This is a genomic window from Corynebacterium sp. ACRPZ (assembly GCF_022346205.1).
Classification (GTDB): Bacteria; Actinomycetota; Actinomycetes; order Mycobacteriales; family Mycobacteriaceae; genus Corynebacterium; species Corynebacterium lehmanniae.
Genome location: NZ_JAKRMR010000005.1, coordinates 57,672 through 115,108, shown reverse-complemented (window position 1 = coordinate 115,108; position 57,437 = coordinate 57,672). Strand labels below are relative to the sequence as shown.

At 66.7% G+C, this 57,437-nt stretch carries 49 protein-coding genes, 1 tRNA gene and 1 riboswitch (2 of these 51 cut by a window edge); of the genes, 24 read left to right on the top strand and 26 right to left on the bottom strand.

All coding sequences use genetic code 11. The annotated features are described in order from the left end of the window. The 3 genes from MHX64_RS05135 to MHX64_RS05125 all read right to left on the bottom strand — a co-directional run. Positions 1-517, bottom strand: the 5' portion of a protein-coding gene (locus MHX64_RS05135; protein WP_239356096.1) for an ABC transporter substrate-binding protein. 431 nt of this gene lie to the left of the window's left edge; 517 of the gene's 948 nt are visible here — the first part of the coding sequence; the start codon lies at positions 515-517; the stop codon falls past the left edge of the window. A 112-nt stretch (positions 518-629) separates the two neighbouring features. Beyond that, a complete protein-coding gene (locus tag MHX64_RS05130) occupies positions 630-968 on the bottom strand; it encodes a hypothetical protein (protein WP_239356095.1) in 339 nt (112 codons plus the stop codon). Between the two features lie 30 nt (positions 969-998). Next, entirely contained in the window at positions 999-2,534 is a 1,536-nt protein-coding gene (locus MHX64_RS05125; protein ID WP_239356094.1) for a SulP family inorganic anion transporter, read from the bottom strand. 202 nt (positions 2,535-2,736) lie between these two features. Between MHX64_RS05125 and MHX64_RS05120 the strand changes: the two genes are divergently transcribed. The 11 genes from MHX64_RS05120 (at position 2,737) to MHX64_RS05070 (ending at position 20,914) form a co-directional block, all read left to right on the top strand. Next, positions 2,737-4,686 carry a glycosyltransferase gene (locus MHX64_RS05120; protein WP_370642071.1) on the top strand — a complete coding sequence of 650 codons (1,950 nt, stop codon included), beginning with the start codon at positions 2,737-2,739 and terminating at the stop codon, positions 4,684-4,686. Further along, on the top strand, positions 4,676-5,176 hold the full coding sequence (locus MHX64_RS05115; RefSeq protein WP_239356093.1) for a phosphatase PAP2 family protein: 501 nt from the start codon (positions 4,676-4,678) through the stop codon (positions 5,174-5,176). The genes MHX64_RS05120 and MHX64_RS05115 overlap by 11 nt, the downstream gene beginning before the upstream one ends. Beyond that, entirely contained in the window at positions 5,176-6,171 is a 996-nt protein-coding gene (locus MHX64_RS05110; protein WP_181889224.1) for a decaprenyl-phosphate phosphoribosyltransferase, read from the top strand. Before MHX64_RS05115 ends, MHX64_RS05110 begins: the two co-directional genes overlap by 1 nt. Positions 6,172-6,196: 25 nt before the next feature. Then, positions 6,197-8,008 carry a hypothetical protein gene (locus MHX64_RS05105; RefSeq protein ID WP_239356092.1) on the top strand — a complete coding sequence of 604 codons (1,812 nt, stop codon included), beginning with the start codon at positions 6,197-6,199 and terminating at the stop codon, positions 8,006-8,008. Between the two features lie 66 nt (positions 8,009-8,074). Further along, positions 8,075-9,088, top strand: coding sequence for an alpha/beta hydrolase family protein (locus tag MHX64_RS05100; RefSeq protein ID WP_239356091.1), 1,014 nt, complete (start codon positions 8,075-8,077; stop codon positions 9,086-9,088). A gap of 276 nt (positions 9,089-9,364) precedes the next feature. Further along, positions 9,365-11,311, top strand: coding sequence for an alpha/beta hydrolase-fold protein (locus MHX64_RS05095; protein ID WP_239356090.1), 1,947 nt, complete (start codon positions 9,365-9,367; stop codon positions 11,309-11,311). Beyond that, the gene (locus MHX64_RS05090) at positions 11,311-11,802 is read left to right on the top strand and encodes a DUF732 domain-containing protein (protein WP_239356089.1); all 492 of its coding nucleotides are present in this window, start codon (positions 11,311-11,313) and stop codon (positions 11,800-11,802) included. The genes MHX64_RS05095 and MHX64_RS05090 overlap by 1 nt, the downstream gene beginning before the upstream one ends. Positions 11,803-11,826: 24 nt before the next feature. Further along, entirely contained in the window at positions 11,827-12,783 is a 957-nt protein-coding gene (locus MHX64_RS05085; RefSeq protein WP_239356088.1) for a cutinase family protein, read from the top strand. A 36-nt stretch (positions 12,784-12,819) separates the two neighbouring features. Then, positions 12,820-14,637 (top strand): FadD32-like long-chain-fatty-acid--AMP ligase, encoded by a 1,818-nt coding sequence (locus tag MHX64_RS05080; protein WP_239356087.1) that lies wholly within the window; start codon positions 12,820-12,822, stop codon positions 14,635-14,637. A gap of 35 nt (positions 14,638-14,672) precedes the next feature. Continuing rightward, positions 14,673-19,376 (top strand): polyketide synthase Pks13, encoded by a 4,704-nt coding sequence (gene pks13, locus MHX64_RS05075; protein ID WP_239356086.1) that lies wholly within the window; start codon positions 14,673-14,675, stop codon positions 19,374-19,376. Further along, positions 19,373-20,914: an acyl-CoA carboxylase subunit beta gene (locus tag MHX64_RS05070; RefSeq protein ID WP_239356085.1), complete on the top strand. Its 1,542-nt coding sequence runs from the start codon at positions 19,373-19,375 to the stop codon at positions 20,912-20,914. Before pks13 ends, MHX64_RS05070 begins: the two co-directional genes overlap by 4 nt. A gap of 121 nt (positions 20,915-21,035) precedes the next feature. Here MHX64_RS05070 and MHX64_RS05065 read toward each other — a convergent pair whose 3' ends face one another. From MHX64_RS05065 to trmB, 7 genes are all read right to left on the bottom strand, one after another. Then, positions 21,036-21,386 (bottom strand): DUF3054 domain-containing protein, encoded by a 351-nt coding sequence (locus tag MHX64_RS05065; RefSeq protein ID WP_239356084.1) that lies wholly within the window; start codon positions 21,384-21,386, stop codon positions 21,036-21,038. Between the two features lie 10 nt (positions 21,387-21,396). Beyond that, on the bottom strand, positions 21,397-22,683 hold the full coding sequence (locus MHX64_RS05060) for a cyclopropane-fatty-acyl-phospholipid synthase family protein (protein WP_239356157.1): 1,287 nt from the start codon (positions 22,681-22,683) through the stop codon (positions 21,397-21,399). 16 nt (positions 22,684-22,699) lie between these two features. Next, positions 22,700-24,151, bottom strand: coding sequence for an FAD-binding oxidoreductase (locus MHX64_RS05055; protein WP_239356083.1), 1,452 nt, complete (start codon positions 24,149-24,151; stop codon positions 22,700-22,702). A gap of 70 nt (positions 24,152-24,221) precedes the next feature. Next, a complete protein-coding gene (locus MHX64_RS05050) occupies positions 24,222-25,217 on the bottom strand; it encodes a YbhN family protein (RefSeq protein ID WP_239356082.1) in 996 nt (331 codons plus the stop codon). Beyond that, positions 25,207-27,513 (bottom strand): MMPL family transporter, encoded by a 2,307-nt coding sequence (locus tag MHX64_RS05045; RefSeq protein WP_239356081.1) that lies wholly within the window; start codon positions 27,511-27,513, stop codon positions 25,207-25,209. The genes MHX64_RS05050 and MHX64_RS05045 overlap by 11 nt, the downstream gene beginning before the upstream one ends. Positions 27,514-27,523: 10 nt before the next feature. Continuing rightward, positions 27,524-28,198 carry an NYN domain-containing protein gene (locus MHX64_RS05040; protein ID WP_239306160.1) on the bottom strand — a complete coding sequence of 225 codons (675 nt, stop codon included), beginning with the start codon at positions 28,196-28,198 and terminating at the stop codon, positions 27,524-27,526. Positions 28,199-28,200: 2 nt separating this feature from the next. Further along, the gene (gene trmB, locus MHX64_RS05035; RefSeq protein WP_239356079.1) at positions 28,201-28,971 is read right to left on the bottom strand and encodes a tRNA (guanosine(46)-N7)-methyltransferase TrmB; all 771 of its coding nucleotides are present in this window, start codon (positions 28,969-28,971) and stop codon (positions 28,201-28,203) included. Between the two features lie 271 nt (positions 28,972-29,242). Here trmB and MHX64_RS05030 point away from each other — a divergent pair, with 271 nt between their 5' ends. Further along, positions 29,243-31,069, top strand: a complete 1,827-nt coding sequence (locus tag MHX64_RS05030; RefSeq protein ID WP_181889209.1) for a phosphoenolpyruvate carboxykinase (GTP) — start codon at positions 29,243-29,245, stop codon at positions 31,067-31,069. A 182-nt stretch (positions 31,070-31,251) separates the two neighbouring features. On the opposite strand, the gene MHX64_RS05025 is transcribed toward MHX64_RS05030, so the two are convergent. Then, positions 31,252-31,995: a class I SAM-dependent methyltransferase gene (locus MHX64_RS05025; protein WP_239356078.1), complete on the bottom strand. Its 744-nt coding sequence runs from the start codon at positions 31,993-31,995 to the stop codon at positions 31,252-31,254. 35 nt (positions 31,996-32,030) lie between these two features. On the opposite strand from MHX64_RS05025, the gene MHX64_RS05020 reads away from it, so the two are divergent. The 3 genes from MHX64_RS05020 to MHX64_RS05010 are packed head-to-tail and all read left to right on the top strand — an operon-like array spanning position 32,031 to position 33,761. Beyond that, complete coding sequence (locus tag MHX64_RS05020; protein WP_181889207.1) at positions 32,031-32,321, top strand: type II toxin-antitoxin system Phd/YefM family antitoxin; 291 nt, start codon at positions 32,031-32,033, stop codon at positions 32,319-32,321. A gap of 1 nt (position 32,322) precedes the next feature. Then, on the top strand, positions 32,323-32,706 hold the full coding sequence (locus MHX64_RS05015; protein ID WP_239356077.1) for a type II toxin-antitoxin system VapC family toxin: 384 nt from the start codon (positions 32,323-32,325) through the stop codon (positions 32,704-32,706). Beyond that, positions 32,703-33,761 carry a glycosyltransferase family 4 protein gene (locus MHX64_RS05010; protein WP_239356076.1) on the top strand — a complete coding sequence of 353 codons (1,059 nt, stop codon included), beginning with the start codon at positions 32,703-32,705 and terminating at the stop codon, positions 33,759-33,761. Before MHX64_RS05015 ends, MHX64_RS05010 begins: the two co-directional genes overlap by 4 nt. On the opposite strand, the gene MHX64_RS05005 is transcribed toward MHX64_RS05010, so the two are convergent. The 4 genes from MHX64_RS05005 to MHX64_RS04990 all read right to left on the bottom strand — a co-directional run bounded on the left by MHX64_RS05005 (position 33,753) and on the right by MHX64_RS04990 (position 37,001). Next, the gene (locus MHX64_RS05005) at positions 33,753-34,205 is read right to left on the bottom strand and encodes a DIP1984 family protein (protein ID WP_239356075.1); all 453 of its coding nucleotides are present in this window, start codon (positions 34,203-34,205) and stop codon (positions 33,753-33,755) included. The genes MHX64_RS05010 and MHX64_RS05005 overlap by 9 nt on opposite strands. 336 nt (positions 34,206-34,541) lie before the next feature. Beyond that, positions 34,542-34,778: a three-helix bundle dimerization domain-containing protein gene (locus MHX64_RS05000; RefSeq protein ID WP_239356074.1), complete on the bottom strand. Its 237-nt coding sequence runs from the start codon at positions 34,776-34,778 to the stop codon at positions 34,542-34,544. A gap of 182 nt (positions 34,779-34,960) precedes the next feature. Beyond that, on the bottom strand, positions 34,961-36,364 hold the full coding sequence (locus tag MHX64_RS04995; RefSeq protein ID WP_239356073.1) for a hypothetical protein: 1,404 nt from the start codon (positions 36,362-36,364) through the stop codon (positions 34,961-34,963). Continuing rightward, entirely contained in the window at positions 36,348-37,001 is a 654-nt protein-coding gene (locus tag MHX64_RS04990; protein WP_239356072.1) for a DUF3068 domain-containing protein, read from the bottom strand. Before MHX64_RS04990 ends, MHX64_RS04995 begins: the two co-directional genes overlap by 17 nt. 37 nt (positions 37,002-37,038) lie before the next feature. On the opposite strand from MHX64_RS04990, the gene MHX64_RS04985 reads away from it, so the two are divergent. Next, complete coding sequence (locus MHX64_RS04985; protein WP_370642070.1) at positions 37,039-38,091, top strand: acyltransferase family protein; 1,053 nt, start codon at positions 37,039-37,041, stop codon at positions 38,089-38,091. Here MHX64_RS04985 and MHX64_RS04980 read toward each other — a convergent pair. Beyond that, the gene (locus tag MHX64_RS04980) at positions 37,998-40,895 is read right to left on the bottom strand and encodes an alpha-(1->3)-arabinofuranosyltransferase family protein (protein WP_239356155.1); all 2,898 of its coding nucleotides are present in this window, start codon (positions 40,893-40,895) and stop codon (positions 37,998-38,000) included. The two genes, MHX64_RS04985 and MHX64_RS04980, sit on opposite strands and share 94 nt — an antisense overlap. Before the next feature lie 15 nt (positions 40,896-40,910). Continuing rightward, positions 40,911-41,120: a DUF2613 family protein gene (locus tag MHX64_RS04975; protein ID WP_239356071.1), complete on the bottom strand. Its 210-nt coding sequence runs from the start codon at positions 41,118-41,120 to the stop codon at positions 40,911-40,913. Between the two features lie 80 nt (positions 41,121-41,200). Between MHX64_RS04975 and MHX64_RS04970 the strand changes: the two genes are divergently transcribed. Both MHX64_RS04970 and MHX64_RS04965 read left to right on the top strand, forming a co-directional pair. Then, a complete protein-coding gene (locus MHX64_RS04970; protein ID WP_239356069.1) occupies positions 41,201-42,412 on the top strand; it encodes a glycoside hydrolase family 3 N-terminal domain-containing protein in 1,212 nt (403 codons plus the stop codon). 118 nt (positions 42,413-42,530) lie between these two features. Further along, positions 42,531-44,186 (top strand): VanW family protein, encoded by a 1,656-nt coding sequence (locus MHX64_RS04965; protein ID WP_239356154.1) that lies wholly within the window; start codon positions 42,531-42,533, stop codon positions 44,184-44,186. 64 nt (positions 44,187-44,250) lie between these two features. On the opposite strand, the gene MHX64_RS04960 is transcribed toward MHX64_RS04965, so the two are convergent. Beyond that, positions 44,251-45,774 carry an HNH endonuclease signature motif containing protein gene (locus tag MHX64_RS04960; protein ID WP_239356067.1) on the bottom strand — a complete coding sequence of 508 codons (1,524 nt, stop codon included), beginning with the start codon at positions 45,772-45,774 and terminating at the stop codon, positions 44,251-44,253. Positions 45,775-45,925: 151 nt separating this feature from the next. Next, a complete protein-coding gene (locus tag MHX64_RS04955) occupies positions 45,926-46,747 on the bottom strand; it encodes a triacylglycerol lipase (protein WP_239356066.1) in 822 nt (273 codons plus the stop codon). A gap of 78 nt (positions 46,748-46,825) precedes the next feature. After that, a riboswitch (SAM riboswitch) is annotated at positions 46,826-46,960 on the top strand. Between the two features lie 16 nt (positions 46,961-46,976). Between MHX64_RS04955 and MHX64_RS04950 the strand changes: the two genes are divergently transcribed. Then, on the top strand, positions 46,977-47,573 hold the full coding sequence (locus MHX64_RS04950) for a hypothetical protein (RefSeq protein ID WP_239356065.1): 597 nt from the start codon (positions 46,977-46,979) through the stop codon (positions 47,571-47,573). Beyond that, positions 47,573-48,178, top strand: a complete 606-nt coding sequence (locus MHX64_RS04945; RefSeq protein ID WP_239356064.1) for a hypothetical protein — start codon at positions 47,573-47,575, stop codon at positions 48,176-48,178. The genes MHX64_RS04950 and MHX64_RS04945 overlap by 1 nt, the downstream gene beginning before the upstream one ends. Positions 48,179-48,202: 24 nt before the next feature. Here MHX64_RS04945 and MHX64_RS04940 read toward each other — a convergent pair. Next, a tRNA-Gly gene (locus tag MHX64_RS04940) sits at positions 48,203-48,273 on the bottom strand. 61 nt (positions 48,274-48,334) lie between these two features. Between MHX64_RS04940 and dcd the strand changes: the two genes are divergently transcribed. From dcd to MHX64_RS04920, 4 genes are all read left to right on the top strand, one after another. After that, positions 48,335-48,898: a dCTP deaminase gene (gene dcd, locus MHX64_RS04935; RefSeq protein WP_239356063.1), complete on the top strand. Its 564-nt coding sequence runs from the start codon at positions 48,335-48,337 to the stop codon at positions 48,896-48,898. 51 nt (positions 48,899-48,949) lie between these two features. Beyond that, complete coding sequence (locus MHX64_RS04930) at positions 48,950-50,278, top strand: UDP-glucose/GDP-mannose dehydrogenase family protein (RefSeq protein WP_239356062.1); 1,329 nt, start codon at positions 48,950-48,952, stop codon at positions 50,276-50,278. An 80-nt stretch (positions 50,279-50,358) separates the two neighbouring features. Beyond that, positions 50,359-51,897, top strand: coding sequence for an FMN-binding glutamate synthase family protein (locus MHX64_RS04925; RefSeq protein WP_239306177.1), 1,539 nt, complete (start codon positions 50,359-50,361; stop codon positions 51,895-51,897). A 292-nt stretch (positions 51,898-52,189) separates the two neighbouring features. Further along, a complete protein-coding gene (locus MHX64_RS04920) occupies positions 52,190-53,713 on the top strand; it encodes an ABC-F family ATP-binding cassette domain-containing protein (protein WP_239356061.1) in 1,524 nt (507 codons plus the stop codon). Positions 53,714-53,722: 9 nt separating this feature from the next. Here MHX64_RS04920 and MHX64_RS04915 read toward each other — a convergent pair whose 3' ends face one another. The 6 genes in view from MHX64_RS04915 to MHX64_RS04890 are tightly spaced (at most 55 nt apart) and all read right to left on the bottom strand, a layout consistent with a single transcriptional unit that may run on beyond the window. Beyond that, complete coding sequence (locus tag MHX64_RS04915) at positions 53,723-54,964, bottom strand: pyridoxal phosphate-dependent aminotransferase (RefSeq protein ID WP_239356060.1); 1,242 nt, start codon at positions 54,962-54,964, stop codon at positions 53,723-53,725. A gap of 21 nt (positions 54,965-54,985) precedes the next feature. Then, positions 54,986-55,600 (bottom strand): DUF1707 domain-containing protein, encoded by a 615-nt coding sequence (locus tag MHX64_RS04910; RefSeq protein ID WP_202032101.1) that lies wholly within the window; start codon positions 55,598-55,600, stop codon positions 54,986-54,988. Positions 55,601-55,655: 55 nt separating this feature from the next. Then, a complete protein-coding gene (locus tag MHX64_RS04905) occupies positions 55,656-55,862 on the bottom strand; it encodes a hypothetical protein (protein WP_239356059.1) in 207 nt (68 codons plus the stop codon). Between the two features lie 14 nt (positions 55,863-55,876). Further along, on the bottom strand, positions 55,877-56,815 hold the full coding sequence (locus MHX64_RS04900) for a substrate-binding domain-containing protein (RefSeq protein ID WP_239356057.1): 939 nt from the start codon (positions 56,813-56,815) through the stop codon (positions 55,877-55,879). Further along, the gene (locus MHX64_RS04895; protein ID WP_239356056.1) at positions 56,808-57,179 is read right to left on the bottom strand and encodes a hypothetical protein; all 372 of its coding nucleotides are present in this window, start codon (positions 57,177-57,179) and stop codon (positions 56,808-56,810) included. The genes MHX64_RS04900 and MHX64_RS04895 overlap by 8 nt, the downstream gene beginning before the upstream one ends. Positions 57,180-57,190: 11 nt before the next feature. Continuing rightward, on the bottom strand, positions 57,191-57,437 hold the 3' portion of the coding sequence (locus MHX64_RS04890) for a Na/Pi symporter (protein ID WP_239356055.1). 1,037 nt of this gene lie beyond the right edge of the window; only the last 247 of its 1,284 coding nucleotides appear in the window; its start codon lies off the right edge, out of view; its stop codon occupies positions 57,191-57,193.

Sequence of the window (57,437 nt, the reverse complement as noted above, 5' to 3'; positions counted from 1 at the left end):
TGTCGCCCTCAGCTTCCTGCCCCAACGCCGCCGCGATCTCCTTAATCTGCTCGTCCCACGGCACCTGCCAGTCTTCATGTTGGTCGGAATGGAAGGTCGCCGGCGCAATCTGCTGCAGCAGGGCCTGCTTGTCGCTGTCGAAACCGCTGTTGACTGCGATGATCTTGGTCGGATCGAGCGCTGCGACCTGCTCAGCGGTGTCGGTGCTGAACTCGGTGGTGGTGTTGCGGATCGGGTTTGGCTCGCCGGTGAGCTTGTCTTTCGCCCACGGTCCGAGGCCGGACGGATCGCCCGAGCCCTCTGCCTCCCAGGTGGCGTAGCCGACCGGTTGCTCCCCTAATGCGAGGACGGTGTCCACGTCGCCAAGCCCCAGCGTGACAATGCGGTCGTTCGACCCAGCCGCGTCGGTGTGCTGATCGGGGTCTGCGGACTCGCTGGAACAGCCGGTGAGCAGCAGCGCAGCCGCAGCGAAGGTAGCAGTCAGCCGCTGAAGCGACAGTGGGGAAGTACGTTTCAAGGTTCGCCCTTTCGGTTGAGAACGAAAGCACCCTGGGTTAGGTGTGCCTAAGCTAACGTGACTAGCTTAAGTTACGCCGCCGCCACCGGGCAACACCTAGGTGGCCCGGGCTTTAGCGGTGCTGACCGTCGCCGAACTCGCGGCGGAAGTTGCCGTCCCAGTCGTAGTCCGCGGCAGGCTCCTGGGTGCCGAAGTTTCCCTGCTCGAGGGCGTCCGGCTGCTGGTCGCCGCTGCCCTGGATCCCCATCACCAGAAACACCGCACCGGTCACCGCGCCCGCGATGCCGATGAACACGGCGGTCGAGCCGGACAGGAACGCGAACGACAACACAGCCACCACGATGCAGGCTGCGCCGATGGCGTAGTTGCGCGCCGGCGAGCCGGAGCCGGAGCGCTGCCGATCTGCGGGGTCGTGGGGGAGGCCGTCGTCGTTGTATCCCTTGAACTGCATGACCCGCAGCCTACGGGAGAATTGCCGCTATTAGCCGTCGAGTTTTCCGGATAGGTGCTCCAGGCGGTCCTTGCTCGGCCCGTCGAGGCCGACGATGGTGACGGTCTTGCCTCGTTCCTCGAACTTGCGGGTGACAGAGTCCAACGTGGCCACGGTGGAGGCGTCCCAGACTTCGGCCGCGCTCAAGTCGAGGACGATGTTGTCTGCCGGGTCGGTGTAGTCGAAGGCGTAGACCAGGTCGTTGCTGGAGGCCCAGAACAACTGGCCGTGGATGCGGTAGGTGCGGGTGTCCACTTGCCCGTCGTTGGTGGTGTCCTCGGCGGAAACCTGCTCGACGGAGGCGAGGTGTGCGACGCGGCGGGCGAAGGTGATCATCGCGGTGATGACGCCGAGCACCACGCCGACGGCGAGGTTGCTGGTGGCAAGTGTTGCTACGACGGTCACCAGCATCACCACGGTCTCCGACAGCGGCATGAATTTCAGGGTGCGGGGGTGCACCGAGTGCCAGTCGATGGTGCCCACGGACACCATGATCATGATGGCTACGAGTGCCGCCATCGGGATCTGGCCCACCACGTCGCCGAGCAGCAGGATGAAGGCGAGGAGGAATACGCCGGCCAGCAGCGTCGATAGGCGGGTGCGCGCCCCGGATTCTTTGACGTTGATCATGGTCTGCCCGATCATGGCGCAGCCGCCCATGCCGCCGAACAGGCCGGAGGCGATGTTCGCCACGCCTTGGCCCCAGGATTCGCGGGTTTTGTCGGAGTGGGTGTCGGTGATGTCATCGACAAGTTTGGCGGTCATCAACGACTCCAACAGGCCGACAATGGCCATGCCGAGCGCGTATGGCGCAATAATCTGCAGCGTCTCCAGCGTCAGCGGCACGTCCGGGACGAACAGGCGCGGCAGGGAATCCGGCAGCTGCCCCATATCTGACACGGTGGGTACGCGGAATCCGGCAAACCCCACGACAGCGCTGATAACGATGATGGTGATCAACGGGGCGGGGATGGCGCCCGTAAGCTTCGGCCACCCGATCATGATCGCGATGCCAGCTGCGACGAGGACGTAGACGACCTTTGGTACGTCGATAAGATGCTCCAGCTGCGCGGTGAAGATCAAAATACCCAGCGCGTTGACGAAGCCGGTCATCACCGACCGGGGGATGAAACGTTGCAGCTTGGCCGCCCCGAGCGCCGCGAGCACGATCTGCAGCACGCCCGCCAGCAAGACGGTTGCGATGAAGTAGTCCACCCCGTACTCGCGGGCCACTGGGGCGATGACCAGGGCGACCGCACCCGTGGCGGCCGAGATCATCGCGGGGCGTCCGCCGGTAAAGGCGATGGTGATGGCCATGATCACCGAGGCGAACAGCCCGAGCGCCGGATCAACGCCGGCGAGGATGGAAAACGCGATGGCCTCGGGGATGAGCGCCAGCCCGACGGTGAGGCCCGCCAGCACCTCCTTGCGCAGGCGAGTAGGCGACGAAAATGCGTAGCGGAAGGACTCCACAACGCCCGTCGGAGCGGGCGGTTCGTGAGATATCTCGGTGTGAGCGAAAGCCATAGAATTTACCGTTCTACATGCGCGGGAAACTGCGCCCTCCGGCAGGTGAGGACGTGGAAACGTAGCTACCGTATCGATCCTGCGCAGCAAGCGCCAATGCGGCTAGCGACGCAGACCCGCACCATCCCGCGAGCCACATCAAGGAATCACCTTTGGAGCGATTACGCTTGGCTCCAACTGCCCACAACAGAAAGTGAGAGCTGTGGAGACGAGCAAGACCCTCGCCGTGGACACGCTGCAGCGCGTCCTCATGCCGAAGAAGGGCGAGCCGCACGACGTGCGCATGTTGTACCTGATCGAGCAGGAGCACAACAAGCAGCGTCTGCGCTGGTCCGACCGCACGAGCTTCGAGGTCCCCGCGGGCAACGAGGTCAGCTTCGAGACGTACTTCAACGCCTTCCCGGCGAGCTATTGGCGCCGCTGGTCGCAGCTGGACACGGTGGTCCTGGCCATGGAGGTCGAGGGCCGCGCGACCATCTCGGTCTACCGGTCCAAGCACGACGGCACGCGCGTGAGCGTGACCAACGTCGAGGCCACCGGGCGCACCGAAATTCCGCTGCGTTTGAGCAACTTCGAGGACGGTGGCTGGCTGTGGTTCGACATCACCGCCGAGGACGACACGCGCATCGCGGACGCCGCGTGGTGCTCCCCGCAGGAGCCCAAAGAGCAGGTGCTTGACGACGGCACCGTGGTCCCGCCCCAGCCCAAACAGGTGGCCGTGGGTATCCCCACGTTCAACCGTCCCCGCGACGCCGTCAACGCGTTGCACGCGCTGGCGGAGGACCCGTACGTGGAAGCCTGCATCAGCAACGTGCTCATGCCGGACCAGGGCAACCAGCACCCGGCGGACGAGCCGGATTTCGCCGAGGCCGAGAAGAACCTCAACGGCAAGCTGGAGATTTTCCAGCAGGGCAACCTGGGCGGCTCCGGCGGCTACTCCCGCATCATGTACGAGGCACTGAACCGCACCGACGCGCCGTTCATCCTGTACATGGACGACGACATCGCCATCGAGCCGGACTCCATCGTCCGCGCCGTGCAGGCCGCGCGCTACGCGGCGAAACCGATCCTGGTGGGCGGGCAGATGCTCAACCTGCAGGACCGCAGCCAGCTGCGCACCACGGGTGAGACGGTGGATCCGGAGATCTTCATGTTCTCCGCCGCCAAGCACGCCGTCTACGACCACGACTTTGCCAAGTACCCGCTGGGGTACGTGGGCACGGACGAAGAGGACCTGGATCCGAAAAAGACCACCTCGCGCCCGCTGCACCGCCGCATCGACGTGGACTACAACGGCTGGTGGATGAACCTCTTCCCGCGCGTTGTGGCGGAGAAGATGGGCCTGCCGCTGCCGCTGTTTATCAAGTGGGACGACAACGAGTACGCGCTGCGCGCCAAGGAAGCGGGCTTCCCGACGGTCACCTGGCCCGGCGTGGCCATCTGGCACATGGCGTGGGCGGACAAGGACGACGCGATTGACTGGCAGGCGTATTTCCACATGCGCAACCGCCTCATCGTGGCCAGCATCTACGGCCCGGACAACCCGGAGGCGATGCTGAAGAACATGCAGAAATCCACCGCGAAGCACTACTTCTGCATGGAGTACTCCACCATCGCCATCCAGAACGAAGCGATGCGCGACTTCCTCGCCGGCCCGGACCAGCTCTTCGACATCCTCGAATCCTCGCTGCCGCGGATTCAGGGCATCCGCAAGGAGTACTCGGACGCGCAGGTGCTGCCGTCCGCGACCGACCTGCCCGCGCCCACCGGCGCGCCGGGCGTGCCCACCAACAAGATCGGCGGGCGCCTGGCCAAGGTGAAGAAGATCCCGTGGGCCGTCAAGGCGCTGATGCACCTGCGCAAGGACGAAGACCGCGCGCACTGGGACGCGCCGCAGCTCAACCTCACCGCGGAGGAGGCGCGCTGGTACACCCTCGCCCGCGTGGACTCGGCGACCGTGTCCACCGCCGGCGGCACCGGCGTGGCGTTCCGCAAGCGCGACAAGAAGCTTGCCGACGACCTCGTGGCAGAGCAGAAGGAACTCCGCGAGCAGATCAAGGAGCGTTGGCCGGAGTTGAAGAAGCATTACCGCGACGCGCGCGGCGAGCTGACCAGCCACGCGAACTGGGGGAAGATCTTCGATGCGCAATAAAGAGGTAGACCTGCTCGTCGCCATCCAGGACGCGCTGTACACCCCAGAAACCGCGAAGGCTGCCCGGGGCTTGAGCTACTTCGGCGAGCACGACCTCGGTTGGCTGGCGGTGGCGGGGGTTGGCGGAGCCGTCGATAAGCAAAATCGCTCCAAATGGCTCGCGCTCGGCGCTGGCACCTTCGCCGCGCACGCCGCGACTGTGGTGCTCAAGCGCATCGTGCGACGTCCGCGGCCGAACGACCCGCGCGTGAAAATCGGCGTGAAAACGCCCTCGCAGTTGTCGTTCCCCTCCTCGCATGCTGCGAACACCGGCGCTGCCGCCGCGCACCTGGCGGACATCACTGGAAGGAAGTGGCCGTGGCTGCTCGTGCCGGTGATGATGCTGTCGCGTAACGTGCTCGGCGTGCATTACCCAACCGACACCCTCGCCGGTGCCGCCCTTGGCGCGGCGACGGCGAAGGTGGCAATCGAGGCTGAGAAGAGGATCTAGTGGCAAACACCCGTGAACCCGTGGACGAGCCCCTGATCAAGTCGGAACCGCACACCTCCGGCGTTGACCAGGTGATGAAGAAGACGCCGCCGAAGAACCTCCCGGACGCGATGATCAAGGGCCTGCGGCCCAAGCAGTGGGTGAAAAACGTCCTCGTGCTGGCCGCACCCCTCGCCGCCGGCACGGACGCCTTCAACTCCCGCACCGCCGTGGACATCCTCCTGGCGTTCGTGGTGTTCTGCTTCGGCGCGTCCTCGATCTACCTGATCAACGACGCCCGCGACGTTGAATCCGACCGCCGCCACCCCACCAAGCGCTTCCGCCCGATCGCCTCGGGCATGCTGCCGATCAACCTGGCGTACGGCATGGCGGCGGTGCTCATCGCGCTAGCACTCGGACTGTCGCTTCTGGCTACCGACGGCACGTCTTTGGCCTGGGTCATCGGCATCTACATCGCGCTGCAGCTGGGCTACTGCTTCGGCTGGAAGCACATCCCGGTGATCGACATCGCCCTGGTGTCCTCCGGCTTCATGCTGCGCACCATGGCCGGCGGCGTGGCCGCGGGCATCGACCTGTCCCAGTGGTTCCTGCTGGTGGCGGCGTTCGGTTCCCTGTTCATGGCGTCCGGCAAGCGCTACGCCGAGCTGCTGCTGGTGAAAGAAACCGGCGCGGAAATCCGCCGCTCGCTGCAGGGCTACACCGAGACCTACCTGCGGTTCGTGTGGACGCTGTCCGCCACCGCCGTGGTCATGTCGTACGCGCTGTGGGGCTTCCAGCTGTCCAACTCCGTCGAGGGCACCGCCGCCATCTGGTACCAGGTGTCCATGGTGCCGTTCGTCATCGCGATCCTGCGCTACGCCTCCGTGGTCGACGGCGGCCAGGGCGGCGCGCCCGACGAGATCGCCCTGGAGGACCGCGTGCTGCAGCTGCTCGCCGCGGCGTGGCTGTTCTGCATCGCGATGGCCGTCTACGTTGTGCCGAACTTAGGCTGGTAGGCATTGACCCACTAACATCGTCGCAATGACAAAGAACGCCCGCCTCTCCGCGCTCGCCGCAGCCGTAGTCGCGGGCATCTTCGCGTTCTGGGGCGGGTGGACCCGCCGCTGGATGTCCGACGACGGCCTGATCGTCCTGCGCACCGTGCGCAACCTGCTCGCCGGCAACGGGCCCGTGTTCAACGCCGGCGAGCGCGTCGAAGCCAACACCTCCACGCTGTGGCAGTACCTGATTACCGCGTTTGGCTGGCTCACCGGTGCGCGACTTGAGGACGTGGCCATGTGGCTCGCGCTGATCTGCACCGTGACGGCGGCCGCGCTGGCCACCTTCGCCGCGGGCCGGTTCTGGGGCAAGGTGGGCCCCGTTGTGCCCCTGGGCATCGTGATCTACCTGGCGCTGCCGCCGGCGCGCGACTTCGCCACCTCCGGGCTGGAGTGGGGCCTGTCGCTGCTGTGGATCGCCGGGTGGTGGGCCGCGCTGGTCGCCTGGGCCGCCCCGCTGCGCCGCCGCGCGCCCGAGGTCGGCTACTTCCTCGCCTTCTGGTGCGGCATGTCCTGGCTCGTGCGCCCCGAGCTCGCGCTCTACGGCGGCGTGACCGGCATCCTGCTCATCGCGTGCAACCCCCGCAAGACCCCAGGCATCCTCGCCGCGGCGCTGCCCGTGCCAGCCGCTTACCAAATCTTCCGCATGGGCTACTACGGCCTACTTACACCGCACACCGCCGTGGCCAAGTCCGCCTCCGGCGCCGAGTGGGCGCGCGGGTTCGAGTACTTCGCAGACTTCGTGGGCTACTACTGGCTCTGGCTGCCCGTGCTCGCCGCCGCAGCGTTGGTGGGGTGGATGATGCGGGGGACCGGAGGACGTCGATTAGCAATTGTTTTGCTTGTCACCGGCTGCGCGCTCGCACACATCCTCTACGTGCTGCGCGTCGGCGGCGACTTCATGCACGGGCGCATGTGGCTGTTGCCGCTGTTCGCGCTGCTGCTGCCCGCGATGGCCGTGCCGATTACGCGCGTCAGCATTGCTTTGGCGACCGCCGTGGCCGTGTGGGCGGGCGTGACCATCGTGCGCGCCCACCCCATCGACTGGGAGGCGTACCAGACCGGCGAAAAGGAACTCGGCATCGTGGACGAGCGCGAGTTCTGGACGCTCGCCGTCGGCCGCGAGCTGACCGATCCGCCGCGCTACGCCGAAGACTTCCTCGGCTCCAAGCTCATGCAGAACTGGGAAGACGCGCTGGACAAAGGCATCGCCGCAGACGCCGCGCAGCTCAACCTCGCCTACGTCTCCGCCGACCCAGAGATGTACAGCTGGTACTACCGCGACCGCGAAGACGCGGAGTCGGACTTAAGCAACCTGCCGCTGACGGCGTACCTGATCAACCTGGGCATGACCAGTATGAACGCGCCGCTCGACGTGCGCATCCTGGACACCGTCGGCCTGGCCACCCCCATCGCCGCGCGCATGCCGCGTGACCCGGAAGGCCGCGTCGGCCACGACAAATTCCTCGACCCCGCCTGGCAAGCCGCCGACACCGACACCTACCTGGACGGGCTCCCGCCGTTTATCAGCTCCATGCGCGCGAAACAGGCGCGCGCGGCGCTGCGCAGCCCCGAAATCGCCGAACTGCTGGCCACCTCGCGCGAACCCATGAGCTGGGAGCGGTTCTGGAAAAACGTGCGCTATTCGCTTACCGACGGCCGCACGCTGCAGCTTTCCAGCGACCCCGGCCTCTACATCGACGCCGACACCCGCCGCGCGATCCGGCACGGGGCGAACCCAGGGATGGAGGGCGCACAGATCGCCTGGCCGGTGCAAGCGCACACCGGGGAATAGCGGGTCACGTTTCGAATTGGTAACGTGAACGTGTCTTTTGCCTGAAAACACGTTTTGAGGGGATCTATGAACTCCAAAAATTCTGTGCGCCGCAAGCTCACTGCGCTGCTCATGGCCCTGGTCACGGGCCTGGCAGCGGTGATCGGCGCTCCGCAGGCGTCGGCGGCGCACCGTGACTGGCTGCGACCCGACTCCACCGGCCACTGCGAGTGGGACCGCGTCGGGTTCTGGGTGCAGCGCTGCACGGTGTGGTCCCCCGCGATGAACCGCCACATCCCCGTCCAGATCCAGCCCGCGCAGCGCGCCGGCAACGCTGGCCTGTACATGCTCGACGGCCTGCGCGCCACCGAGATCACCAACGCCTGGGTCAACGACGTCAACGCGGCCCAGATGTTCAAGGACAACAACATCACCTTGGTGATGCCCGTCGGCGGCCAGTCCTCCTTCTACACCGACTGGAACGCCCCGGCGACCTACGACTTCAACCACCCGGTGACCTACAAGTGGGACACCTTCCTGACCAAGGAGCTGCCGCCCTACCTGCAGCAGCACTTCGGTGTTTCGCCGACGAACAACTCCATCCTCGGCCTTTCCATGGGCGGCACCGCCGCGATCAACCTCGCCGCGCTGCACCCGAACCAGTTCCGCCAGGTGCTGTCCTACTCCGGATACCTGACCACCACGGTGCCGGGCGGCCAGACGGCACTGCGAGCCGCGCTTCTCGACGGCGGCCTGTACAACGTCAACGCCATGTGGGGCTCCTCGCTGAACCCCCGCCGTTTTGAAAACGACCCGTTCTTGAACATGGGCAACCTCCGCGGCCGCGACGTCTATGTCTCCGCCGGTTCCGGCGTGCCGGGCCCGGCCGACCAGAAGTACCTGCCGCAGCACCGCGCTGCCGGTATCGCGCTGGAAAACGTCGCGAACGCCACCACCCGCGCGTGGTCCGCGAAGGCCACTGTGACCGGCGTGAAGCACACCGCCGTGTTCACCCCGACTGGCCTGCACAACTGGGACCAGTTCGGCTCGCAGCTCGAGGCCACCAAGCCGCGCATTCTGAACGTGATGAACGCCTGGTAGGGCGCTATCTGGCCCGGACCGCCGCGCATATCCTGCCGAAACCGGCTACCTACAAACGGCTACCCGCTGATTTTCCAGCACATAGCCGGATGTAGGTAGCCGGTTTTCGTCGTCTGCGCGGATCGGGGCCGGGCCCGGGCTGGGGGCAGGCGCGGCGGCGAGGGGCGGGGCTCGTCGTAACGCATCGCGTGTCGCACACGACTAAACCTTCAAGTGAAACTTAAGCTTTTGGTCGATACTCTTGTGACACCAGTAGCCAGACGAGGTAGGAGACTCATGCGAGACAACCGAACCACCCCAACGCGGATCGCCGCCGCACTGCTGCCCGCCGCTCTTGCGCTTTCGCTGGCACCCGCAGTTGCCACCGCGCAGCCGGCACTGCCGAGTGACCTGTCCTCGCAGCTGTCCTCCAACCGCGGCATCTCCGACGGCCTGCGCCCGCACGACCCGCCGAAGCGCACCCCGATCGAGGTGGAGACCAGCCCGCAAATCCCGGGCCTGCCGGACGGCGTGAAGGTGGACCGCATCGAGTGGATCACCAACCGTCGTGTGGCGGTGTTTATCAACTCCCCGTCGATGCCGGACCACCCGATCCAGGTGCAGATCCTGCTGGCGCGCGACTGGCACTCCAACCCGACCGCGAAGTTCCCCGAGGTGTGGGCACTTGACGGCCTGCGCGCGCGTGACGACGAAAACGGCTGGACCATCGAGACGAACATCGAGCAGTTCTACGCCGACAAGAACGTCAACGTCATCCTGCCGGTCGGCGGCGAGTCCTCCTTCTATTCCGACTGGCAGCGCGAGAACAACGGCAAGCACTACAAGTGGGAGACGTTCCTGACCAAGGAGCTCATCCCGGTGCTGAACAACGAGTTCCGCTCCAACGGCTCCCGCGCCGTGGTGGGCCTGTCCATGGGCGGCACAGCCGCGGTCAACCTGGCTGAGCGTAATCCGAACCTGTTCAAGTTCGTCGGCTCCTTCTCCGGCTACCTCGACACCACCACCACCGGCATGCCCACCGCGATCAAGGCGGCGCAGATGGACGCCGGCGGCTACAACGCCGAGGCGATGTGGGGCCCGCTGGGCTCGCAGGACTGGATCGACCACGACCCGAAGCTGGGCATCGAGAACCTGAAGGACATGACGGTCTACGTCTCCGCAGGCTCGGGCCGCGACGACTTCGGCAACCCGGAGTCTGTGGCCAAGGGCCAGGCGAACCCGGCCGGTATTGGCCTGGAGGTGCTGTCCCGCCTGTCCACCCAGACGTTCGTGGACTACGCCTCCCGCACCCCGGTCAAGCCGATCGTGCGCTTCCGCCCGTCAGGCGTGCACTCTTGGGAGTACTGGCAGTTCGAGATGGCGCAGGCCTGGCCGTACATGGCCAACGCGCTGGAGGTGCCGGAGGCGGACCGCGGCTCCAAGTGCACCCCGGTCGGCGCGATCGCGGAGGCCACCAAGTCCGGCACGATCGGCTCCTGCGTCAACGACGAGTACGACGCGGGCAAGGACACCAAGGGCAAGGCCCAGGACTTCCGCGGTGGCACCGCCTTCTGGTCCCCAGACACTGGCGCGCACGCCCTGTTCGGCGCGATCTTGGCCAAGTACAACGCGCTCGGCGGCCCGGCCGGCTGGCTGGGTTTCCCGGTCACGGGCGAGACCCCGGCGCCTGACGGCGTGGGCCGCTTCGTGCACTTCCAGCACGGCTCCGTCTACTGGACCCCGCAGACCGGCGCGTACGCCATCCCGGGCGACATGTTCGCCGCGTGGGGCGAAAACGGCTACGAGGGCGGCGACCTGAAGTACCCGGTGGCCGAGGCGAACCAGGTGGGCGAGGGCTACGTGCAGAAGTTCCAGGGCGGCTTCCTCACCCGCAACCCGGACGGCAAGCACTTCATCGTCCACGGCGCGATCGCTGAGAAGTACGGCGAGATCGGCACCGCGACCTCCGAGCTGGGGTACCCGACCGGCAACGAGATTGCGGTCAAGGGCGGCTTCTTCCAGCCGTTCGAGCACGGCAACATCTACTGGTCCGCAGCAACGGGCGCGCACACCATCCTCACCGGCGACATCTTCGACGAGTGGGGCAGGCGCGGCTACGAGCAGGGCGAGCTGGGCTGGCCGGTCAAAGACATGGAGAAGATCCAGGCCGGCGGCCTGACCATCGACTTCCAGCACGGCACGATTGAGCAGGTCAACGGCAACGTCAACGTGAGGAAGAAGTAGTGCGCAAGGTTGCATTCTGCTTTGCGACGGCCGCTGCCGCCGTCGCCCTGGCCGCCTGCGGAGGTGCCACTGTGGACTCCGACGACGTGACGGAGACCCCGACGGTGGCCAGCGAGACCACTGAGGCGGAAACTGAATCCGAGACGGAAACTGCGTCATCGTCGGTGGCGCCGTCGTCGTCGGCAGTTGTGCCGTCGCAAGGCAAACGCGCCGACGACCAACCGGCCCGCGAGGTGACCGACGTGCCCGAGCAGGCCAGCGCCTTTACCCCGCAGGAAGAGGCCTACCTGGCCACCCTAAGGGAAAGCGGAGTCAACGTCGACGGGATTGAAGACCAGCTCACAGCCACCGGGGCTACCGTATGCGCGGACGACCTGATCACCCGCGACGCGGTGGCAGGCCAGCTTGTAGAGCAGCGCCGCACCGACATGGATGCGGCGGGCGTGGCGGCGCTGATCAGCGACACCGCACGCGCCAACCTCTGCTCCTAGCAGTACAGAAGGGAGCCTGGGCTCATGCGCGCATCGCGCAACGTATTTGTCGTCGCCGCAGTGATTGTGGTGCTGTCCTTGATCGGTCTGGGGATCTACCAGTGGCGCTCCGGCGAGACCGGGCTGCCGTCCGCGGACGGGCCGTTGGCGACCTCCGAGGCACCTGAGGAACCCTCGGAGTCGCAGGCGGTGGAGCCGGACTGGTGCCCCGCGGTGGAGTTCGTCTCCGTGCCCGGTACTTGGGAGTCCGCGGCAGACGACGACCCGTTTGCGCCCGCGGCCAACCCGGCGAGCTTCATGCTCTCCATCACCCAGCCGCTGCAGCAGATGTACGACATCAACCACGTGCGCGTGTTCACGGTGCCGTACACCGCGCAGTTTAGGAACATCCAGACCGCACACGGGCGCGCCGAGATGACCTACGACGACTCGCGCGCCGAAGGCACCGCGAAGCTGTCCGGCGAGCTGCGGTTTGTGGCGGAGACGTGCCCGTCGACGAAGTTCATCATCGCCGGGTTCTCCCAGGGTGCGGTGATTGTGGGCGACGTGGCGTCCAAGATCGGCAACAGCGAAGGGCCGATCGACCCGGAGCGGCTGCTGGGCGCGGTGATGATCGCGGACGGCCGGCGTGAAAACGGCGTGGGCGTCAACCCCGGCGCCGAGGTCGGCGGCGTGGGCGCGGAGATTGTCATGCAGCCGCTGCAGGCGCTGGTGGACCGGGTTACCCCGGGCGCGACCATGACCGGCCCGCGCCCCGGCGGCTTCGGTCTGGTGGAGGACCGCGCGTTTGAGATCTGCGCGCCGGACGACACGGTCTGCGACGCGCCGAAGGGCGTGGGCAATGCCATCGACCGGGCCCACGCGCTCATTGCGGCGAACGGCAATCACGCCATGTACGCGACCAATCCGGCCGTCATCCCCGGGACCACCGTGCCGGAATGGACTGTAGGTTGGGTCCAGAACGTGGTAGAAAGTTTGTAGTCCGAAATGGTTTTGTCCCGCAAAGGAGTTACGGGTATGGATCTTCAGCAGCTCATCGCGCAATTTTTCGACGGTGACGGCCAAATCGCGCTCCCAGAGCACTTCACCCTCCCGCGCCTGAGCGAGACGATCTACCAGGCCCACCTGGCCACCGGCGGCGGCGACGCGGTGAACATCCGCGACTGGGACTTCACCGCCAACCCGGAAGGCGAGGCGCGCGAGTTCACCCGCACGCAGGTCAACACACGCATCAAAGCCGTCGCTGCGCGTCTCGCGCAAGTAGGTGAGCCGGGGGAGCGCGTGGCGATCATGGCTCCGAACTCCGCCGAATACCTCTTCGCGTTCATGGGCGCGCTATACGCCGGCCTGGTGCCGGTGCCGCTGTACGACCCGAACGAGCCCGGCCATGAAGCCCACCTGCGCGCCGTGCTTAACGACGCCAACGTGCGGCTCGTGGTGACCAACTCCGCCGGTGCCCCGGCCGTACGCGCCTACTTCGCCGACCGGCCAGGTGCGGAGCGCCCCCGCATCCTCGCCGCGGACTCCCTGCCGGACACGCTCGCGCAGTCGTGGCAGCCCATCGCCCCGGCCGAGGGCGAGGACACCGCCGGCGCCATCTGCTTTTTGCAGTACACCTCCGGCTCCACCCGCAACCCTGCCGGCGTGATGATCACCAACGAGGCGCTGGTCACCGACGTGCTCCAGATCAACGAGGCGCTGCGGTTCGAAGCCCCGATGCGCATCCCCACGTGGCTGCCGCAGCACCACGACATGGGCGTCATCGTCGCCATCCTCGGCGTTGTGCTCGGCCAAGTGCTGGAGATCATGAGCCCGCGCGACTTCCTGCAGAACCCGAAGCGCTGGGTGGACAAGCTTTCCAGGCGTGACGACGACCCGGCCGACCTCCACATCTACACCTGCATCCCCAACTTCGCGCTCGACCTCGCAGCGCGCTACGCAGCGCCGGAGACGCCGGGCCAGTACGACTTTTCCGCCGTGGACTGCATCATCATCGGCTCCGAGTCCGTGACAAAGCCGGGCGTGGAAGCATTTGTCGGCGCGTTCGGCGACTCCGGACTGGACCGTACCGTGCTGCGCCCCTCCTACGGTCTCGCGGAAACAACGCTGCTCGTGTCCACCGACCGCACCGAGGACCGCCCGAAGTTCGTCGAGTTCGACCGCGAAGCACTCGCCGACGGCAAGGCGGTGCCCGCCGAGGGTGGCGTGCCCATGGCGTCCAACGGCCAGCCGGTGAAGTGGATGCACTTCGCCATCGTGGACACGGAAACCAAAAACGAGCTGCCCGAGGGCGAAATCGGCGAGATCTGGGTCAACGGCAACAACGTCGCCGCCGGCTATCTCGACCGACCGGAGGAAACGGAGGTGACCTTCCGCAACACCATCGGCACCACCCTCCAGGACGGCCTGCCCAAGGACAATTGGTGCGCCACCGGCGACCTCGGCACCGTGCTGGATGACCACCTCTACATCACCGGCCGTGTGAAAGACCTCGTCGTCGTGGCGGGCCGCAACCACTACCCGCAGGACATCGAGGCCACCGCGATGGAGGCCTCCGACCATGTGCGCAAGGACTCCGTCGCCGCGTTCGCGGTGCCGGGCGACGACGTGGAGCGCCTGATCGTCCTCGCTGAGCGTGCAGACGGCGCCACCGAGGACGGCGACGCCGCCGCCGAGGACGCCATCCGCTCCGCCATCACCACCAACCACGGCATCTCGCCTGAGGTTGTGGAGTTCCGCGCGCCGGGCGGGGTGGCCCGCTCCACCGCAGGCAAGATCGCCCGCCGCGTCAACGCGAAGCAGTTCACCGAACGCGAACACGCTGCAACGGAGTAACGAAAAGCCCAAAATGGGCGATACTCTGAACTGTTATGAACGAGCATCAACTGATCCAGTGGCTCACCAGTTGGGTCGAGGGCGCCACCGGCGTCGACTCGGTGGACCCGACCACGCCGCTCGAAACCTACGGCCTCGCGTCCCGCGATGCGGTGATCCTCTCCGGCGAGCTGGAAAAGAAGCTCGGCCGACGGGTTGATCCCACCGTCGCCTACCAGTACCCGACCATCGCGGCGCTGGCGAAGGCGCTCCTTGCGCAGAGGCAGGAAGCGCCGAAGGTTGAACGTCGAGAAGCAACGAGCTCCCACGACATCGCGATCGTGGGCTCCGCGGGGCGCTTCCCGGGCGCGAAGAACAACGACGAGTTCTGGCAGCTGCTTATCGACGGCCGCTCCGCCACCGGCCCCCTTCCCCCGCTCCGCTGGGACGAATACCTGGGCGACCCGGTAGTGCGCACCAAGATGGCCGAGGAAAACACCGACGGCGGGTACATGGACGGCATCGCGTCTTTCGACCACGAGTTCTTCGGTATCTCCCCGCTCGAGGCGCAGAACATGGACCCGCAGCAGCGCATCATGCTCGAGGTGGCGTGGGAAGCGCTCGAGGACGCCGGCCTGGCGCCCAGCGAGCTGCGCGGCGAACCCGTCGGCGTGTTCGTGGGCTCGTCGAACAACGATTACGGCATGCTCATCGCCGCCGACCCGAACGAGGCGCACCCGTACGCGCTGACGGGCGCGTCCTCGGCCGTGATCCCGAACCGCATCTCCTACGCGTTCGACTTCCGCGGGCCGTCGATGAACGTCGACACCGCGTGCTCCTCGTCGCTGGTGTCGGTGCACCACGCGGTGCGTGCGCTTCGCGACGGCGAGGCCGACGTCGCCCTGGCCGGCGGCGTGAACATCCTGGCCAATCCGTTCGCCTCGCTGGCGTTTTCCGAGCTCGGCGTGATTTCGCCGACCGGGCGTATCCACGCGTTCTCGGACGACGCTGACGGCATCGTCCGCGCCGACGCCGCGGGCTTTGTGGTGCTCAAGCGCGTCGAGGACGCCATGCGCGACGGCGATACAGTCCTGGCCGTGATCAAGGGCTCGGCGACGAACTCCGACGGCCACTCCAACGGGCTAACCGCCCCGAACCCGGAGGCGCAGGTGGACGTTTTGCGCCGCGCCTACGCCGACGCCGGCGTGGACCCGCACCAGGTGGACCTGGTCGAAGCCCACGGCACCGGCACCATCCTCGGCGATCCGATCGAGGCCACCGCGCTGGGCGAGGTGCTCGGCCGCGGGCGCGAGGCTTACCAGCCGCTGCTGCTGGGCTCGGCGAAGTCCAACATCGGCCACTCCGAATCCGCCGCCGGCGTGGTGGCGCTGATCAAGGTGCTGCAGGCGCTCAAGCACGACACGATCCCGGAGTCCATCAACTTCGCCGCACCGAACCGCTACGTGGACTTCGACGCCGAGCGCATCGAGGTCGTCCAGGACCCGCGAGAGTGGCCGCGCTACTCCGGCCGCCGCGTCGCCGGTATCTCCGGCTTCGGGTTCGGCGGCACCAACGCGCACGTGGTCGTGGCCGACTTCGACCCGGCCGACTACGACTTCGACGTGGTCGAGGATGAGCCCGCCTTCGAGGGCGTTTCCGTGGCGGCGCTGCCGGTGTCTGGGCTGTTGCCGTCGCGGCGCAAGGAAGCCGCCGGTGTGCTCGCGAGCTTCCTCGAGGGCCGCGACGACGCCGACCTGATCCCGGTCGCGCGCTCGCTGGCCAAGCGCAACCACGGGCGCTCCGCCGCCGTCGTGCAGGCGACCGGCGTCGAGGAGGCCGTGCGCCGCCTGCGCCAGGTCGCCGAGGGCAAGATCGGCCCCGGCATCGCCGCCGCCGACGCGCCCACCCCGATGGGCCCCGTCTTCGTCTACTCCGGCTTCGGCTCCCAGCACCGCAAGATGGCCAAGGAGCTCATTGCACGCTCCCCGCTGTTCGCGCGCCGCATGCGCGAGCTGGACGAGACGGTCAAGTTCCAGGCCGGCTGGTCCATGCTCGAGATCATCGAGAACGACGAGCTGACCTACGACACTGAAAACGGCCAGGTCACCATCACCGCCATCCAGATCGCCCAGACCGACCTGCTCGCCGCCGCCGGCATCACCCCGGCCGCCACGATGGGCATGTCCATGGGCGAGATCGCCGCGGCCTACGGCGCCGGCGGCCTTTCCGCCGAGGAGTGCATCCTCGTCGCCACCACGCGCGCCCGACTCATGGGCGAGGGCGAAGCCATGATCGCCGGCACCGAGCAAGAAGGTGCGATGGCGGTGGTGGAGCTCTCCCGCGAGGAGTTGGCGGAGTTCGTCGAGAAGCATGAGCAGGCTCGCGGCGTGGAACCCGCCGTGTACGCGGGGCCCGGCATGACCACCGTCGGAGGGCCGGGCAAGGCCGTCGACTACGTGGTGGCAGCGCTCGAGGCCGAGGAGGAATTCGCGCGCAAACTCAACGTGCGCGGCGCCGGCCACACCAGCGCCCTCGACCCGATCATGGGCGACCTCGCCGGCGAAATCGCAGGTCTTGACGCGCGGCCGTTGCGCGTACCGCTGTTTTCCTCCGTGGACCGCGGCGAGGTGTACCAGCCCGGCCAGATAGTCCACGACGACAAGTACTTCCTGCGCATGACCCGCCAGCCGGTGTACTTCCAAGACGCCACCGAGGCCGCGTTTAACGCTGGCCACACCACGCTCGTGGAAATCACCCCGAACCCGGTGGCGCTGATGGGCATGATGAACACCGCGTTCGCCGCCGGCAAGCCAGAGGCGCAGCTGCTGTACACCACCAAGCGCAAGGTGGACGAACTGGAATCGCTGCTGGACCTGGCCGCGAAGCTGTACGTGGGCGGCATGGGCGTGGACTTCGGCGCGTTCTACGGTGCGGGCGACGTGGTCCAGGCGCCGAAGACCGTGTTTAAACAGGTGGACCACTGGACGCCGGCACGGCCGTCGTCGTCGCGCGCGTCGCTTTTGGGCTCGCGCGTGCGCCTGCCGGGCGGCGAGGTGGCGTTTTCCACCGCCGCCGACCAGATCTTCAGCCCGCACCAGCTCATCGAGTCCGCCGCCGCCGAGGTCTCGCCCGACGCGCGCGTGGTGGCCACCGAGGAGCACGGCTACCTGCCCGCGGACGGCGAAGTGACCACCGTCGTCGCCTCCTCGCTCGGCGGGGTGTCCATCAAGGTCTTCGACGGCGCGACACTGCTCGCGGAGGGCTTCGCGTCCACCATCGACCGCGCCCCGGTGCAGGGCGTGATGGAGCAACCGCTTGACGACGAACCTTCGGTGGACAACGCCCCCGAGGAAGACACCGAGACAGATGCCGTGCGTTGGGACCCCAACTCCGGCGAGTCGGTGGCGGACCGCCTGCGCGACATCGTCTCCGAGTCCATGGGCTACGACGCCGCGGACCTGCCCGACGAGCTGCCGCTGATCGACCTCGGCCTCGACTCCCTGATGGGCATGCGCATCAAAAACCGCGTGGAGAACGACTTCCAGATTCCGCCGCTGCAGGTGCAGACGCTTCGCGACGCCTCCGTCGCCGACGTGATCCGCATCGTCGAAGACGCCGTCGCCGGCAAGACGGACGCTCCGCAGCCGTTGGCCTACAACGACGAGGCGCGCGACCCGGCCGCGGCGGCCGAGAAGACCCAGGGTGTGGGCGTGGCCCCGCGTGACGCCTCCGAGCGCATGGTCTTCGGCGCTTGGGCCAAGTACGCGGGTGCGGCGGCGGCCGGTGTGACGTCGGAGTTGCCGTCGATTAGCAAGGAGCAGGCGGCCGAGATCGCCGCGCACCTCACCGAACGCTCCGGCATCGAGGTCACCGCGGACGACGTACTGGGCGCTGAGACGCTCGAGCCGCTGGCGAATCTTGTGCGCGAAGGACTGGAGACCCCGGTGGACGGCAACATCCGCGTCTTCCGGGACGGCACCGCTAACCCGGTGTTCGTCTTCCACCCGGCCGGCGGGTCCTCGTCGGTGTACGCGCCGCTCGCGCGAAGGCTCGGCGACGACGTGCCGGTCTACGGCGTCGAGCGCCTCGAGGGCTCCCTTGAGGAGCGCGCCGCCGAGTACGTCAAGGACATCGAGCGCATCGCCGACGGGCGCAAGGTCGTGCTCGCCGGCTGGTCGTTCGGCGGCGCGCTGGCCTATGAGGTCGCGCACCAGCTGGGCAACGACAAGATCGACTACATCGCGCTGTTGGACACCACCCAGCCGTCCGAGCCGATCCCGGACACGCTCGAGGAGACGAAGGCCCGCTGGGGCCGCTACGCCGCGTTCGCCAAGGAAACCTACGGCCTCGAGTTCGACGTGCCCTACGAGCTGCTCGAAACCGCCGGCGAAGACGCGCTGCTGCAGATGCTCACCGAGTTCCTGGCCACCACCGACGCCTCCGAGCACGGCCTCGCCGCCGGTGTGCTGGAGCACCAGCGGGCGAGCTTCGTGGACAACCAGATCCTCAACCACCTGGACTTCACCCGCTGGGCGGATGTAAAGGTGCCGGTGCTGCTGTTCCGCGCCGAGCGCATGCACGACGGCGCGATCCAGCTCGAGCCGAACTACGCGCACATCGACGAGGACGGCGGCTGGGGCGCTATCGTGGATGACCTGACCATCGTCCACCTGCCCGGCGACCACCTCGCGGTGGTGGACGAGCCAGCGGTGGGGATCGTCGGAAAGCATATGAACGCATGGATTGAGGGGAAGCGATGACAACCGCCGAGAAACTCCAAGACCTGCGCGAGCGCCTGGACAAGGCGCAGGACCCGGGCTCCGAACGCTCCCGGAAGCGCCGCGACGACGCCGGGCGCACCACCCCGCGCCAGCGCATCGACGCGCTGTTGGACGAGGGCTCCTTCGTCGAAATCGGCGCCCTGGCCCGCACCCCGGGCGACCCGGACGCCGTCTACTCCGACGGCGTTGTCACCGGCTACGGGCGCATCGACGGCCGCCCTGTCGCCGTGTACGCCCACGACAAGACTGTCTACGGTGGGTCAGTCGGCGTGACGTTCGGGCGCAAGGTCACCGAGGTCATGGAGTTCGCCATCAAGATCTCGTGTCCGGTGATCGGCATCCAGGACTCCGGCGGCGCCCGCATCCAGGACGCGGTGACGTCGCTGGCAATGTACTCCGAGATTGCGAAGCGCCAGCTGCCTCTGTCGGGCCGCGTGCCGCAGATCTCCATCATGCTGGGCAAGTCCGCCGGCGGCGCCGTCTACGCGCCGGTGACCACGGACTTCGTCGTGGCCGTCGACGGCGAGTCCGAGATGTACGTCACCGGCCCGAACGTGATCCGCGAGGTCACGGGCGAGGACATCACCTCCGCCGAGCTCGGCGGGGCGCGCGTGCAGGAGGCCGCCGGCAACATCCAGGCGGTTGTGGCGACGGAGGAGGACGCATTCGACTACGTCAAGGACCTGCTCGCGCACCTGCCGACGTCCACGTTCGACGCCGCGCCCGTCGTCGCCGCGCAGCCCGACGAGGAGCTCGACGACACCGCGCTGGAAACCTTCATGCCCGACGATACCAACGCCGGCTACGACATGATGGACCTGCTCGTGCAACTCGGCGACGACGAGGACCTCGTCGAGGTCCAGTCCGGGTACGCCGAGAACCTCATCTGCGCATTCGGGCGTATCGACGGCCGCGCCGTCGGCTTCGTCGCCAACAACCCCATGTACGCCGCCGGCTGCATCGACGCGGACGCCGCCGACAAGGGCGCGCGCTTCATCCGCACCTGCGACGCCTACAACATCCCCATCGTTTACGTCGTGGACACCCCCGGCTACCTGCCGGGCGTGGAGCAGGAGCGCGAGGGCCTGATCCACCGCGGCGCGAAGTTCGCGTTCGCGGGCGTGGAGGCCACCGTGCCGAAGGTCACCCTGGTCGTGCGCAAGGCCTACGGCGGCGCGTACGCGGTGATGGGGTCGAAGAACCTCAATGGCGACATCAACCTGGCGTGGCCCACCGCCCAGATCGCGGTGATGGGTTCGGCGGCGGCGGTGGTGATGCTGCAGGGCAAGCAGCTCGCCGCCATCGAGGACCCGGCGCAGCGCGAGGCCATGAAGAAGATGTTCATGGACTTCTACGACCAGGAAATGACCTCGCCGTACGTCGCGGCGGAGCGCGGCTACATCGACCAGATGATTGAGCCTTCGCAGACCCGCATCGCTTTACGACGAGCCCTGCGGCAGCTAGCCTCCAAGCAGGAATTCGACCTGCCTAAGAAACACACCATTAGTCCCCTCTAGTAAGGTTTCACCCCATGCTTTCTTCTACTCTTGACATCTTCGGCGACCTGGTCAGCATGCTGATCTGGTTTATCAACGGCATCCAGACCGGAAACCCGGCCTGGAACTTCGGCATCGGCTTCTAGGACTTCTTCACCAGCTTGGCTACGCCGCGCCAGCCCAGCATGAGCAGTGCGGACATCACCGTGGCCACGATGATGAACGACCAGTGGGGGATCGCCTGATTGCGAATACCCCAGATCACCAGGCCGGTGACCACGGTGACAATCCAGATGAGTCCGCCCTTGTTTTCGCGGGAAATCAGCCAGCCGAGTGTGACGCCAAGGGCGAACGGCCACAGGGTGGACAGCCAGCCGGAGAAGTTGAACGGCATATCGTCGGACTGGTGCGCCGCGCGTGCCAAGAGGGCGAAGGCAGCGATGGCGACATAGTCGGCGGCGATGGCGTAGGGCTTGGAGATGGTGTTGCGCATGCCGCCCACTCTAGAACACCGAGTCGTTCCACCACCGGCGCTCAGGTGCGCCGGCGCGGGAGCCGTCGCTAGCAAGCTTGATGCCCACGACCTGGTGCAGCTCCACGACGTCGTGCTCGAAACCCCATTCGGAGCCCGCCATGTACATGCCCCACAGCTTGGCGGTGTTTTCGCCGACAAGCGCGACTGCCTCGTCCCAATTGGCCTTGAGGTTCTCACACCAGTCGTGCAGCGTGCGCATGTAGTCGAAGCGGATGTTCTCCTCGTGGAAGACTTCGAAGCCGTGGTCCTGCATCTCGTGAATGATCGTGCCGGAGCCGGTGAGCTCGCCGTCCGGGAAGATGTAGCGGTTGATGAAGTCGCCCTGCGACGTTTTGTGGTTGTCCGGGTAGGTGATGCAGTGGTTGACCATCACGCCACCCGGGCGCAGCTTGTCGGCGAGAAATTCAAAGTACGAGGCGAAATTCTTCACCCCGATGTGTTCCAGCAGACCGATCGAGGAGATGGCGTCGAAGCCGGTCTCGGTGACGTCGCGGTAGTCCAGGAAGCGCACCTCCGCGAGGTCCTCGAGGCCCTCCTCCTTGATCTTCGCCTGCGCCCACTCGGCCTGCTCCTTCGAGAGGGTGACGCCGAGGGACTTCACGCCTTGGCGGGCTGCGTAACGCACCATGGAGCCCCAGCCGCAGCCGACGTCGAGGTGCTTGTCACCGGGCTTAAGGTTCATCTTCTCAAAGACGAGGCGGAACTTGTTTTCCTGCGCCTCGTCGAGCGTGGCGTCCGGGGTGGGGTAGTAGGCGCAGGTGTAGGCCATGGAGTCGCCGAGGAACAGCTCGTAGAAGTCGTTGCCCACGTCGTAGTGGGACGAAATAACCTGGGCGTCGCGTTCCTTCGAGTGCGGGGCGAGGCCCTGGCGGATGGTGCGCTCGAGCCAGGACGCTTGCTCCGCCTCCGGGATTGGCTGGATCTGCAGTGCGCCCATGGAGCGCAGGGAGCGTGCGATGCGGACGAGCTCGCGCGGGTTCGGGCGCTTGTAGTTGTTGTAGAGGGTGCGCATGTCATCGAAGACGTCGTACGGGTGCGCGAGGTGCGCGCCTTCAACCGTCAGGCCATCGGTGACCCAGGCGCGGGCGAGGCCGACGTCGCCGGGGTGGGTGACTATGTAGGACAGACCCCCGGGGCTGTTCACCTTCACTGTGTGCTTGGCGTCCGCCGGTCCCGTTGATGAGCCGTCGAAAGCTTCCCACTTGAACGGGGTGCCAGAAGGGAAGAGGGTGTCGACGATATCCGCCACGGTCATCTGCATTGTCATTCTCCTACGCGTTTTCCACTGTCTTTTCGTAGAGGCCCGGGAAGCGCCGGTCCGGGTCGTACTGGGCCTTCATGCGCTCCGGCAGATCCCCGCCGTAGAGACGCTCGAACTCGGCGCGGTCGTAAAACGCCTCCGAGTACAGGGACTTATGCCCGCCGAGATCGGAGACCTTTCGCTCTATGACCCTGTTGAAGGCTCCCGGCTTCACCTCCGGGACGCCGGACCAGAAGCCGACGTTCACCCAGGTCGTCCCCGGCTCGAGGGGGTAGAGCGGCCACGGTGCCTGGTCATCGAGCCCAACGCCGGCGAGCGTATCGACGCCGTCCCGAAGCCGGATTGGACACAGCCAGACCGGCTCGATGTCGCTGGCCTTGAAGAACCAGTCGAGGAACTCGGCGACCTGTGTGTCCCGCACCTCGATGTCTTGCACAACTCGCTCAGTGCGCGGCAGACCCTTCGGCTTCTTCAGGAACCGGTACTCGAGGTCGTACTTCTTGTCCAGGCCCACGAGCTTCCAATAGAACGCGCTGCGGCGCAGCTCGCGCGGCCAGAGTTTGCGCACCTTCGGGTGCTGGGTGCCGAAGGCGCGGGAGCACCAGAACCAGTCGGTGTCCCAGCGCCAGATGTAGTCGCGGACGGTGAGGAAGTCGTGGTGCACTCCGGACGGGTGCTGCAGCGAGCGGTAGTACACGGCATCGCGCGTGTAGTCGGACGTTCCCGGCGCTTGGCCCACCTGGAAGGCGCAGACTAGGTACTGCTCGGTGGGGGAGAACGCGACGGCGTCGAGGCCGTGCAGGGCGCGCCCGGCCCATTCACCGGTGGCGGCAGCGTCGGCGAGGGCGTCCTGGAAGGCCGTGAGGTCGTCGTAGCGCACATGCTGGAGCTCGACAAACGGCTCAACCTCTTCCAGCTCGATGGTGAGGCGCACCGCGTAGCCAAGCGAGCCGTACGAGTTCGGGAACGCGCGGAAGAGCGCGACGTTTTCGTCGCGCGAACAGGTGACGATGTCGCCGGTGCCCACGAGCACGTCCATCTCGAGCACGGACTCGTGCGGCAGACCGTTGCGGAAGGAGGTGGACTCCACGCCCATGCCGGAAACTGCGCCGCCGAGAGTAATAGTTTTTAGCTGCGGCACCACCAATGGCGCGAGGCCGTACGGCAGGGTGGCGTCGACGAGGTCCTCATAGGTGCACATACCCTGCACGTCGGCTGTTTTCGTCACCGGGTCGACGGCGATGACGCCACGCAGGCCCTCTACATCGAGTCCGGCGCTCCCCGCGTCGCGGGAGCGGAAGAGGTTCGACGTCTTCTTGGCCAGGCGCACCCGCTGGCCGTCCGGCACCCGCCGGAAGCTATCCAGGAGCGCGGCGACCCCCTCCTCGTGCGCGTGCCAGCCGACCGGCAAGACGCGTTCGAAATCCACGCTGCGACCGTAAAGCATGCTGGAAACGCTCATGTAGGGCCACCTTAGACCCTTCTTGCGCACGGCGCGCAAGTTAACGCGCAAGTTAAAACGTCACGCCAGCTCAAACAGCGTCGCTGGTGGACGATCGCCCGACCATGAAGCCACGACCCGCGTATACCGCGGCGTAGACCACCCACCCGATAGCCGTGATGAGCAGGAACGACACCGCCCGGTACACCACCGTCGCCGCCGTGGCGTGGGCCAGCGGCAACCCGGCGGCGACCAGCATGCCCACCGCCACGGGCTCCACCGTGCCGAGCCCGCCGGGCGTGACCTGGGCCGAGCCGGCCAGCTTGGTCATGATGAATGCCAGGCACACCCCGGCAAGTGGCGCGCCCTGGCCGGACACGGCCCACACGGCGACGACCATCGTGGCCAGGTCCAATAGCCGGTTCGCAAGAGAGAGCCCCGCCGCTGCGAAAAACGCCGGCGCGGAAATGCGGATCGCGGAGACCTGGTCGATCACGTCCACGCCCCGCCCGCGCACCTTCTCCGGCAAGAACCGCACCCAGCGTTTCAGCACCGCAGGGTGAAGGGTCGCCCAGAACACTGCGCCGATCGTCGCCAGCGCCGCTGCCAGCGACCCCACCAGGGACCACACGGACAGCTCCGCGCCCAAAAGCGCCACGGCGACCACGCCGATGAGCACCATCCACACCGTCGACAGCGCGCCTGAGACCACGAAGAACCAGCCGCACAACCCCACGGACGCGCCCCAGGACCGGTGCACCCTAAACGTCAGCCACGCCGACAGCGCGGGCCCGCCCGGCACCGTGGTGGACCAGGCGTTGGAGGCGAACACGATCGCGTTGGTGCGCGCCACCCCCGTAATCCGCCCTTCCACGTTGAGCAGGATCTGCATCACCCCGGACATCGCCGCCAGCGACAGCACCGCAGTGGCCACCGCGAGCAGCAGCGGGCCTGTCGACGCCGCGCCGACGGCCCTCCACGCCTCCCCGAAAAACGGCAGCTGGTCGCGCAACACCACCAGCACGACCACCATGATGGCCACGGGCGCGAGCCAGCGCAGCCACTGGCGCCACGTGTTAGCGCTCAAGTTCCTTCTTCTTCAGCTGCTCCAGCGCTTGGCGTGCGCGGCGCTCCTCCAGGTCGCGCATGAGCTGGGTAAACGGAACCAGCGAGGCGTCCTCGGACACCGACACTCCCGCGCGGCCGGGTTGGGTGTCGGGCACCATGTGGGCGATGGGGGTTTCGGTGCGCGGTGGCGTCGATAGGCTTGAGCCCTCCCCGAACGCGCCGGCCAGGCGCTTGACCCAGCGCGGCGCCCACCAGCTGTCCTCGCGCAGCAGGTGCATCACCGCAGGCACGAACAGCAGGCGGATCAGGGTGGCGTCAAGCGCAAGCGAGAAGATCATGCCGTAGGCGATGTACTTCATCATCACAATCTCGCTGAGCGCGAAGGCGGCGGCGACGACGATCATGATGAGCGCCGCGGCGGTGATGATACCGCCGGTGTGCGCGGTGCCGCGCTTGATCGCCTCGTCGGTGTTTTCGCCGTCCTGGCGCGCCTCCACCATGCGCGAGACCAGGAAGACCTCGTAGTCCGTGGACAGGCCGTAGAGGATGGAGATGATCAGCACCAGGATCGGGCTCATCAGCGGACCCGGGGTGAAGTTCAGCGCGCCGGCGCCGAGGCCGTCGACGAAGACGGCGGTGAGGAAGCCGAGCGTGGCGCCGATGCCGAGCACGTTCATGATCACGGCCTTCGCCGGCAGGATCACGGAGCCGAACACCAGCGCCATCAGCAGGAACGTGGCGATGACCATGTACAGCGCCATCCACGGCAGGCGTTTCAGCAGCGCCTCGATGGACTCGGTTTCCATCGCCGGGGTGCCGGAGACGTAGGTCTCGACACCTTCGGGGGCGTTAATGTTTCGCAATTGCTTCACGACGTCCGCGCCCCCGGCCCGATCCTCCAGCGGGGCGGAAAGCACCGTGGTGCCGTCCTGCGTGGCGTGCGCGGGCTTCAGCGGCGCGGCCAGGCCCTCGACCTGGCGGGTCTGCATCACGATGTCCACCAGCTGCTGGTTGTCCGCTCCGGTGACCACGAGCTTGACCGGGTCGGTGCGGAAGGCGGGGAACTCCTCGTTGAACTCGTCCTGGGCCTGGCGGGTGGCCTGGCTCGGCGGCAGGTACGTCTCGTTGATGCCGCCGAACGTGATGCCCACGATCGGCACGGTGAGCAGGAGTAGCAGCGTCGCGCAGCCGACCACGACAGCCTTGGCGTGCCGCATCGCCCACGCCGGGATCTTGTACCAGACGGTGTCTTGGAGGCGGCGTGCACGTCGAGAAGCATTGCGCACCGACCACATGTCGATCTTGGGGCCAAGCATGCCGAACAGCGCCGGCAGCACCGCCACAGAGATCACGGCGGCGAGCAGCACCGCGCTAATTGCGCCGTAGGCCACGGATTTGAGGAAGGCCTGCGGGAACATCAACAGCCCGGATAGGGCCACGCCCACCATGAGCGCGGAGAAGAACACGGTCTTGCCGGCGGTGTTGGTGGTCACCGCCACCGCCTCCTCGACGTCCGCGCCGCGGTCCAGCTCCTCGCGGAAGCGCGAGACCATGAACAGGCCGTAATCGATGGCCAGGCCCAGGCCAAGCAACGTGATGATGGACTGCGAGAAGATGTTCACCTGCTGGTACTGCGCCAACACCGACAGCAGCGACAGCGAACCGATGATGGACAAAATGCCCACGATCAGCGGCATCGCGGCAGCCACCACGCCACCGAACACAAACAACAAAATGACGGCGACGAAGACCAGGCCGACCTTCTCGGCGCGGGCGATGTCGGCCGCCATGCCCTCGTCCAGCGCGTCGGCCACCGCGGTCGCGCCGGCGACCTGCACGGTCGCGCCCGGCAGCTCCATCGCCTCGAGCGCGGGCTTGATGGTGCGGAAATCCTTCAGCGTCTGCTCGCCGTCGCCCTTGAGCCCGATTGCCGCGAACGCCTTCGTGTGCTCGGCGTTGACCAGCTGCGGGTTGGGGCGTTCGAAATAGCTGGTGACGTGGGCGACCTCGTTGGGGAACTGGTCGCGCAGGGAACTCAGCTGGGCGTTGGCTTCATCGAGAAGCTCTTGCCTATCGATGCCCTCCGGCGAACTCACCAGCATGATCACATCGCCCGAATTGTCGCGGCCGAACGTCTCCTGCTCGATCGCGGCGGCCGTGGTCGAGTCCGCGCCCGGATCCTCCCAACCCTCCTGGGACAGGCGCTCGCCCAGCTTCGAGCCGAACAGCACCTGCATAGCAAGGATGAGCACGATGACTACCAGCGGGATGATCCGGCGGTGGCGGAACGCGAAACGGCCCCACTTGTAAAACATCTCCGGCCTCCTAGTCGCGGGTGTTGTGCAGCAGGGAGCGCAGCGGGCGGAACGGCTGCAGCCACGCGCCGCCGTCCGGCAGCCGGTCCAGGTTCACGCGCGGCAGCGGGTTCTGGAACACGCCCGGGATGTCCTCCAAGTCCACAAACTCCACGTCGGGGGAGTTCACCGCCCAGGAGGCGTGCTCGTGGAAACCGAGGACGGTCACCGGGATGCCGGCGTCGACCAGCTCGAGCAGCGGCTCCTGGAAGTTCTGCCCGTCAGCGGAGGCGACCACGACGCCTTGGAGTACGCCCTCGTCGCGGCGGCGCTGGATGTGGGCCAGCATGTCCTGGTCCACGTCCGAATCCTCGTCGCTCTTCGGCTTGGCAAACACCGCGAAACCGACGTTGCGCAGCGCTTCCACCCACGGGCGGATGGAATCCGCGCCTGCGGCGGCGACGTTGGTGAACACCGTCGCCTCCGGTTCGATGTCGCGGCCAAGCTCGTCGGCGCGGGCCTCGGCTTCGTCGATAAGCCAGCGCCCGATCGCGTCGAAGCGGGGACGGTGCGCCGCAGTCGGGCGTCCACCCAGGATCGCGCCGAGGCCCATGTCCAAGTTCGGCGCATCCCACACCAGCAGGTAGCTTTCCGGGCCGGCGGGCGCGCCCGGGGTGTACGGGTGCGACAGCGCTTGCAGATCCATGGCTACTTCTTCTCCCACAGGTACTCGCGGATCACGTGATCCTTGTCCAGGCCTTTGCCTTCGAACTTAGTGATCACCTGCCGGTCCGTGAGCAGCGGCGCCTCCTCCCACGGCCAGCCCTTGTACTCGAGGGTGGGTTCAACGTTCACGAGTTCGTCGATCCACTCGGCGTAATCCGCGTGGTCCGTGGCAACGTGCAGCACACCGCCCGGCTTCAAGCGAGTGGCAATCAGGTTTAGGGTGCCGGACTGGATGATGCGGCGCTTGTGGTGGCGCGCCTTCGGCCACGGGTCCGGGAAGAAGATGCGAACGCCGTCGAGGGACTCCTCGCCGAACATGCGGGCCAGCACCTCCACGCCGTCGCCGCGCACCATGCGGATGTTGTCGATGCCGCCGCGCACCACCGAGCCCAACAGCTTGGCCAGTCCAGGCTTGTACAGCTCCACGGCGATGATGTTCGTGTCCGCCTCCAGCGGCGCCATCGCGGCGGTGGAGGTGCCGGTGCCCGAGCCGATCTCGACGATGGTGGGGTGGCCGGAGCGGCCGAACCACTCGTCGACGTCGATGGGATCGTCCGAGCCCTCCGCCAGTACGCGGCCCAGGCGCGGCCAATGCTCGTCGAACAGGGCCTCCTGGTTTTCCGTCAACGTGCCGCGGCGGAAGGTCACGGAACCCAGGCGCGGGTAGTCCAGGCCGGTGTCGAACTCGGTTTGCAGCGGGCGGCCCGCCGGCAATTCGCCCGTTCCCGGACGCAAATTTTCAGTATTATTCATCAGATTTATTGTCCACATGAACAGGGCAAACGCAAGCTCCACGGGGCACCCCCGAAGGCGTCGTAAAGCGAAGGCTCAAGAACGGGCGGCGGGGGTAGGGCGTCACCCCCGCTTGCAGCAAAGGTCGTGCTCGGGCGGTCTGGTTATATCCAGTGGGCGCGGATTGGTCGGAACTTTTGGCCAGATGAACGCCCGTTTCGATACTCTTGTGACGCAACAACGATGAATTTCGCACGCGCACTGGCCATAACCAGTTGAACAAGGAGTACGTATGACCGCCGAAATCAAGCGCCTGGAGGGGACCAACCCCACCGACAACGAAAAGCTAATCGCTTGGATCAACGAGGCGGTCGAGCTCTTCCAGCCCGACAAGGTCGTCTTCGCCGACGGCTCCCAGGAAGAATGGGACCGCCTCACCGCCGAACTTGTCGAGGCAGGCACCCTGATCAAGCTCAACGAGGAAAAGCGCCCCAACTCCTTCCTCGCCCGCTCCAACCCGTCCGACGTGGCACGCGTCGAATCCCGCACCTTCATCTCCACCGAGAACGAGGAAGACGCAGGTCCGACCAACAACTGGATGAAGCCGGCCGCGCTCAAGGAGGAGATGCTGGAGCACTTTACCGGCTCCATGCGCGGCCGCACCATGTACGTCGTGCCGTTCTGTATGGGCCCCATCTCCGACCCGGACCCGAAGCTTGGCGTCCAGCTGACCGACTCGGCCTACGTCGTGCTCTCCATGCGCATCATGACCCGCATGGGCACCCAGGCGCTGGAGAAGATCCAGGGCGAGAATTTCGTGCACTGCCTCCACTCCGTCGGCGCCCCGCTCGAGCCGGGCCAGGAAGACGCGGCGTGGCCGTGCAACGACACCAAGTACATCTCCCAGTTCCCGGAGACCAAGGAGATCTGGTCCTACGGCTCCGGCTACGGCGGCAACGCCATCCTGGCCAAGAAGTGCTACGCCCTGCGCATCGCGTCCGTAATGGCGAAGGAAGAGGGCTGGATGGCCGAGCACATGCTCATCCTCAAGCTCACCTCCCCGGAGGGCAAGGCCTACCACATCGCCGCCGCCTTCCCGTCGGCTTGCGGCAAGACCAACCTGGCCATGATCACCCCGACGCTCGACGGCTGGACGGCGGAGGTCGTCGGCGACGACATTGCCTGGATGCACCTGCGTGAGGACGGCCTGTACGCCGTGAACCCGGAAAACGGCTTCTTCGGCGTCGCCCCGGGCACCAACTACGCCTCTAACCCGATCGCCATGCGCAGCATGGAGCCGGGCAACATCCTGTTCACCAACGTCGCACTTACCGACGACGGCGACATCTGGTGGGAAGGCATGGACGGCGACAAGCCCGCCCACCTCATCGACTGGCGCGGCGAGGACTGGACGCCGGAATCCTCCTCCAAGGCCGCCCACCCGAACTCTCGCTACTGCGTGGCCATCGAGCAGTGCCCGGCCGCCGCACCGGAGTTCAACGACTGGCAGGGTGTGAAGATCGACGCCATCCTCTTCGGCGGCCGCCGCCCGGACACCGTGCCGCTGGTCACCCAGGCCCACAACTGGGAGCACGGCACCATGATCGGCGCGATGCTCTCCTCCGGCCAGACCGCCGCCTCCGCGGAGGCGAAGGTCGGCTCCCTGCGCCACGACCCGATGGCCATGCTGCCGTTCATGGGCTACAACGTGGGCGACTACTTCCAGCACTGGCTGGACATGGGCGAAAAGGGCGGCGACCGCATGCCGGAGATCTTCCTGGTCAACTGGTTCCGCCGCGGCGACGACGACCGCTTCCTGTGGCCGGGCTTCGGCGACAACTCGCGTGTGCTCAAGTGGGTCATCGACCGCATCGAGGGCAAGGTCGATGCCGACGAGACCGTGGTCGGCTACACCGCCCGCGCCGAAGACCTGGACCTGACCGGCCTGGACACCCCGATCGAGGACGTGCGCGAGGCTCTCACCGCCGACCCGGAGCTGTGGAAGGAAGACGTCGCGGACTCCCGCCGCTACCTCGAAGGCCTCGGATCCCGCGTGCCGCAGGAGATCTTCGACCAGCTGAAGAAGCTGGACGAGCGCATCCACGCTGCGACGAAATAGACGCTTGAGTAGCACGGCAGTGATGTTGTATCGTTGCTGCTGGAAAACTTCAGACAGGATCTGTTGTTAATAAAGCTTAAGGCCTGCCGTTTGGCAGGCCTTTCGCTATTCTCATCGGTATGGCGGGGGAACTTGTAAGAAGCCTTAGCAGTGCTCGGATCCAAGCATATTAAGCCCCAGTACTAACCCTTGCGCAGCACGAGCACGAGGTTCGACACCGCGAACTCGCGCAGCAGCGGCACGCGGGTGACCCACCACGCCCACCACGGGTGGTAGCGGGGGAATGCGGCCGCGAGCTGGCCGGTGCCCTCCGCCCAGGCGAGGCCCTCGCCCGCGGAGACGGCGAACAAGCTCTCGCCGAAGATGTTCTTCGGGTCGCGGCCGTGCACTTTTGCGTATCGACGGCGCGCGTACTGCCCGCCGACGTAGTGCTGCCACAGACCCGTCTCGTGCCCGCCGAACGGCCCGAGCCACACCGTGTAGCTGAGCACCACCAGCCCGCCTGACTTGGCCACGCGCAGCATCTCCTCGCCCATGACCTGCCAATTCGGGATGTGTTCGGCCACGTTGGAGGAGTACACCACGTCGAAGGAATCGTCGGCGAAGGGCAGTGCGGCCCCGTCGCCGCGCACGGAGCCGAAGCCGGAGATCCCCGCCGCCGACAGTTCGGAGACGTTTGGTTCCAGGCCGATGTAGAAGCAGTCGGAGAACGCGTCGGCGAAGTAGCCGGGCCCGCCGCCGACATCTAGCACTGACTGGCCGGTGACGGGGGTGCCCAGGAGGTCGTGCGAGAGGGCGTCGATAAGCGAACGCGTATCGCGGGCGAGCATGGAGTAGAAGATGCACGGGCGGAATTGTTCGTAGGAAAACGCGCGCAACAGCCGGAGCGAGCGGGAAAGGGTGGCCATCCGGCGGGTACGGTGCATAGGCATACCGTAGCAACCGTGCTACAGTGCGGTGCATGGCCACGCCGGGATACGACGAATCGCTAGTCGAGCGCAGGATATCGCAGCGCGAACTGCGCAACGACTCTGCGCGGATCCTGCGCGCGGTGCGGGCGGGGCACAGCTTCGTTGTCACCAACAACGGCGAGCCGGTGGGGCGACTTGTGCCTCTCGACGAGCCGAAGCCGCGGCTGGCCATCACACGGCCCGCCACCCGTGTCGGCGGTTGGCTGGACCTTCCGGTGGAGCCGGCGGATGGCGAGCCGTTGGCTGAGATGCTCGATGATATGCGCGAGGACCGCTTCTAGGATGCGGCGGGTGTATACGGATACGTCAGCCATCGCCTGCCTGCTGAAAGCGGAGCCGCACACGCACGCGATGCGGCTGTGGCTCGAGGCGGGGGAGTGCGAGGTGGTTTCGTCGGACTTGCTCGAGATTGAGCTGCGGCGGCTGGCGGTGCGCTTGGGCAGGCCCCAGGGAGAGGTCACGCTGATCCTGCGCGGCATTTCGCTTGCGGAACTGAACCGGGCGACGCTGCGCAGCGCGAGCATGCTGCCCATCCCGTACATGCGAACGCTGGATGCGATCCACCTGCAGGCCGCGCTGGACTTGGAGGCCGATGCGGTGCTCACCTACAACAAGCGGCTAGCGGATGCGGCACGCGAAGTCGGGCTGGAGGTCATCGCACCATGAAGATACTGCTGCTGTGTTGGCGCGACTCCACCCACCCGCAAGGGGGAGGTTCCGAGCGCTACCTTGAACGCGTCGGGGAGTACCTGGCGGCGCAGGGCCACGAGGTGGTCTACCGGACGGCGAAGCACACGGACGCGCCGAGGCGCTCTCGCAGGAAAGGGGTGCGCTACGAGCGCGCCGGGGGAAAGTTCGGCGTGTACCTTGCGGCGCCGCTATCGATTTGGCGCAACCGGCCGGACGTGGTCGTGGACACGCAAAATGGCATCCCATTTTTTGCGCGGCTGTTCACGAGAAAGCCCGTGGTGCTGCTGACGCACCACTGCCACAAGGAGCAGTGGCCGGTGGCGGGCCCGCTGATCCGCCGCTTGGGGTGGTTCTTGGAGTCGAAAGTGGCGCCGAGGGTGTACCGGGGCGCGCAGTACGTGACGGTGTCGCAGGCCTCGAAGCGCGACCTGGTGGCGCTCGGGGTGCGCGAGGAGGACATCGAGATCGTGGAAAACGGCGTCGACCTGGTGCCGGCGCACACGCCTGTGCTTCACGACGACCAAAGGTTGCACCTGGTCACCCTCTCGCGCCTGGTGCCGCACAAGCGCATCGAGGAGGCGATCGACACGGTGGCGGGGATGGATGGCGCCGTGCTGGACGTGATCGGTTCCGGCTGGTGGGAGGACCAGCTGCGCGAGTACGCCGCCCCGCACGGCGACAAGGTGGTCTTCCACGGGCACGTCTCCGAGGCTTACAAGCACGCGCTGCTTGAGCGGGCCGCGCTGCACCTGCTGCCCTCGCGCAAGGAGGGCTGGGGAATCGCGGTGATCGAGGCGGCGCAGCACGGCGTGCCCACCGTGGCGTACGCGTCCGCAGGTGGGGTCGCCGACTCCATCCGCGACGGCGAGACTGGTCGGCTGGTGCATCCCGGCGAGGAGTTTGAGCAGGTTGTGGGGGAGACCCTTGGGCGTCGAGAAGCAATGGCTCCCGCGGCGCGCGAGTGGGCGGCGCGGTTCTCCTGGGAGGAGACCGGCCGGAGGTTCGCGAAGATTATTGGAGCCCTAAATTAGCTCAGTTGTCCAGTTGAGCTGCTGGATCTTCGTGTCCAGCTCGCGGTAGGCCTTTGCGGCGCTGTCTGCCATGTCGCGCAGGGCTTTCACGTCTACGGCGGGCACGAAGCGGACCTCGGAGCGGGAATAGCGGGAGCCGGTCATGGTGCCTGCGTCGGCGACGGCGGCGTAGAGGCGGCGGGAGCGCAGCAGTGCGTCGCGGCGCGCGATGGCGTCGGTGAGCGTGGCGCCCTCGAAGGCGGTCTGCGCGTTGGTGTGGTTGATGCGGCGCACCAGCGTCTCAATCTCCTGCAGGAGTGCGGCCGCCTCCTCGAGCATGGCCGCCGGGTCCTCGACGGGCGAGTCGCCCTCCTGGATCATCGCGCCCTGGACCAGGCGTTCCTGCAGCTTGTTCAGGCGGTCTTGCGCCTCGGCGCGTCGCGCCAGTGCCTCTGCGAGCAGCATGAGTACCTCCTTGTACGTTTCTGTCCCCGTTCCCAACCCTCGCGGATCCGCCCGGGGCACCCCCAACGTCGCGGTAGTAAACAGTGCTCGGTGCAACCCTGTGGTGGGGGTCGTGCCCGTGTGCGTCGTGCAGGCCGCATGCGTTGTGCGTGTGAGCGGAATCGAACCGCTTCAGCCCTGATACGGCCACAAGGCGCCATGAGTGCGCCCTTTTCCCCGGACGCGTGGGGTTGACGTTCGCTGGGTGCCGGCGAGCTTTCCGCTACCGACAGTTTCGATCAAACATAGCAAAACGCCCAGCCGCTGGGAAGGGCTGGGCGTTGGGGTTGTGCGGGTTTACGCCGCGGAGGGGAACAGCTCGCCGTCGCGGAGACGGTCGCGCATCTCGGCCTCGACGAGGACGGGGATGAAGTCCTCGATCACAGCGGAGTTGCGGTGGGTGCGCAGGACAGCATCGAACGCGTCGTTGATCTCGAGTGCGTCGAACTGGCCGGCGAACTCGGCGAGCAGGTCCTCGCGGATGTTGCGCAGGGCGCGCTCGCGGATGATGCTGAAGTCAATTGTGTTAGCCATGTTGTGTTCCTCCTTGCAGAAGCGGTATCTGCTCCTTCTCTAGGCTCAGGGTTACGCGTGTACGTAACCTGTTGTTAACCTGCCGTTCACTTTAGGTCATATGGGGCGAATAGTGCAAGGGGGTCAACGATTGGAATTGTCCATCAATTGGTGATCACCAATTAAATCCGTTAAAGGCCCAGCTAGGAGTGTTTCTTGCGCGTGGTGTGATCCTGGACACACTGTATCAGGGGTACCATGCACCACAGGGCGAACAACGCGATCCCGGCAGGCGGTAGCGGGCGCGCGGACTCACCAGTCTCGGCCACGGAACCGTCGGCGCGCACCACCACACCGACGCCCAGCTCGCGCAGGCGTTCCTGGTCGTTCAAGGCAGCCTGCGCCGCCGTCCACCGCAGCGACGGCGGGTCCACCGCCACCCCGTCCACCGTCAGCGCCCCGGATTCGACAACGTTCATGGCTTTTGGGGCGGGGTCGACGACCGGGTGGCCGTCGATAGGCAAAAGTGCGGGGCGCGACTCGAAGAGGACGTCGCGGCCGCGGTGGTCGACGGCGGGGACCTCGACGGTGGTGGGGGTGAGCGCGGCGAGAGCGAGCGGCGCGTCCGGGACCTGCAGCAGAGCGAACGCGGCGGCAGCGAGCGCGCGCCGGGGCTCGAGCGCGCCGGCGGCGGCGACGAAGGAGGGGATGGCGAGGATGAGCCACTTGTGGCCGTCGCGGAGCAGGCCGCCGCCCGGGAGGTGCTGGATGACCGGCGTGGTCAGGCCGGCCCAGGAGGCCAACGCCACCGCGAAGCCCAGCGCCGCCAACAGTAGAAAACGGCGGGGCACCTCGTGCCACGCCAAAGCGAGCAGGGCGCACAGCGCCACCCCGAACAGCGCGAACCCGAGCTCGCGGGAGGCCGGCACCGCCTGCCCGTTCCAGATCCCGCCCAGGCCCAGCAAGGAGCCGAGGGTGCCGGCGTAGGCCTCCGCGCGCGGGGCGAACGCCGCGGCGGACGCGGCCGAGGACGTGCCGGGTGCGTCAGCGAACACGCTCGCCACCACCCACGGCAGGCAGGTGCACACGCTGACCGCAACCCCCGGCCAGCCGCGGGCGAAACACGCCGCCGCCAGCGCACCGGTGGGGGTGAGCGACGCCAACCAGTGCGCCAGGCCCGACGCCGGCACACACCCCAACGCCACCAACGGCAGCAGCCACGCCGCCGCGGCCAGCGACCACTGCCCTTGCAGCAGCCGCTCCACCACGAACGGGTTCCACACCGCCACCGTCATCGCCGCCGCCTGCCCGAACGGGGTGCGCCCGAACCGGTGCCCGGCCCACGCGGCGCACCCGGCAGCGGCGACCATGAACACGCGCACGAACGCCACCGGCCACGGCAGGATCCCCAACAGCGCGTCCTGCGGCACATTGCGCGCGGCCAGGTCACCCCAGCCGAGCGATGCCCGGGTGAGCGCCATAGCATCGAACACCATCATGTCCCGCAGCGCGAACGCCTCGCCGGGCATAAGAAACGGCCAGGTCAGCGACAACACCAGTAGCGCGCCGTACGCGGGCGCCCACCAGCGGCTAACGGCGGCGCGCATACAGCACCAGGCCCGCCACAAACGCCGCGGCGGCGACGACGCGGGTGACCACCGACATCACCTGCAGCCCCCGCAGCCACGCCACGTCGCGCCCCGCCGCCGACACCTGCGCCGCCTTGGTCTCCTCGGCCAGCACCCACTGGTCGGCGCCGCAGTCCCACACCTCGTCGACGATGCGGCCGGTGCGCCGCTCCGCATCCACGGTGCGCACGCAGCCGTCCGAAAGCGCCGCGGAGTACTTGTACGTGTCCAGCCCCCGCACCGAACCGGGGCCCAGGTAGTCCAACCCGACGTCGTCGCCGGAGGTGGAGTCGAACATCGGGTAGGTGCGCCGCTCCGGGCGGTAGGGCAAAAGCGGCCCCAGCCCGGCGCGCCCCTTCGCGGGAAAGGCGGTGGAGGGGTCGATGGGAAACGCGTCCACCTCTTCGCCGTCCAGCGTGACTACCGCGTCCAGGCTCTTCGGGGCCTTGGTGAGCTCGATGGTGCGGGTGCGGGGCGAAGTGCCGTCGAAAAGCATGGTGTACTCGCCCGGATCCAGGGTGCGCTGCTGCGCAATCACGATGGGGGAGGCGAGGTTGAGCGCGCCGCACACGACGATGATGCCGAGGCAGGCGGCAAGTCGGCGTCGCAGGTTCACCCGTGTCACCCTACCGGGTGGCTAGACTTGCGCCATCGTGAACAGACCCGCCATTTTGCCCGAGCTCGACGGCCTGCGCGCCGTGGCCGCCTACGGCATCGTGGCCACGCACGTCGCTTTCCAGACCGCCACCGGCTCCGCGGTGCTGGAGCGCTTCGACTACTTCGTGGCCGTCTTCTTTGCGCTTTCGGCGTTCCTCCTGGCGCGCGGCGGTCTCCGTGAGGGCTACTACGGGCGGCGGGTGTCGCGCCTTGCACCCGCGTATCTTGTGTGCGTGGTTGTGGTGCTGCTCGCGCTGCCGCCGCTCGCGGGGGTGACGTGGGGCCAGGTCGCGGCGAATGTGCTGCTTGCGCAGATTTACGTGCCGCATTCGCTTATCGACGGGCTCACGCAGATGTGGTCGTTATGCGTCGAAGCCGCCTTCTACTTGGTCCTGCCGCTGTACCTGCGCCTCGGGTCGTGGGGGCGGCACGCGGCGCTGGCGGGGGCCGTGGTGCTGGGCCTGGCGTGGCCGTGGGCGGTGTCGGGTGTGACGGATCCGGCGGTGGTGAACATGCAGATCTGGCCGCCGTCGTACGTCCCCTGGTTCGCGGTGGGGCTTGTGCTGGCGGAGCTGGAGCGCGCCGGCGTGCGCTACACCGGCCCGCGCTGGCCGGTTGCGGCGCTGGCGCTGCCGGTGGCGTGGGTCGGCGGGGTGCTGGGCCCGCGGGGGCTGGCACACCCCTCGCCGGCCGAGTTCAACGTGCGGGTGCTGCTGGGCGCGGTGTTCGCAGCACTTATTGTTGCGCCGTTTGCGCTGGGGCAGCGGCAGCGCGGCACGGTGCTGTCGTCGAAAGTCATGCGCGCCCTGGGCCGCTGGTCCTACTCGGTGTTCTTGTGGCACATGGCGGTGCTGTACTTCGTCTTCCCGGTGCTGGGAGTGCCGATGTTCTCGGGCGGGTTCGCGCTGGTCTATCTGGCAACCGCGCTGGCGAGCACGGCCGTGGCGTACATCTCCTACGAGCTGGTGGAGGTGCCGGGTGCGCGGTTGGTCAGGCAGGCCACGGCGAACAGGCCGGTCACGACCAAGAAGGTGGATGAGCCGGCGTAGTTCGCCGCCGGCCACGCCGCGCGCGCGAGCACCAGCCCGCAGATGGCCATGGTGCCGGCCGCGACGCGGTGCATTGGCAGGACGGTGAAGCGGCGCACCACCCACGCGAGGGCCACCGCCGCCAGGCCCTGGAACGGGAACGCGGCGATCACGGCCACGGTCGGCGCCCAGTTCGCGCCTGCTTTCGGCACGTACGGGGTGCCGTCCTCGCGCCGCCACGGCACCCACAAACACAGTGCGAGCACGAGCAGGCTGAACGCCCCGCCGAAAATCAGGGAATAGCGGTAAGCGCCCTCGCCCGCGAAGCGCATCGCGAACTCGCCGTCGGCTCCCGGAGGGACGCGGAAGGCCTGGGCGCCGGCGTCGATACGCAGGGGCTCCAACTCGGTGCCGCCGAGGGTGGCGCGGAGCCCGTCGTTGAACGCGCGGGTGGTCAGGATCAGCCGGTCGCCGGTGAGGTTGGGCAGCGGCGCGCGCGAGAGCATGACCGTGTCCGCGCGGGTGAACAGCTCGTGGGTGCCGGCTTCGAGGGAGACGCTGCCCACGCGGCGCTCGCCGTCGATGGTGGCGGGCGCGCTGAGCTGCCACGTGGCGTCCTCAGCGGTGGTGAAGCGGCGCTGGATCACGGTGTGCTCGGGGAAGTGGCGCTGGAAGAAGTAGCGGTCCGCGGTGCCTTCCACCTCGACGATGCGGTGGATGCCCACGTCGAGCTCGCGGATGCCCACGGGTTCGGTCAGCTGCAGGATGGTGGCGTCGCCGCGGGTGAGCCTGCGCGGCTGGTCCTTGACCAGGGTGACGCTGCGGCAGTTGCTGTGCCCGTCGCACAGCTGGACGGTGGTGTCCGCGGTGGCGGCGATGGTGACGTGCTCCTGCTGGGTTTGGAACTCGATCCAGGCGTCGCGGTCGCCGGGCGCGGGCCACCAGGCGGTCTCGTTTACGCCGTCGAAGGCGGAGGTGAGCGACTTCGACGCGTCGGGACCGCCGAACGCGCCTGCATCCGCGGCCGAGGACGACGCGCGGGCGAAGCCGTCGGCCGCCACCGCCGTGCGGGAGCCTGCGGAGGGGTAGTCCTTCACCCGGTTGCGCACCGTGCCGTCCTCCCACTCGGCGGCGAGATAGCCGGACTGGCCGTCGATGGTGCCGTAGTTGCGCACCGCAAGCGCCGGGGTGTCTGTAACAATATCGGCATCCCCGCCGGTCAGGCGTGCCGGGAAGTAGCCGAGCTCGCGCCACAGCAGCGGCAGCACCTCGCCGCCGCCGTCCACCGCAACCGGCTCGCGGTCCGACTCCATCACGTCCGCGTGCGGATCCAGCAGGTGAATGTCCACCTCGCCGAAGCTCGCATCCGGCTCGCCCAGGTTCGGTGTCGGCGGTTGGCGCTCCAGGTCGCGGCGCACCACCACCGCGCCCACACCGATGGAACGCAGCGCTTGCCTATCGACGAGCTCCGCCTGCCCCTCTAACCCCCGAATCGCCTCCGGATCCACCAGGGGCACCGCGTCGCGGAACGCGAAACGCGCCTGGGTCAGCGCCTGGATCGGCTCGTCACGCGTCCACCCCCACGTCTGCCGCGCAAAAGACGCCGGAGGAACCACTAGCGCGCGGGTGCCGGCGGCGTGCTCGTCCAACCACTGGCCCGCGGCGACCCAGTCCTGGGAAACCTCGTTCCAGGTGCCCTCCGGCAGCAGGCGCAGCGACCACGCCGGCGCCACCGCCATTGCGGCGGCAAGGGTGATGCCGACAGCCTTCGGTCGGTTCACGTTCGCGGCCAGGTGCCCGGCGCCGAGCGCGAGCGGCAGGTGGACCAGGGGGTCGAATTTGTGCAGGTTGCGGAAGGGGGCGAGAGCACCGTCGTAAAGCGAAGTGCTCATGTGCGCCGAGCCGAGCACCCAGAAGCCCACCGCGAACACCGCAAGCAGCGGCCCGCGCCACGGCATGTCGCGGCGCGCCAGGCCCGCGAGCCCGAACGCGGCGACGAGGCAGGTGGCGATGACGAAGGTCGGCTCCGCCACTAGCAGGTGGCCGGCGGCGCGCTCCGTGTCCACGAACGGCGTCCAGCTGGTGGTGCCGCGCAGGATCTCCACCGGGTTGAGCCACGCGGTGGTCACGCCGGCGGACTCGATGAAGTCCGTGAACGGCGGGGAATAGCGCCCCAGCACCAAAAGCGGCCCGATCCACCACGCGGACACCGCCGCCGCCCCGACGGCGAACTTGCCGGCGGTTTTATAAGCACGCCGCGCGATGAGCAGCACGAACGCCGGCAGGCACGCGGCGATGGTGGCGGTGGCGTTGACCGCGCCCATGCACGCCACCGCCACCACCGCCGGCGCCACCTGTGGGTTGCGGCGCGTCAGCGGGATCAGCGTCCACGGCACCAGCGCCACCGGCCACGCCTCCGAGGAAATCGCGGTGAGGGTGGTCAGGATGCGCGGACTCAGCGCGTACACCGCCGCCGCGAGGACCTGCGGAAACGTGCCGCGGATACCGACGCGCCGCGCCAACGCGAGCGTGCCGGAGTACGCCAACCCCAGCAACAGCCACCACCACGCGCGCTGGATCAACCAATCCGGCACGTGCAACAGATCCCCCGCCAAGAAGAACGGCCCCTGCGGGAACAAATACCCGTACGCCTGGTTTTGCACCTGGCCCAGCGGAAACTCATCCGTGTATGCGTGGGTTGCGCGGCGCAAAAACCGCCCCGGGTCGGCGATCAGATCGAACTTCGTGTCCGCCGCCACGTGCCCCGGCGGCTGAGCAAGCACAACAACGAGCAGAACCAGCCAGCCCGCGAGGTGCGCGCGCATCCCCCGCACCAGCGCCTACTTCCTCGAGCCGTACTCCGGCCCGCCCAGCACCGCCTCATCCGCTGGCACCGCCGTACCCTGTGGCACCGCGGATTGCCCGGACACGGACGCGATGCCGAGCACCCCCACAACACCGAGCACCACGCCAACGACCGTGCTGGCCAAAACGGGCGCGGTGGCGCGCCGGGCAAGCGACGCCGGCAGGGCAAATACTCGATGGGACATGTCGGAGAAGCCTACCAGCAGCGGGTACAGTGACTGTGGTTTGAAACAGGGTTTGAAACAGCTTACAAGGGGACAGGTACATGCGGGCTCGGACAGGTGCGGCATTGCTCGCACTTGCGTGCCTAACGACGTTCAGCTTCGCCGGATGTGCCGAACAGCCTGAGGACAACGCTGCTGAGTCGGCGGTTTTGGAGACTGCGGAGGCGGGCCGGGAGGACGTCGACGAGCAAGAAGCCCCCGAGATGGTGCCGCCTACTTCGCCCCCGGCCGCGCCCGCTCCCTTGTCGCCCGCGCAGCAGCGCGTGCCGGAGGACCTGCGGCAAAAGGTTGCTTCGCTCATGGTGGTCGGCGTGGCCAACTACGACCAGGCGCGGTTCGCGCTGGACCAGGGTGTCGGCGGGCTGATCATCCCCAGCTGGGCGAACCCGGCGCTGCTGACCGAGGTAGGCCGCGACATCAACGCCCTGCGCGCCGAGTACCACCGCCCGTTTAGCGTGGCCATCGACTTCGAAGGCGGCCGCGTGCAGCGGCACACGCAGGTCCTCGGCGAATTCATGCCGCCGCGCGCGCTCGCCGGGCAGCCACCCGAGGTGATTCGCGGCACCGGCTACGACATCGGTCGATCCCTGCGCGCCCACGGCATCAACGTGGACTACGCACCGCTGCTGGACCTGGACGTCAACGGCCTGGACATCGTGGGCGACCGCGCATTCCACGGCAACCCCGATGAAGTCGTGCGCGTCGCCGGGCTGTTCTCGCAGGGGCTTATCGACGCCGGGGTGACCCCGACGTTCAAACACTTCCCCGGCCACGGGCGCGCCTCCGGGGACACGCACCACCACTTGGCCGTCACCCCGCCGCTGAACCAGATGCGCGAGCTAGACCTGCGCCCCTACGGCCCGCTGCTGAAACAGTTCCCGCGCGCCAGCGTGATGATGGGCCACATGATCGTCCCCGGCCTGGGCCCCGACGGCGTGCCCAGCTCCATGAACCCGGACACCTACCGGCTCCTGCGCACCGGCGACTACCCGGGCGGCGTGCCCTTCGAAGGCACGGTGGTCACCGACGACCTGTCAGGCATGCGCGGCATCCTGGACTACGCCCCCACCCGCGACGCCGTGGCCAGGGCGATCGGCTCCGGCGCTGACCAGGCGCTGTGGTCCTCCGGCGCGGACCTGCCCGGCATCATCGACCACATCGTGTGGTGCGTGCACAACGGCTACATCCCCGAAGCCCGAGTGGACGAGGCCGCAACGAGGGTGCAGCAGCAGCTCATCGACGTGGGGTTGTAGGCGTCTCTCCGGCTATGAGAGATCAAAGATCTGCATTACTGTGGGGCCCGTGACTACGGTGAAGGCAACCTCGCACAGGAAAGGACGCGCAGGCACCGCCAAGGGCGGGCCGGGCGTGATGGGCCGCGGTGCCAAAATCACGCTCAGTGTGCTCCTAGGCATCCTCGCCGTGGCGCTCGCGATCTATCTGGCGGATCTGGCTACCCACCGGGGCAACGTCCCCCGCGGCACCCAGGTGGGCGGCGTGGATATCGGTGCCATGGCGCCTGATGAGGCGCGCGAAAAGCTGCAGGCCGAACTCGGCGGCGTCGCCGACAAGGCCGTGCCGGTCAAGGCGGGGGAGAAGGCCACCGAGTTCATCCCGGCGAAGTCCGGCCTGGGCATCGATTTCGACGCCACGGTGGACGCCGCCGGCATCGAGACCGCCAACCCCGTCGAGCGCCTCCGCGGACTGTTTACCACCCGCGAGGTGGATGTTGTGCCGACCGTCGACGACAAAGCCCTGGGCGGCCAGCTCGACCGCATGACCGAAGAGCTGCACGTGGACCCCGTCGACGGCACTATCCGTGTACAGGGCGGCAAGGCCGAAACCACCGACCCGAAGCTCGGTCAGGACGTGGACCGCGCGACGCTTCGCGACGAGGTGACCACCGGCTGGCTCAACCCGGACGGAGTTGAGGTGGAGCCGAAAGAGGTGCAGCCCGCCATCAACGACGACGCCATGAAGGCCGCGCTCGGCGGCCCCGTGCGCGCCGCCCTGGACGGCCCGGTCACGGTCACCGGCAAGGATGGCGTCGCCGCCGCGGTGCCGCAGGACCGCATCGGCGAGATCGTGCAGTTCCCCGTGGTGGAGGGCCGCATCGCGCCCGAGGTGAACCTGGATGCGGCGCGCACAATCCTGGGCGACCAGCTCGCGGAGACCGAGGTAGAGGGCAAGAACGCGCGCGTGCTGGCCGGAGGCGGCGTCGAACCGTCCGTGGACGGCTCCGTGGTGGACTGGGACGCCACCCTGGCCGACTTTGATAAGCGCCTGACCGGCGGGGCTTCCCGCGAATGGGACGCGGTGTACAAGGACGTGCCCGCGCAGTTCACCACTGAACAGGCGCAAAACGCCACCTTCAACGACGTTGTCGGCTCGTTCACCACCAGTGGCTACTCGGGCGCGTCCGGCACCAACATTGCGCTGGTGGCCCAGACCGTCAACGGTGCGGTTGTGAACCCGGGCGAGACGTTCTCCCTGAACGGCTACACCGGCCCGCGCGGCCCCGCGCAGGGGTATGTGGAGTCCGGCATCATCCTCAACGGGCGCGCGGACACCGCGGTCGGTGGCGGCATCTCCCAGTTCGCCACCACTTTGTACAACGCCTCCTACTTTGCCGGCATGACGGATGTGGCGCACATGCCGCACTCCTACTACATCTCCCGTTACCCGGCCGGCCGCGAGGCAACCGTGTACGAGGGCGCGATCGACTTGCAGTTCCGCAACGACAGCCCGTACCCGGTGCGCATCGCCAACAGCGTCGGCGGCGGTGAGGTCACGGTGAGCCTGATGGGTGTCAAGACCGTGACCGTCGAGTCCGTCAACGGTGGCCGGTGGGCGCAGACGCAGCCCCAGCCGGTGAACGTCTCCGGCTCGAACTGTGCGCCGTCTTCGGGCGCGCCTGGTTTCACCACCTCCGACACCCGCATCATCTACGACCTCGCCGGAAACGAGCTCAGCCGAGAAACCCAGACCACGGTGTACGACCCGCAGCCGATCGTGCGCTGCGGTTAGCGGTTAGCAACTAGCCGCCACGCACCCCACACCCGCGCGGCACCGAATGCCGCGCGTCCATTGTTCACGCTATGTTGCCGCCCCGGTCGGGGCCGGCCCTGGACCCATCGCCGATGTCGAATAACGGCGGGTCGGTGATTGTCTGGTTCGGTGGGTCGTCGAACGCGGGGTATTTTTTCCGCACCCGCCTGATAGTCCTCTGACCAGGCGATTCCTGGTACTGGCGGGTCGTGGTCGGTGTCGGTGGCCCGCCGTCGGCGGGGTGGTGGGTGACGTCCCAGGTGGAGGGGTCTTTCTCGAAATGCCCCTTGCCGCCGGCGCCGTCCCTGTTGTCGTTGTTGCACATGTGGTGCTCGCGGCACAGGAGGACCAGGTTTTCCAGGTCTGTGAGACCACCGTGCAGGTACGACTGGATGTGGTGGGCTTCCAGTTCCACGCCCGGCTTGGTGCACCCGGTCCAGGCGCACACCTGCTGCATGGCCAAAAGCACCAGCTTCTGCTCCACGCTGGCCAACCGCGCCCGCCCGAGGGACAGCGGCACCCCGGTGCACGAGTCCAGCTGCAGGGCGAAGGAGTCTCCCGCCAGTCCGAGCCGGACTATGTCCAACGCGGTCAACGACACCGAGGTGTTGGTGGCGAACTCGGTGTACGCGTCCGCCCCCATGAGGTCTTCCAGCGTCAGCGTTATCACCACGGTGCCGATGCCCTTGCGCGCCGCGGTGGAGGAGTTCGCGTGGTCACCAACGATGTCCATGAGTTGGTCGAACCGCCGCTGCCCGCGGGTGCGCTTGTCCTCGGCGCCGGGCGGCAGGTTCGCCCCGGGCGACTCGCCGGCGGCCAGCGCGGCCTCGAACGCGGCGCGGCTGGCTTTGTCGAAGTAGATCTGCCCCCAGGAACCGCCGTCGCTGTCCTCCTCGCCGAAAATCATGGTTCTCTTCTTAAACGCGGCGAGCGGGTCCTTGTTGCCCTCGTAGTCCCGGCCCTTGCGGTTGGCACGCTTGACCAGTGTGTTCACGTGCTTCCGCAGTTCTTCCGCGGACATCGTCTCCGCCGCCTCGAGCGCCTGCGCGTAGATCTCGTCGCGGCCCGGGTCCGAGTGCTCGTTGAGCTGCATCAGCGCCCGTTCGATGATGCGCTTCTTTTCCGCGTTGGCCTTCGCCGCGGCCTTCCGGGCGCGCTCTTTGGCCTTGCGCGCTTCCTCCTTGCGGCGTTCTTCTTCCTCGGCCTGCTTCTCGCGCTCTTCCTCTTCCATCAGCGGATCCGACGGCGGCGTCGGCACCTCGACCTCGCCGAACATCGTCTTCGCCTGGTTGAGCAGGCTAAAGGCGTCGGCCCGAGGGAGCCCGAGCTGCTTGGTCAAATACTCCACAGGGTGGTTCGCGCCGACCAGCCGGCCAGCCCCGTCGCGCTCGCACAGGTGCGCAAACGCGATGTTCGCGTTGGACAGCAGTGGAAGCGCCGCGTGCAGCCGCTCCATCGCCTGGTGCGTGGACAGCAGGTGGAGGGATTCGGGCTGCATCATGAGCGCCTCGAGAGCTTTCAGGCTATCGACGAGCTGGTCCACGTGGTGGTCAATCACCGTGGTCATGGCCGCATCCCTCCCTCCGGAAACGCACTGTCAACGAATGAACAATGCATACGCTACGACACGCCTCCGACACGACCCCCACAAACACAAACACATGTTCGAATAACCCTAAGCGGCCAGCAACTTTAGCTCGTCGATAAGCAATAGGTGCTCACTCAAAATGTGCAGGCGGCACATGGTCGCCCACCTCGCGCAGTAGCCCCCACGAGGTGAGCTCCGCATAGAGAGGAACACGAGGCATCAACGAATGGTGGGGCGCGTAGCCGTCGTACCACTGCCCGGAGTCGATGTTCGCCACGTCCGCACCCGGGACGGCCTCGAGCATCGACGTGGATGTCGGCGTAACCACCGTGTCTGCCGGCGAGTAGATGGAGGTGTACACGATCCCCGGCGCGGTGTCCGGGCCGCTCGCAAACTCGCGCAGCCAGGCGGAACCCGCGAGCTGCTGCGCCGCCCCCGGCGCGACCAGGGCGGTGAAGTGCGGGTGCTTCGAGGCGAACGCGCCCATCTGTCCTGCCATCCCGCGGAAGTCGGTGCCGTGGAAGTTGCCGCCCATCGCCACCACGCGCCGCACCTTCGCCGCGCCTCCGCGCGAGATGAACAGCTTGGTCATCAGCGCGCCCTGCGAGTGCGCCACAATGTCCACCTGCTCCGCGCCGGTTTTCCGCAGCACGCGGTCCACGTGCTCTTCCACATCCCCCACGATTGAATTCAGGTCCCCGGTGCCGAAAAACCCGGGCGCGATCATGTCGCCGTAGTCGTAGCCCCAGACCCAAAACCCCTGCTCTTTGAGCCTTTGCGCGTTCGCCTCAAACGCCGCGGTGCGCGAGTTGATCCCGTGCACGTACATCACCGGCGTGGGGTGTGTGGGCTGAAAATTCCGGTCGTTGAACGGCATCGGCGGGCGGTTTTGCAGCCCGCGCACCGCCCCGTACCCGGCCGCCAGTGTCATCATCGCGCTGCTGAGTTTCATCCTTTTGAGCATATTGCTTATCGACGTCCTCCGGCCCCACTTGCGGTAGACCAAGCGGTCTGTTATTGTCTGTTCCTGGATCAAGAAGTCCGACGCACCCTGTATAAGGGGAAAGCCTCCCGGCTCGTCGGCTGGCAACCGCGCACATCGCGCACGGTGCCCCCGGGAGAAGATCCGCCGGCACGTGCAACCGCCGCGCCGGAAGTGCGATTCTCAAAGGAGATCAACCATGTCCTCCGACATGAACGACATGCCCGAAATGTCCAACCAGTCCAACATGTCCATCTTCGCCGACGACTGGGCGCCCGCAACTCTGGGCAACGTCAACATCAGCACCGTCACCTTCACCATCGACGGCACCGATGACACTGTCACCGCGGAATTCCCGTCGGCAATGGAGGCCTTCGACTTTGTCGGCCGCACCGGGCCAAAGTTCGAGTACTCCGCCATCGAAGGGGCAATCCGTGACCAGAACGGCACCGTCATCCCGCTGCCAGAGCCGCCCGCTGAGCGCATCCCGTGCGGCCACGACCAGTGCGACCTGGTTGCTAACGGCCACAAGGGGCACTGGATCCCGGTGCTGCGCGCCGCCAACGGGCCCAAAGAAGACTGGCTGCCCATCACCATCATCGAGCACGACGGCAACAAGCTGATCTTTTCCACCGAAGACGGCGTGTACACCTGCTACCACCACGATCCGGAGCGCCTGGCCAACGCCGTTTCCTACAACCGCGAGTGGCCCGTGTTGCGCGGCGAATTTAACGGCCGCAGCTACCCGGTGAGTGTGGTGTCCTCGAAGCCGATCGGGCCCTGCAGCCACGCATAATGCTTTTCGACGACCTCCCGGACCCCACCGCCTTCCTTACCGCGACCCGCAACTTCCAAAACGGCCGCTACTTCACCGTGAACGTGGGGCAGCTCTTGCTCGCTTTTCGGTTCCCGAATTCGAAGGAGGCGCTGCAGTGCATCCGCCGCCTCGGGTTTCTTTTCGAGTATTCGCCGGGGCGCAACGCGTTTCGCTCCTCCTCCGGCGAGCTGATTTCCGCACCGCCGGTGTGGGTGGCGCGGCGTTATGTTGATGCGGACGAGTGCGAGGTGGAGGGGAACGGCCACCATGTGCTCGGCGGCGAGATATGGGATGCCACCATGCACACCGACGAGGACTGGCAGCCCGTGGAGGTCGTGGAGCAGACCGGTTTGCGTACCGTCATTGCCACGCCACTCGGCGTTGACGAGGTCTTCCACCACGACCCGTGGGCAATGCAGTTCGCCGTGAAGTACTGCGTGGGCTACAACGTAATGCAGTGCAATTTTCCGGAGGAAAGCGGCATCAAGGACCCGTTCATCTCCCTCGCACGCGCGGACATGCGCCCGTGTTCAAGGCAGGTGTACGGCCCCGAGGTGCCGTGGAAGATCCGCTACTTCTTGTAGCCCGCACCCCGAAAAAGAAAAGAGAGCCGGCGACGAGAATCGAACTCGCACTCTCAGCTTGGGAAGCTGATGTTCTACCACTAAACTACGCCGGCAGCTCTGCCAACTTTAGCACCACGGATTCGCGGCCCAAAACAGGGAAGTACACTCAGTGCCGTGTTGCTTTCAGATCACGACATCCGCGATGCCATTGACTCCGGCCACCTCGGCATCGAGCCGTTCGATGCCGAGCTCATCCAGCCGAGTTCGATCGATGTGCGCATTGACAAGTTCTTCCGCGTTTTCAACAACTCGAAGTACACGCACATCGACCCGAAGCAGGAGATGCCCGATCTGACCACGCTCGTCGAGGTGCCGGTTGGCGACGCGTTTGTCCTGCACCCCGGCGAGTTCGTGCTCGCCTCCACCCTGGAGTGCTTCACCTTGCCGACGGACCTGGCCGGCCGCTTGGAGGGCAAGTCCTCCCTTGGCCGCTTGGGCCTGCTCACGCACTCCACCGCGGGCTTCATCGACCCGGGCTTTTCCGGCCACATCACCTTGGAGCTGTCCAACGTGGCCAACCTGCCCATCGTCTTGTGGCCGGGCATGAAGGTCGGCCAGCTTGCGCTGTTCAACATGACCTCGCCCGCGGACACCCCGTACGGCTCCGGCAAGCTCGGCTCGAAGTACCAAGGCCAGCGCGGCCCCACCCCGTCGAAGGCGTACCTGAACTTCCAGTAAATCCGTTCTTCACCCTGCCGACGTCGCCGCTCCACGGCATAATGGCCACTTATGCGGATGACTGTGATTGGCACTGGTTACCTTGGCGCGACGCACGCGGCGTGCATGGCTGAACTCGGCCACGAGGTGCTGGGCGTAGACGTTGATGAAACCAAGATCGAGGCGCTGAAGAACTCCAAGGTGCCGTTCTACGAGCCGGGCCTGCCCGAGGTTCTGGAGCGCAACATCGAGGCAGGTCGCCTTGGCTTTACGACGAGCTACGCCGAAGCCGCCGCCTTCGGCCGCGTGCACTTCATCGGGGTGGGCACCCCGCAGCAGCGCGGCTCCTACGCGGCAGATACCCGCTACGTCGAGGCCGTCATCGACGACTTGGTGCCCCAGCTCGAGGGCGAACACCTGATCCTGGGCAAGTCCACCGTCCCGGTCGGCACCGCCGCCGCCCTGCAGGAACGCGCCGACACACTCGCCGCCGGGCACGGCAACAAAGCGACCGTGGAGATCGCCTGGAACCCGGAGTTCCTCCGCGAGGGCTACGCCGTGAAGGACACCATCGAGCCGGACCGCATCGTGCTGGGCCACCGCGCCGAAAATTCCCGAGCCGAGGAGATCGCCCGCGAGGTCTACGCCACCCCGCTGGAAAACAACACCCCGTTCATCGTGACGGATCTGCAGACCGCGGAGCTGGTGAAAGTCTCCGCCAACGCATTCCTCGCCACGAAGATCTCGTTCATCAACGCCGTGTCCGAGGTCTGCGAAAACGTCGGCGCGGACGTGACCCAGCTGGCGGACGCCATCGGCTACGACGACCGCATCGGCCGGAAGTTCCTCGGCGCAGGTCTCGGTTTCGGCGGCGGGTGCCTGCCCAAGGACATCCGCGCGTTCATGGCACGTGCCGGCGAGGTCGGCGCCGACCAGGCCCTGACCTTCCTGCGCGAGGTTGACGCGATCAACATGCGCCGCCGCCAGCGCGTGATCGACCTGGCGCGCGAGGAGCTCGGCAGCGTCATCGGCCGCAACATCACCGTCCTCGGCGCGGCGTTCAAGCCGAACTCGGACGACGTGCGCGACTCGCCCGCACTCGCAGTAGCCGGCCAGCTTTCGCTCGCCGGCGCGTCTGTGCGCGTCTACGACCCGCAGGGCATGGACAACGCCCGCAAGGTATTTCCCACCCTCGACTACGCCACCAGCCTCGAGGACGCACTGCGCGGCGCGGAGCTGGTCATCCTCGCCACCGAGTGGCAGGAGTTCAAGGAGATGGATCCGCGGTGGGCGGCGGAGCTCGTCGACAAGCAATTGCTTATCGACGGGCGAAACGTCCTCAACATCCAGCAGTGGCAGCAGGCGGGCTGGCAGCTCCGCGCCCTCGGCCGGAGCCTGTAGTTTCGTAGTACCTAATTCGGGCATACCTGCAGGGTGTGCCCGTCTTAGTAATTCTGGCTGAGTGGGGCATGATAGTCCGCATGTCCAAGGAGAAGTCAGGAAAGTTTGCCAAGGGCGCCCTGGGCGCTGCCGCCGCGGCGCTGGGTGGCGTCGCCATCCACGACCTCACACAAACCAAGTACCCGGTCCTGCGCAACTACCCCGTTTTAGGGCACATGCGCTACCTGCTCACGGACATCGGTCCGGAGCTGCGCCAGTACTTCATTGAACGCGACTGGGACGGCCGCCCCTTCAACCGCGACCAGCGCAACGCCATCTACGAGCGCGCGAAGGGCAAGCAGAGCGAGACGTCGTTCGGCACCGTCCAGGACGTCTACGACACGAACCACGAGCACCTCGTGCACTCCATCGCCCCGGTGGAGGAGCCGGCCGAGCCGCCGCGCGCGCTCGTGGGCGGCAAGGACTGCACCAAGCCGTACTCCATCTCCATGCTGAACGTGTCCTCGATGAGCTTCGGCTCCCTGTCCAAGAACGCCGTGCGCTCCCTGAACAAGGGTGCGGCCATGGGTGGGTTCGCCCACAACACCGGTGAGGGCGGCATCTCCCCGTACCACCAGGAAAACGGCGGCGATCTGGTCTGGCAGATGGGCACCGGCTACTTCGGCGCCCGCACCGAGGACGGCGACTTCGACCCGGCGAAGTTCCGCGACAAGGCGCAGGACGACCAGGTCAAGATGGTGGAGCTGAAGCTCAGCCAGGGTGCCAAGCCGGGCATCGGCGGCGTGCTGCCGGCGGACAAGATCACCAAGGAAGTCTCGGAGATCCGCGGCGTGCCCATGGGCGTGGACTGCATCAGCCCGGCCGGCCACCGCGTGTTCAGCACCCCGGTCGAGCTCATCGAGTTCATCGCGCAGATGCGCGAGCTTTCCGGCGGCAAGCCGGCGGGGTTCAAGATGTGCGTCAGCAGCCGTCGAGAAGTGCTCGCCATCTGCAAGGCCATCCGCGCGGTCGGCACCGCGCCCGACTTCATCGTGGTGGACGGCTCCGAAGGTGGCACGGGTGCCGCGCCCATCGACTTCGAGGACCACATGGGCATGCCGCTGACCCACGGCCTGATGCTCATGCACAACGCGCTCGTGGGCACCGGGCTTCGCGACCAGATCAAGATCGGCGCCTCCGGCAAAGTCGCCGGCGGCTCCGACATCGTCATGCGCATGATCCAGGGCGCGGACTACACCAACTCCGCCCGCGCCATGATGATGGCCACCGGCTGCATCCAGGCGCAGCGCTGCCACACCGGTGAATGCCCGACAGGCGTTGCCACCCAGGACCCGCGTCGCAACCGCGCCATCGTGGTGGAGGACAAGTCCAAGGCGGTCTACAACTTCCACAAGACCACCGTCAGCACCGCCGTGCGCCTCATGGCCTCCATGGGCGTCTCCGATCCGTCGGAGCTTCGCCCCGACATGCTGCGCCGCAGCGTCTCGCCGACGGAGTCGCGCTCCTACGCCTCCATCTACGAGTGGCTGCGCCCGGGGCAATTGCTTGACGACGCCCCGTCGGTCTGGGCCCCCGACTGGAAAGCTGCCTCCCCGGACACCTTCCGCCCCGTGGCGTAGCTGCCGGTGGTGGGCCTGGGGTGGGCTGGCTGGCCAGCTCCCAGGCCCCAGCTCCAACCAAGCTCAACCGGCCCCACCCAGCCCCAAAACGCGGATCTGCTAGTTCGCTCAGGAGACAACCACCGACGAACTAGCAGATCAGCGTCATGTCTGGTCACTTATTGGACGCAAAGTGCTTGACACGCACACTGGTTCACCGTAGTTTCTGAACAGACCGCGTCCCCGAGGGAAGGAGTAGGCAGTGCTCACGTTCCGTGTTTCCGCATAACACGAACCAGAAAGACAGATGAGCATGCCTATTTCCCTGAACAACATTTCTCTCGAGTGGCCCAATGGAACCACGTGCTTTGAAGGCCTGAACGCCGTATTTGATAGTCGGCTTACCGGGTTAATCGGCGACAACGGATCCGGTAAATCCTCCCTGATCAAGATCATCCTCGGTCAGCTCGAACCGACGAGTGGATCGGTGGAACGCCCCACGAATATCGCGTACTTGCCGCAGGACCTCACGCTGCGGGCGGATGACACCGTGGCTGATGTTTTTGGAGCCACTGAAATCCTCAACGCAATTGCATCGGTGGAGGCCGGGGAGTTCGATCCCCAGATGTTCGAAACCATCGGTGACCGGTGGGATATCGCCGCAGAGATCACCGCCACACTGTCCGCGCATGGACTCGACCTGCCTTTGGATAGAACCCTGAATACGCTTTCCGGCGGTGAAACAGTCCGGGTAGCGTTGGCCGCGTTGTTTTCCGGCGCCCCCGACTTCGGTGTCTTGGATGAGCCAACAAACAACCTCGACCACCACGCGAAAGAGCAGCTCATACGGGTGCTGGAGGCGGCGTCGGTACCTGTGCTCGTCGCAAGTCATGACCGCGACTTGCTGCAGAGCGCCACCGAAATTGCTGAGCTGCACGACGGCCGGCTGCGAATGCTCTCCGGCAACTTTTCCGCATACAAGGAGACGCTCGCGCAGGAGCAGGAATCAGCGATACGCGGGGTGAGGGACGCAAAAGCGAACCACCGCAAGCAGGTCAAGGAGCGGGAAGCGATGCAGACACGCATCGATCGGGATGCGCGCCGTGGAAAGAAGTTCGCCGCCTCGAAGCGCAAGCCCGGCATGGCGATGGGATTGGACAAGGACAGGTCTGAAAAGACTGCGGCGAGACGGGGGTCGGCCCACGCAGGAGCGGTGGAGGGCGCGCTCGCCGCCTACAACAAAGCCCAGGAAAAAGTCCGCGATGATCAAGCTGTCTTTATCGATTTGCCCGGCACCGAGCTGCCCAATGGTACCCGGGTCTTGGACATTCCCGGACTGACAGTCGTAGGTCCCGAGCGGGTGCGCATTACCGGTCCTAACGGAAGTGGCAAGACTACGCTGCTCAACTCCATCGCGAGTGGGCAGGCAGGCTACGTCATCGACGACGTGGGTTACCTTCGCCAGCGCATTACGCTCAACCCAGAGCTGACGGTGCTGGAGCTGGTGACGCAAACCAACCTCGAGGCAGAGCCGCAGTATATCCGCGACCAACTTGCGCAGCTGCTGTTTCAGAACGACACCGTGCACGCCCCCGTTGGCACGCTGTCTGGCGGGGAGCGATTCCGCGTTGAGCTCGCCCGTATCCTGCTTTCTCACCCAGCCCCGAAGCTATTGCTTCTCGACGAGCCCACCAACAATATCGACATTTCCACAGTGGACTGGCTCGTCTCCGCACTGGACAGCTACGCCGGTGCGATCGTCCTGGTCAGCCATGACGAGGATTTCTGTGCGCGAATAGGTCTCACCCGCGAAGTCACCATTGAGACCTTGCAGTAGGACGAACCCCTAGTGCTGGTGGTAGTCCGCCAGGAAGTTGCCTAGGCGCTCGATGGCGTTTTCCAACTGCGACGCCCACGGCAGGGTGACCACGCGGAAGTGGTCCGGGGTGGGGTAGTTGAAGCCGGTGCCCTGGACCATCAGGATCTTTTCGGATTTGAGCAGGTCCAGCATGAACTTCTCGTCGTCGTGGATGTTGTACATCTCCGCGTCGATCTTGGGGAAGCAGTACAGCGCACCCTTCGGCTCCACCACGGAGATACCCGGGATCTCGCGCAGCTTCCGCACGGCGACGTTGCGCTGCTTGTGCAGGCGCCCACCCTCGGCGGTGAGCTCGTAGATGGACTGCCGGCCGCCCAGCGCCACCTGGATGGCGTGCTGGCCAGGCACGTTCGCGCACAACCGGGTGCCCGACAGCAAATCAAGGCCTTCGATGAAGCCCTTGGCGCGACGGCGCGGTCCGGTAATCACCATCCAGCCGGCGCGGTAGCCGCACACCCGGTAGGCCTTGGACAGTCCGTTGAAGGTGATGCACAGCAGGTCGGGGGCGATTTCTGCCATGGAGATGTGCGAAGCTCCGTCGTAAAGCACGCGGTCGTAAATCTCGTCGGCGAGCACCATGAGCTCGTGCTCGCGGGCGATGTTGGCGATGCCTTCGAGCACCTCCCGCGAGTACACGGCGCCGGTGGGGTTGTTGGGGTTGATCACCACGATCGCTTTGGTGCGGTCGGTGATCTTGGAGCGGATGTCCTCGAGCGAGGGGTTCCAGTCGTCCTCCTCGTCGCACATGTAGTGCACGACCTTGCCGCCGGCGAGCGTGGACGCGGCGGTCCACAGCGGGTAGTCGGGGGCGGGGATGAGGATCTCGTCGCCGTCGTTGAGCAGCGCCTGAGTGGTCATGCTGATCAGCTCGGACACGCCGTTGCCCAGGTAGACGTCGTCGATGTCGAAGGGCGGGAAACCGTCGATCATCTCGTAGCGCGTGACCACCGCGCGCCGCGCCGAAGTGATGCCCTTGGAGGTGGTGTAGCCCTGGGAGGTGGGCAGGTTGGCAATCATGTCGCGCATGATCACGTCCGGCGCCTCAAAGCCGAAGACGGCCGGGTTGCCGGTGTTGAGCTTCAAAATGGTGTGGCCGTCGCGCTCCATCTTCTCCGCGGTGGCGGTCACCGGCCCGCGGATGTCGTAGAAGACGTTCTTCAGTTTGTCCGCTTGGTCGAAATGGCGGTGCTTTTGCAGTGGCTCACTCATGCCACACCACTGTAGGCCTCTTTAGTTCTTGCGGAAGCGGTTTATCGTGTTTTGCGCGACATCGAGCGCATCCGAGGTCAGCTGGTTGAACTGATCCTTGCGCTGCACCCGCATCATGGCCTGCTGGTGCGCCTTGGCGGATTCGATCTCCAGCTGGCGGCGCTTGATCTCCTGGCGGCGCTGCTGCTCCAGCTGCCGCAGGCTGGGGGTGTACCAGGAGTCGGGGCCGACCTTCATCACGTACAGCAGGATGAACAGGGTGGGGATGATCAGCAGGAAAACCGGGTGCAAAGCGGTCAGCCCGAGCGCGCCGACCGTGCCCAGCCAGAAGACACCTGCGCGCATGCGCTTGCCGGAGCGGCGCGCCTGCATGATCTCGCGGCCGCTGTAAAACACATCGCCCGAGTGCACTTCTTGCCTCTCGACGGCACCTCCGGCCGGCTGCGGCGGCAGATCCCCCAAAATCGGATCGAGGTCGGAGTGGACCTGTGCCTCGGCGACTTGCCGGCAGCGGTCGTCGAATTCGCCCATGTTGAGCCGGCCCTCGCCGAGTGCGCGGCCGAGGGTGTCCATGGCGTCCATGCGCTCCTGGTCGCCGATTCTGAAGTTGCCGTATGGGGTGCTCACGCCGGACATAGTAACGCCCCGGACGGCTGTCATGCACGTCCGGGGCGCGGGGAGGGGATTGGGGTTAGTCCTGTGTGCGCGGCTGCTTGCCGTCGTTCCAGCGGGAGTCGTCCTCGTGGGTTTCGGCTTCCTCCACGGTGTGCACGCCCTCGCCGAGGGGCTTGGTGTCCATGTCCTGGTTCGGATTGTCCGCACCGGCGCCAGCCTTGTTAGCCGCGCCGTCCGCCGGAGTGCCGATGCTGGTGTACAGACCTTCGTTTTCGGTAGTCATGCGCCCGATCCTAGCTACTGCCAGCGCTCGTCGGCGCCGGTTTCACGATCTTCGTAGCGCTTCTTCGCCTTGTCGTACTCGTCTTCCTGCAGCTGGTAGAAGTACACGCGCGGCAGCACGGCTTCGACCTTGTCCAGGTAGGTGGTGACGAACTCGTCGACGTCGTCGCGCTTGGCGGAGTCCTCGTTGACGTAGATGAACAGCGGGCGCGCCAGCGGGTAGTTGCCGCTCTTTGCTTCATCGGCGGTCGGGGCGACGCCGTCGACAAGCACGTTGTCGATGCGGTTGCGGGTCGGGTCCTCGGTGGCCAGGTAGTTGCCGATGCCCATGAAGCTCAAGCCGTTGACGTCCTCGGAGACCCACTTTGACAGCTCCTGGATGTCGTCGGTGGCCTGGTAGTCCTCGCGGATCTCGTCGCCGTCCAGCACGAGCTGCTCGAACACACCGAGGGTGCCGGAGCCGTCCGGGCGGCCGTAGAGGGTGATTTCCTCGTCGGGCCAGGACGGGTCGATATCCGACCACTTGGTCACGGCGGAGTCCTTCGCCCAGATGTCGTGCAGCTGCTGGATGGTCAGGTCCTCGGCCCAGTCGTTGTCGCGGTGCTTGACCAGCGTGATCGCGTCGAGCGCGATGGGCAGCTCGATGAAGTTCACGCCGGTGTCGGCGCACTGCTTCTGGTAGTCCACGTCCGCACCACTGCCAGGGATGGCCACGGAGGAGTCGTTGATGTCGGCCTCGCCCGCGCAGAAGGCCTCGAAGCCGTCGGTGGAGCCGACCGCGTCGATGTCCACGTCGAAGTCGTAGCGGTTGGCCATGTAGCTGGTGATCGGCTCGACGGTGGAAGAGCCGGTGACCTTGATGACGTCCTCGCCCGGGGTGGTGTCGTTGCCGCAGCCGACGGCCAGTGCGGCGACGGCGGCCAGTGCGGCGGTGGCGGTGAGTCGTTTACGCATTGCCCTTGCCCTCCCGCATCTCGATGCGCAGCTCGCGCAGCAGCTTGAACAGGTTGCTCCAGGAGCCCTTGGAGTTTGCCCAGTACTCGGGGAAGTTCTTCAGTTCTTCCTCCTGCTCCGGGGTCACGTTCGGGTTGATCTTGCGGTGAGCGCGGGCCTGTTCGTCCTCCAGCTTGTCGCGGTTGCCCAGGCGGGCCTGCAGCTCGCTGCGCAGCTCATCTGCGGTTTCCTCTAGCTCGTGCAGCAGCGCGTGCAGCTCGGCGTCGGGGGCTTCGCGGTTGATCAGGTCCTGCGCCAGCGGGGACAGGTCGGGGGTCTCGCCAGGGGTGTTTCCAGCGTTGGTCGGGTTCTCGGGAGTGGTCATTTCGGGGCTCCTTAGGAAAGTGCGTTGGAGATGAACACGGCCAGGATCGGGATGATGAAGAACACGCCGCCGATCCACGCGAAGACGTAGAGCTTGTTCTTCGTTGCTAGGGCTGCGAGCCAGTCGGAGCCGGCCGGCGGGAGCTTACGCAGGAACGGCACACCCAGGATCAGGATCGCGGCGAAGGTGTTGAAGAGCGTGTGCACCAGTGCACCGGCCATTGCTGCCTCGGCTTCGGCACCGGACGCGGAGAACGCG

Coding starts and splice junctions, on each gene's coding strand:
- MHX64_RS05015 (WP_239356077.1), top strand. CDS start 32,323: ATGCGGCGGGTGTATACGGATACGTCAGCCATCGCCTGCCTGCTGAAA.
- MHX64_RS04995 (WP_239356073.1), bottom strand. CDS start 36,364: ATGCGCGCCGCCGTTAGCCGCTGGTGGGCGCCCGCGTACGGCGCGCTA.
- MHX64_RS04915 (WP_239356060.1), bottom strand. CDS start 54,964: ATGAGTGAGCCACTGCAAAAGCACCGCCATTTCGACCAAGCGGACAAA.
- MHX64_RS05055 (WP_239356083.1), bottom strand. CDS start 24,151: ATGAGCGTTTCCAGCATGCTTTACGGTCGCAGCGTGGATTTCGAACGC.
- MHX64_RS05115 (WP_239356093.1), top strand. CDS start 4,676: ATGCGCAATAAAGAGGTAGACCTGCTCGTCGCCATCCAGGACGCGCTG.
- MHX64_RS05060 (WP_239356157.1), bottom strand. CDS start 22,683: ATGACCGTGGCGGATATCGTCGACACCCTCTTCCCTTCTGGCACCCCG.
- MHX64_RS04975 (WP_239356071.1), bottom strand. CDS start 41,120: ATGTCCCATCGAGTATTTGCCCTGCCGGCGTCGCTTGCCCGGCGCGCC.
- MHX64_RS05105 (WP_239356092.1), top strand. CDS start 6,197: ATGACAAAGAACGCCCGCCTCTCCGCGCTCGCCGCAGCCGTAGTCGCG.
- MHX64_RS04960 (WP_239356067.1), bottom strand. CDS start 45,774: ATGACCACGGTGATTGACCACCACGTGGACCAGCTCGTCGATAGCCTG.
- MHX64_RS05080 (WP_239356087.1), top strand. CDS start 12,820: ATGGATCTTCAGCAGCTCATCGCGCAATTTTTCGACGGTGACGGCCAA.
- MHX64_RS04945 (WP_239356064.1), top strand. CDS start 47,573: ATGCTTTTCGACGACCTCCCGGACCCCACCGCCTTCCTTACCGCGACC.
- MHX64_RS05130 (WP_239356095.1), bottom strand. CDS start 968: ATGCAGTTCAAGGGATACAACGACGACGGCCTCCCCCACGACCCCGCA.
- MHX64_RS05000 (WP_239356074.1), bottom strand. CDS start 34,778: ATGGCTAACACAATTGACTTCAGCATCATCCGCGAGCGCGCCCTGCGC.
- MHX64_RS04910 (WP_202032101.1), bottom strand. CDS start 55,600: ATGTCCGGCGTGAGCACCCCATACGGCAACTTCAGAATCGGCGACCAG.
- MHX64_RS04970 (WP_239356069.1), top strand. CDS start 41,201: ATGCGGGCTCGGACAGGTGCGGCATTGCTCGCACTTGCGTGCCTAACG.
- trmB (WP_239356079.1), bottom strand. CDS start 28,971: ATGAATAATACTGAAAATTTGCGTCCGGGAACGGGCGAATTGCCGGCG.
- MHX64_RS05025 (WP_239356078.1), bottom strand. CDS start 31,995: ATGCACCGTACCCGCCGGATGGCCACCCTTTCCCGCTCGCTCCGGCTG.
- MHX64_RS04920 (WP_239356061.1), top strand. CDS start 52,190: ATGCCTATTTCCCTGAACAACATTTCTCTCGAGTGGCCCAATGGAACC.
- MHX64_RS05085 (WP_239356088.1), top strand. CDS start 11,827: ATGCGCGCATCGCGCAACGTATTTGTCGTCGCCGCAGTGATTGTGGTG.
- MHX64_RS05010 (WP_239356076.1), top strand. CDS start 32,703: ATGAAGATACTGCTGCTGTGTTGGCGCGACTCCACCCACCCGCAAGGG.
- MHX64_RS05030 (WP_181889209.1), top strand. CDS start 29,243: ATGACCGCCGAAATCAAGCGCCTGGAGGGGACCAACCCCACCGACAAC.
- MHX64_RS04925 (WP_239306177.1), top strand. CDS start 50,359: ATGTCCAAGGAGAAGTCAGGAAAGTTTGCCAAGGGCGCCCTGGGCGCT.
- MHX64_RS04955 (WP_239356066.1), bottom strand. CDS start 46,747: ATGAAACTCAGCAGCGCGATGATGACACTGGCGGCCGGGTACGGGGCG.
- MHX64_RS04980 (WP_239356155.1), bottom strand. CDS start 40,895: ATGCGCGCGCACCTCGCGGGCTGGCTGGTTCTGCTCGTTGTTGTGCTT.
- MHX64_RS05100 (WP_239356091.1), top strand. CDS start 8,075: ATGAACTCCAAAAATTCTGTGCGCCGCAAGCTCACTGCGCTGCTCATG.
- MHX64_RS04930 (WP_239356062.1), top strand. CDS start 48,950: ATGCGGATGACTGTGATTGGCACTGGTTACCTTGGCGCGACGCACGCG.
- MHX64_RS05020 (WP_181889207.1), top strand. CDS start 32,031: ATGGCCACGCCGGGATACGACGAATCGCTAGTCGAGCGCAGGATATCG.
- MHX64_RS05095 (WP_239356090.1), top strand. CDS start 9,365: ATGCGAGACAACCGAACCACCCCAACGCGGATCGCCGCCGCACTGCTG.
- MHX64_RS05070 (WP_239356085.1), top strand. CDS start 19,373: ATGACAACCGCCGAGAAACTCCAAGACCTGCGCGAGCGCCTGGACAAG.
- MHX64_RS05045 (WP_239356081.1), bottom strand. CDS start 27,513: ATGTTTTACAAGTGGGGCCGTTTCGCGTTCCGCCACCGCCGGATCATC.
- MHX64_RS05040 (WP_239306160.1), bottom strand. CDS start 28,198: ATGGATCTGCAAGCGCTGTCGCACCCGTACACCCCGGGCGCGCCCGCC.
- MHX64_RS05005 (WP_239356075.1), bottom strand. CDS start 34,205: ATGCTGCTCGCAGAGGCACTGGCGCGACGCGCCGAGGCGCAAGACCGC.
- MHX64_RS04905 (WP_239356059.1), bottom strand. CDS start 55,862: ATGACTACCGAAAACGAAGGTCTGTACACCAGCATCGGCACTCCGGCG.
- MHX64_RS05065 (WP_239356084.1), bottom strand. CDS start 21,386: ATGCGCAACACCATCTCCAAGCCCTACGCCATCGCCGCCGACTATGTC.
- MHX64_RS04965 (WP_239356154.1), top strand. CDS start 42,531: ATGGGCCGCGGTGCCAAAATCACGCTCAGTGTGCTCCTAGGCATCCTC.
- pks13 (WP_239356086.1), top strand. CDS start 14,673: ATGAACGAGCATCAACTGATCCAGTGGCTCACCAGTTGGGTCGAGGGC.
- MHX64_RS04900 (WP_239356057.1), bottom strand. CDS start 56,815: ATGCGTAAACGACTCACCGCCACCGCCGCACTGGCCGCCGTCGCCGCA.
- MHX64_RS05125 (WP_239356094.1), bottom strand. CDS start 2,534: ATGGCTTTCGCTCACACCGAGATATCTCACGAACCGCCCGCTCCGACG.
- MHX64_RS04895 (WP_239356056.1), bottom strand. CDS start 57,179: ATGACCACTCCCGAGAACCCGACCAACGCTGGAAACACCCCTGGCGAG.
- MHX64_RS04950 (WP_239356065.1), top strand. CDS start 46,977: ATGTCCTCCGACATGAACGACATGCCCGAAATGTCCAACCAGTCCAAC.